51 protein-coding genes (2 of these 51 running past the window's edge) are annotated in these 56,915 nt (G+C 65.8%); 35 read left to right on the forward strand and 16 right to left on the reverse strand.

Annotated features, from left to right (window positions below):
• The 5 genes from bchL to bchF all read right to left on the reverse strand — a co-directional run.
• Positions 1-104, reverse strand: the 5' portion of a protein-coding gene (gene bchL / locus G3572_RS00560) for a ferredoxin:protochlorophyllide reductase (ATP-dependent) iron-sulfur ATP-binding protein (RefSeq protein ID WP_164608734.1). It extends 799 nt beyond the left edge of the window; the window shows 104 of its 903 coding nt (coding positions 1-104); it begins with the start codon at positions 102-104; the stop codon falls past the left edge of the window.
• A gap of 106 nt (positions 105-210) precedes the next feature.
• The gene (locus tag G3572_RS00565; protein ID WP_164608735.1) at positions 211-3,822 is read right to left on the reverse strand and encodes a magnesium chelatase subunit H; all 3,612 of its coding nucleotides are present in this window, start codon (positions 3,820-3,822) and stop codon (positions 211-213) included.
• Positions 3,812-5,434 (reverse strand): ferredoxin:protochlorophyllide reductase (ATP-dependent) subunit B, encoded by a 1,623-nt coding sequence (bchB, locus tag G3572_RS00570; RefSeq protein WP_164608736.1) that lies wholly within the window; start codon positions 5,432-5,434, stop codon positions 3,812-3,814. Before bchB ends, G3572_RS00565 begins: the two co-directional genes overlap by 11 nt.
• Positions 5,431-6,711, reverse strand: coding sequence for a ferredoxin:protochlorophyllide reductase (ATP-dependent) subunit N (locus G3572_RS00575; RefSeq protein ID WP_164608737.1), 1,281 nt, complete (start codon positions 6,709-6,711; stop codon positions 5,431-5,433). Before G3572_RS00575 ends, bchB begins: the two co-directional genes overlap by 4 nt.
• A complete protein-coding gene (gene bchF / locus G3572_RS00580) occupies positions 6,708-7,223 on the reverse strand; it encodes a 2-vinyl bacteriochlorophyllide hydratase (RefSeq protein ID WP_164608738.1) in 516 nt (171 codons plus the stop codon). The genes G3572_RS00575 and bchF overlap by 4 nt, the downstream gene beginning before the upstream one ends.
• A 343-nt stretch (positions 7,224-7,566) precedes the next feature.
• Between bchF and G3572_RS00585 the strand changes: the two genes are divergently transcribed.
• The 8 genes from G3572_RS00585 to idi all read left to right on the forward strand — a co-directional run bounded on the left by G3572_RS00585 (position 7,567) and on the right by idi (position 16,335).
• Complete coding sequence (locus G3572_RS00585; RefSeq protein WP_164608739.1) at positions 7,567-8,355, forward strand: cobalamin B12-binding domain-containing protein; 789 nt, start codon at positions 7,567-7,569, stop codon at positions 8,353-8,355.
• Between the two features lie 47 nt (positions 8,356-8,402).
• Entirely contained in the window at positions 8,403-9,815 is a 1,413-nt protein-coding gene (ppsR, locus tag G3572_RS00590) for a transcriptional regulator PpsR (RefSeq protein WP_435530941.1), read from the forward strand.
• Between the two features lie 167 nt (positions 9,816-9,982).
• Positions 9,983-11,650 carry a magnesium-protoporphyrin IX monomethyl ester anaerobic oxidative cyclase gene (gene bchE / locus G3572_RS00595; protein WP_164608740.1) on the forward strand — a complete coding sequence of 556 codons (1,668 nt, stop codon included), beginning with the start codon at positions 9,983-9,985 and terminating at the stop codon, positions 11,648-11,650.
• A 3-nt stretch (positions 11,651-11,653) separates the two neighbouring features.
• Positions 11,654-12,301, forward strand: coding sequence for a bacteriochlorophyll 4-vinyl reductase (gene bchJ / locus G3572_RS00600; protein WP_164608741.1), 648 nt, complete (start codon positions 11,654-11,656; stop codon positions 12,299-12,301).
• 86 nt (positions 12,302-12,387) lie between these two features.
• Complete coding sequence (gene chlG / locus G3572_RS00605; protein ID WP_164608742.1) at positions 12,388-13,296, forward strand: chlorophyll synthase ChlG; 909 nt, start codon at positions 12,388-12,390, stop codon at positions 13,294-13,296.
• Entirely contained in the window at positions 13,293-14,588 is a 1,296-nt protein-coding gene (locus G3572_RS00610; RefSeq protein ID WP_164608743.1) for a BCD family MFS transporter, read from the forward strand. The genes chlG and G3572_RS00610 overlap by 4 nt, the downstream gene beginning before the upstream one ends.
• Positions 14,589-14,590: 2 nt before the next feature.
• Positions 14,591-15,784 carry a geranylgeranyl diphosphate reductase gene (locus G3572_RS00615; RefSeq protein ID WP_164608744.1) on the forward strand — a complete coding sequence of 398 codons (1,194 nt, stop codon included), beginning with the start codon at positions 14,591-14,593 and terminating at the stop codon, positions 15,782-15,784.
• Positions 15,781-16,335 carry an isopentenyl-diphosphate Delta-isomerase gene (idi, locus tag G3572_RS00620; RefSeq protein ID WP_240335368.1) on the forward strand — a complete coding sequence of 185 codons (555 nt, stop codon included), beginning with the start codon at positions 15,781-15,783 and terminating at the stop codon, positions 16,333-16,335. Before G3572_RS00615 ends, idi begins: the two co-directional genes overlap by 4 nt.
• A gap of 14 nt (positions 16,336-16,349) precedes the next feature.
• On the opposite strand, the gene bchO is transcribed toward idi, so the two are convergent.
• The 4 genes from bchO to crtA are packed head-to-tail and all read right to left on the reverse strand — an operon-like array spanning position 16,350 to position 20,699.
• Positions 16,350-17,213, reverse strand: a complete 864-nt coding sequence (bchO, locus tag G3572_RS00625; protein ID WP_164608745.1) for an alpha/beta fold hydrolase BchO — start codon at positions 17,211-17,213, stop codon at positions 16,350-16,352.
• Positions 17,214-17,216: 3 nt separating this feature from the next.
• On the reverse strand, positions 17,217-18,878 hold the full coding sequence (locus G3572_RS00630; protein ID WP_164608746.1) for a magnesium chelatase subunit D: 1,662 nt from the start codon (positions 18,876-18,878) through the stop codon (positions 17,217-17,219).
• A 7-nt stretch (positions 18,879-18,885) separates the two neighbouring features.
• Positions 18,886-19,941 (reverse strand): magnesium chelatase ATPase subunit I, encoded by a 1,056-nt coding sequence (gene bchI, locus G3572_RS00635; RefSeq protein WP_164608747.1) that lies wholly within the window; start codon positions 19,939-19,941, stop codon positions 18,886-18,888.
• The gene (gene crtA, locus G3572_RS00640) at positions 19,941-20,699 is read right to left on the reverse strand and encodes a spheroidene monooxygenase (RefSeq protein ID WP_205518402.1); all 759 of its coding nucleotides are present in this window, start codon (positions 20,697-20,699) and stop codon (positions 19,941-19,943) included. The genes bchI and crtA overlap by 1 nt, the downstream gene beginning before the upstream one ends.
• Before the next feature lie 89 nt (positions 20,700-20,788).
• Here crtA and G3572_RS00645 point away from each other — a divergent pair, with 89 nt between their 5' ends.
• The 3 genes from G3572_RS00645 to tspO all read left to right on the forward strand — a co-directional run bounded on the left by G3572_RS00645 (position 20,789) and on the right by tspO (position 24,068).
• Entirely contained in the window at positions 20,789-22,363 is a 1,575-nt protein-coding gene (locus tag G3572_RS00645) for a phytoene desaturase (protein WP_164608748.1), read from the forward strand.
• Positions 22,360-23,364, forward strand: a complete 1,005-nt coding sequence (gene crtB / locus G3572_RS00650) for a 15-cis-phytoene synthase (protein WP_164608749.1) — start codon at positions 22,360-22,362, stop codon at positions 23,362-23,364. Before G3572_RS00645 ends, crtB begins: the two co-directional genes overlap by 4 nt.
• Before the next feature lie 224 nt (positions 23,365-23,588).
• On the forward strand, positions 23,589-24,068 hold the full coding sequence (tspO, locus tag G3572_RS00655) for a tryptophan-rich sensory protein TspO (protein ID WP_164608750.1): 480 nt from the start codon (positions 23,589-23,591) through the stop codon (positions 24,066-24,068).
• Between the two features lie 221 nt (positions 24,069-24,289).
• Here the strand turns inward: tspO and crtC are convergent, their stop codons facing one another.
• Together crtC and crtD are read right to left on the reverse strand one after the other, a co-directional pair.
• Positions 24,290-25,132: a carotenoid 1,2-hydratase gene (gene crtC / locus G3572_RS00660; RefSeq protein ID WP_164608751.1), complete on the reverse strand. Its 843-nt coding sequence runs from the start codon at positions 25,130-25,132 to the stop codon at positions 24,290-24,292.
• The gene (gene crtD / locus G3572_RS00665) at positions 25,129-26,679 is read right to left on the reverse strand and encodes a 1-hydroxycarotenoid 3,4-desaturase CrtD (RefSeq protein WP_164608752.1); all 1,551 of its coding nucleotides are present in this window, start codon (positions 26,677-26,679) and stop codon (positions 25,129-25,131) included. Before crtD ends, crtC begins: the two co-directional genes overlap by 4 nt.
• Positions 26,680-26,802: 123 nt before the next feature.
• On the opposite strand from crtD, the gene G3572_RS00670 reads away from it, so the two are divergent.
• The 17 genes from G3572_RS00670 to G3572_RS00750 all read left to right on the forward strand — a co-directional run bounded on the left by G3572_RS00670 (position 26,803) and on the right by G3572_RS00750 (position 43,100).
• Positions 26,803-27,672, forward strand: a complete 870-nt coding sequence (locus G3572_RS00670; protein WP_164608753.1) for a polyprenyl synthetase family protein — start codon at positions 26,803-26,805, stop codon at positions 27,670-27,672.
• 88 nt (positions 27,673-27,760) lie between these two features.
• The gene (locus G3572_RS00675; protein WP_240335420.1) at positions 27,761-28,801 is read left to right on the forward strand and encodes an acetylserotonin O-methyltransferase; all 1,041 of its coding nucleotides are present in this window, start codon (positions 27,761-27,763) and stop codon (positions 28,799-28,801) included.
• 169 nt (positions 28,802-28,970) lie between these two features.
• Positions 28,971-29,915: a chlorophyll synthesis pathway protein BchC gene (gene bchC, locus G3572_RS00680; RefSeq protein WP_164608755.1), complete on the forward strand. Its 945-nt coding sequence runs from the start codon at positions 28,971-28,973 to the stop codon at positions 29,913-29,915.
• Positions 29,912-30,916: a chlorophyllide a reductase iron protein subunit X gene (locus tag G3572_RS00685; RefSeq protein ID WP_164608756.1), complete on the forward strand. Its 1,005-nt coding sequence runs from the start codon at positions 29,912-29,914 to the stop codon at positions 30,914-30,916. Before bchC ends, G3572_RS00685 begins: the two co-directional genes overlap by 4 nt.
• A 63-nt stretch (positions 30,917-30,979) precedes the next feature.
• Positions 30,980-32,503 (forward strand): chlorophyllide a reductase subunit Y, encoded by a 1,524-nt coding sequence (gene bchY, locus G3572_RS00690; RefSeq protein ID WP_164608757.1) that lies wholly within the window; start codon positions 30,980-30,982, stop codon positions 32,501-32,503.
• 112 nt (positions 32,504-32,615) lie between these two features.
• On the forward strand, positions 32,616-34,103 hold the full coding sequence (gene bchZ / locus G3572_RS00695) for a chlorophyllide a reductase subunit Z (RefSeq protein ID WP_164608758.1): 1,488 nt from the start codon (positions 32,616-32,618) through the stop codon (positions 34,101-34,103).
• Positions 34,096-34,305, forward strand: coding sequence for a cytochrome PufQ (pufQ, locus tag G3572_RS00700; protein ID WP_164608759.1), 210 nt, complete (start codon positions 34,096-34,098; stop codon positions 34,303-34,305). The genes bchZ and pufQ overlap by 8 nt, the downstream gene beginning before the upstream one ends.
• A 160-nt stretch (positions 34,306-34,465) precedes the next feature.
• Positions 34,466-34,615: a light-harvesting antenna LH1, beta subunit gene (gene pufB, locus G3572_RS00705; RefSeq protein WP_100198094.1), complete on the forward strand. Its 150-nt coding sequence runs from the start codon at positions 34,466-34,468 to the stop codon at positions 34,613-34,615.
• Positions 34,616-34,628: 13 nt separating this feature from the next.
• Positions 34,629-34,802: a light-harvesting antenna LH1, alpha subunit gene (gene pufA, locus G3572_RS00710; RefSeq protein ID WP_164608760.1), complete on the forward strand. Its 174-nt coding sequence runs from the start codon at positions 34,629-34,631 to the stop codon at positions 34,800-34,802.
• A gap of 128 nt (positions 34,803-34,930) precedes the next feature.
• On the forward strand, positions 34,931-35,779 hold the full coding sequence (gene pufL, locus G3572_RS00715; protein WP_164608761.1) for a photosynthetic reaction center subunit L: 849 nt from the start codon (positions 34,931-34,933) through the stop codon (positions 35,777-35,779).
• Positions 35,772-36,695 (forward strand): photosynthetic reaction center subunit M, encoded by a 924-nt coding sequence (gene pufM, locus G3572_RS00720; protein ID WP_164608762.1) that lies wholly within the window; start codon positions 35,772-35,774, stop codon positions 36,693-36,695. The genes pufL and pufM overlap by 8 nt, the downstream gene beginning before the upstream one ends.
• Positions 36,696-36,705: 10 nt before the next feature.
• The gene (pufX, locus tag G3572_RS00725) at positions 36,706-36,948 is read left to right on the forward strand and encodes an RC-LH1 core complex protein PufX (RefSeq protein WP_164608763.1); all 243 of its coding nucleotides are present in this window, start codon (positions 36,706-36,708) and stop codon (positions 36,946-36,948) included.
• Positions 36,949-37,199: 251 nt separating this feature from the next.
• Entirely contained in the window at positions 37,200-39,125 is a 1,926-nt protein-coding gene (gene dxs / locus G3572_RS00730; RefSeq protein WP_164608764.1) for a 1-deoxy-D-xylulose-5-phosphate synthase, read from the forward strand.
• A 52-nt stretch (positions 39,126-39,177) separates the two neighbouring features.
• Positions 39,178-39,996, forward strand: coding sequence for a hypothetical protein (locus tag G3572_RS00735; protein WP_164608765.1), 819 nt, complete (start codon positions 39,178-39,180; stop codon positions 39,994-39,996).
• Positions 39,997-40,142: 146 nt separating this feature from the next.
• The gene (locus tag G3572_RS00740; RefSeq protein WP_164608766.1) at positions 40,143-40,796 is read left to right on the forward strand and encodes a protein-L-isoaspartate O-methyltransferase family protein; all 654 of its coding nucleotides are present in this window, start codon (positions 40,143-40,145) and stop codon (positions 40,794-40,796) included.
• A 73-nt stretch (positions 40,797-40,869) separates the two neighbouring features.
• Positions 40,870-42,231 (forward strand): TolC family outer membrane protein, encoded by a 1,362-nt coding sequence (locus G3572_RS00745; protein WP_164608767.1) that lies wholly within the window; start codon positions 40,870-40,872, stop codon positions 42,229-42,231.
• A gap of 164 nt (positions 42,232-42,395) precedes the next feature.
• A complete protein-coding gene (locus G3572_RS00750) occupies positions 42,396-43,100 on the forward strand; it encodes a hypothetical protein (RefSeq protein ID WP_164608768.1) in 705 nt (234 codons plus the stop codon).
• Between the two features lie 89 nt (positions 43,101-43,189).
• On the opposite strand, the gene G3572_RS00755 is transcribed toward G3572_RS00750, so the two are convergent.
• Entirely contained in the window at positions 43,190-43,516 is a 327-nt protein-coding gene (locus G3572_RS00755; protein WP_164608769.1) for a DUF6280 family protein, read from the reverse strand.
• A 216-nt stretch (positions 43,517-43,732) separates the two neighbouring features.
• On the opposite strand from G3572_RS00755, the gene efp reads away from it, so the two are divergent.
• Positions 43,733-44,296, forward strand: a complete 564-nt coding sequence (gene efp, locus G3572_RS00760) for an elongation factor P (protein ID WP_164608770.1) — start codon at positions 43,733-43,735, stop codon at positions 44,294-44,296.
• Positions 44,297-44,426: 130 nt separating this feature from the next.
• Here efp and ygfZ read toward each other — a convergent pair whose 3' ends face one another.
• Together ygfZ and G3572_RS00770 are read right to left on the reverse strand one after the other, a co-directional pair.
• Positions 44,427-45,224 carry a CAF17-like 4Fe-4S cluster assembly/insertion protein YgfZ gene (ygfZ, locus tag G3572_RS00765; protein ID WP_164608771.1) on the reverse strand — a complete coding sequence of 266 codons (798 nt, stop codon included), beginning with the start codon at positions 45,222-45,224 and terminating at the stop codon, positions 44,427-44,429.
• Entirely contained in the window at positions 45,221-47,026 is a 1,806-nt protein-coding gene (locus G3572_RS00770; protein ID WP_164608772.1) for an ABC transporter ATP-binding protein, read from the reverse strand. The genes ygfZ and G3572_RS00770 overlap by 4 nt, the downstream gene beginning before the upstream one ends.
• 242 nt (positions 47,027-47,268) lie before the next feature.
• Between G3572_RS00770 and G3572_RS00775 the strand changes: the two genes are divergently transcribed.
• The 3 genes from G3572_RS00775 to G3572_RS00785 all read left to right on the forward strand — a co-directional run bounded on the left by G3572_RS00775 (position 47,269) and on the right by G3572_RS00785 (position 50,170).
• On the forward strand, positions 47,269-48,417 hold the full coding sequence (locus tag G3572_RS00775; RefSeq protein ID WP_240335421.1) for a pyridoxal-phosphate-dependent aminotransferase family protein: 1,149 nt from the start codon (positions 47,269-47,271) through the stop codon (positions 48,415-48,417).
• 207 nt (positions 48,418-48,624) lie between these two features.
• A complete protein-coding gene (locus tag G3572_RS00780; protein WP_435530956.1) occupies positions 48,625-49,401 on the forward strand; it encodes a gamma-glutamyl-gamma-aminobutyrate hydrolase family protein in 777 nt (258 codons plus the stop codon).
• 82 nt (positions 49,402-49,483) lie between these two features.
• The gene (locus G3572_RS00785; RefSeq protein ID WP_164609864.1) at positions 49,484-50,170 is read left to right on the forward strand and encodes a D-lyxose/D-mannose family sugar isomerase; all 687 of its coding nucleotides are present in this window, start codon (positions 49,484-49,486) and stop codon (positions 50,168-50,170) included.
• A gap of 106 nt (positions 50,171-50,276) precedes the next feature.
• Here the strand turns inward: G3572_RS00785 and G3572_RS00790 are convergent, their stop codons facing one another.
• Both G3572_RS00790 and kynU read right to left on the reverse strand, forming a co-directional pair.
• Positions 50,277-51,437 (reverse strand): L,D-transpeptidase, encoded by a 1,161-nt coding sequence (locus tag G3572_RS00790; protein WP_164608774.1) that lies wholly within the window; start codon positions 51,435-51,437, stop codon positions 50,277-50,279.
• Positions 51,438-51,612: 175 nt separating this feature from the next.
• A complete protein-coding gene (gene kynU / locus G3572_RS00795; RefSeq protein ID WP_164608775.1) occupies positions 51,613-52,809 on the reverse strand; it encodes a kynureninase in 1,197 nt (398 codons plus the stop codon).
• A gap of 285 nt (positions 52,810-53,094) precedes the next feature.
• Between kynU and G3572_RS00800 the strand changes: the two genes are divergently transcribed.
• The 3 genes from G3572_RS00800 to G3572_RS00810 all read left to right on the forward strand — a co-directional run.
• Positions 53,095-54,666: a Re/Si-specific NAD(P)(+) transhydrogenase subunit alpha gene (locus G3572_RS00800; protein WP_164608776.1), complete on the forward strand. Its 1,572-nt coding sequence runs from the start codon at positions 53,095-53,097 to the stop codon at positions 54,664-54,666.
• A gap of 13 nt (positions 54,667-54,679) precedes the next feature.
• The gene (locus G3572_RS00805; RefSeq protein ID WP_164608777.1) at positions 54,680-56,182 is read left to right on the forward strand and encodes an NAD(P)(+) transhydrogenase (Re/Si-specific) subunit beta; all 1,503 of its coding nucleotides are present in this window, start codon (positions 54,680-54,682) and stop codon (positions 56,180-56,182) included.
• A gap of 184 nt (positions 56,183-56,366) precedes the next feature.
• A protein-coding gene (locus G3572_RS00810; RefSeq protein WP_164608778.1) for a DUF3422 family protein crosses the window boundary here: on the forward strand, positions 56,367-56,915 show its 5' end (the start). 735 nt of this gene lie beyond the right edge of the window; only the first 549 of its 1,284 coding nucleotides appear in the window; the start codon lies at positions 56,367-56,369; the stop codon falls past the right edge of the window.

The following is a 56,915-nucleotide window of genomic DNA, read 5'->3' on the forward strand; positions in this document are numbered from 1 at the left end:
AACACCTTGGCGCCTTCGATCTTCAGCGATGCATCCTGATGCACCTGCACCGATCCGTCGCCGTCAAGGCCTCTCAGGTTTGGTATCTCGTCACGCGGGCTCATTGTCCGCTCCTTTCCAGAGGCGGGCACGCCTCCATTTTCTGTCTGAAAATATCCCGGGGTCTGGGGCAGAGCCCCAGTCCACCGATCCCGAAGGCGATCCCGTGTCTCATTCCGCAGCGATCCCTTCCAAACGGTCTTCCATCTCGTCCGCCGCGCGTTGCAGCGCCGCCAGCGTTTCCGCATCCGGCTGCCAGTAGTTGCGGTCCGACGCTTCCAGCAGGCGCTGCGCCATCCGGTTGCTCGCCTCGGGGTTCAACCCCGCAAGCCGCGCGCGCATCGCATCATCCAGCACAAAGGTTTCCGACAGGCGCTGATAGACCCAAGGATCAACCGCAGCGGTTGTCGCCGACCAGCCAAGAGTGTTGGTCACATGCGCCTCGATCTGCCGCACACCTTCGGCCCCGTGACGCAGCAAGCCTTCAAAAAACTTGGGGTTCAGGCTGCGCGAGCGGGTTTCGAGCGCGATCTGGTCGCGCAAGGGGCGCACCGTGCCCGCCCCGCGTGTCTGATCGCCGATGAACACCGGCGTATCCTGTCCGCCGCGCGCGCGTTTCACCGCACGCGCGATGCCGCCCAGCGTGTCGAAATAATGATCCACCGAGGTGACGCCCAGTTCGACGGATTCAAGATTCTGATAGGCCAGATCCACGTCCTTGAGCGCCTTTTGCAGCAATGCCCCGTTCTGCACGGCCTTGCCTTGCCGCCCATAGGCAAAGCTCTTGCGCGCCTCGTAGGCATCAGCCAGCTCATCCTCGGCTCCGAAAGCCGATGATCCGACCAGCACGTTGACGTTGGATCCGTAGGCGCCCTCGGCATTGGAAAACACCCGCAGGGACGCGGTTTCCATATCCACCCCCATCTCGTCGGCATAGGCCAGAGCATGGGCGCGGATGAAGTTCTGGCTCGGCGGTTCTTCCGCCGTTGCCGCCTTGAACGCCGCCTCGGCCAGCATCCGCGTTTGCAAGGGCAGCAGGTCGCGGAAAATCCCCGACAGCGTCATCACCACATCGATGCGCGGGCGACCCAGTTCCGACAGCGGGATCAGGTCTGCCCCGCTCAACCGCCCGTAATGGTCAAAGCGCGGGCGCGCGCCCATCAACGCCAAGGCCTGCGCGATCGGACCGCCATCCGACTTGATGTTGTCAGACCCCCACAGCACCAGCGCGACCGACCGTGGCAGCCGCTCTGCCGCCGCCAGCAAGCGCGCCGCCTGTGCGGCGCCATCCTGCATCGCGAAAGCGGTCGGCATCCGGAAGGGGTCAAAGGCGTGGATGTTGCGACCGGTCGGCAGAATTTCGGGCGCGCGGATCAGATCGCCGCCCGGCACCGGAAGGATGAAACGGCCCGACAGCGCGCGCAGCAGCGCGGGTATCTCATGCTCTTCCCGCAAAAGCCGCTCGGCCGCCAGCTTGTCCGTGCCATCCGGCATCAGGTCCAGCATCGCCTGCAAGTGGCTGTCGCTCATCCTTTTGCCCATGACATGCAAGCCATCGGTGATCAGCGCGCCTTCGGTCTCCAGCAGCTTGACCCAAAGCCCGTCCAGATCGCTTGCATCCAGATCGACCGCCCGCGCCTGTTCGTGCAGTAACTCTTCGAGATCATGCGCCTCGGGAGCCGCATGGGGCAGGGCGCGCAGCCGCGAGAGCGTGTCCTTCACATCGGCCAAGCCCTTGTAAAGCCCCGACTGCGCCAGCGGCGGCGTCAGATGGGTGACCGTCACCGCATTGCTGCGCCGTTTGGCCAGCGTGGCTTCGGAAGGGTTGTTGGCGGCGTACAGGTAGACATTGGGCAGGTTGCCGATCAACCGGTCCGGCCAGCATCCCGCGCCAAGGCCCGCCTGCTTGCCCGGCATGAACTCAAGCGCGCCATGCATGCCGAAGTGCAAGAGCACATCGGCGCGAAACTCGTCGCGCATCCAGCGGTAAAACGTGGTGAAGGCGTGCGTCGGCGCAAAGCCCTTCTCGAAGAGAAGGCGCATCGGATCGCCCTCATAGCCGAAGACGGGCTGCAAGCCGACAAACACATTGCCCATCTCGCGGCCCAGAACAAAGACGCCTCGCCCGTCGCTTTGCACCCGCCCGGGCGCAGGGCCCCAAGCCGCCTCGACATCCTTCAGCCAGCGGGTCTTGGCCACGACCTCTGCCGCCGGCACGATGGCCGCCACATTGGCAGGCTGTCCATAGGTCTTTGCCGACCCGCCCAGCACCGCCGCGCGCAAGTCCTCGACCGTGGCGGGCGGGTCCACGCGATACCCCGCCGCGCGCATGGCATGCAGCATGTTGTGCAGCGATTCAAACACCGCCAGATAGGCCGCCGTGCCTGCGGCCCCCGCATTTGGCGGAAATCCGTAAAGCACGATCCCGACCCGCCGGTCGGCGACCTCGGACCGGCGGAGCCATGCGAGTCGCGCCACCTTGTCGGCCAGCGCTTCGATCCGCTCGAAACAGGGGGCCATGGCGCGTGTCTGCAAGGCTTCGGCGCTTTGCGGCTGGCACTTGCGCGCGCAGCCATCGCAGCCGTTCAGATCATGCCGCCCGGCAAAGACAGTGGGGTTGGTCGCACCGTCAATCTCGGGCAGGGCGATCAGCATGGTGGTCTCTACCGGCCCCAGACCGCCACCCGACGCGCCCCATTGGCCCAGGGTCTGGAACTCCAGCGGGTGCGCTGCGACATACGGCACATCGAGGCTGCTCAGCGCGGCCACCGCCGCCGGGCTGTCGTTATAGGCAGGCCCGCCGACAAGGCTGAAGCCGGTCAACGACACCAGTGCATCCACCCGCGCCCCTGCAGGTCCGGCAAAATAGGCCTCCATCGCCGGGCGACCGTCGAGGCCTCCGGCAAAGGCAGGCAGCACCGCGATGCCCTTCGCCTCGAATCCGGCGATCACCGCATCATAATGCGCCGTATCGCCCGCAAGGATATAGCTGCGCAGCATCAACAGACCCACGGTCGCCACCGCGCCATCGGGACGCGGCATCAGACCGGCATCGGTGGTGATCCGGGCGGGCAGGCGGGGATGGTAAAGCCCGACATCCGGATAGTCGATCGGCGCGGCAGCCTTGACCTGCGCCCATGTGCGCTTGCCCGAATATCGGCTGACCAGAAAGCGCACCATCGCTTCCAGATTGTCATCAGACCCGCCCAGCCAATACTGCATGGCCAGAAACCACGCCCGTAAATCCTGAGCCTTTCCGGGAAAATACTTCAGGATTTTGGGCAGGCGCCGCAGCATCGCCATCTGCTTTTCGCCCGATCCGCCCGACGGTGCCTTGGTCCCGCGCAGCTTTTTCAGCAGCGCCATCGGGCCAGAGGCGGGCAGGCTCATGTCAAGATCGCCCATTCGGGTCAGCTTTACGACGGCGGGGTCGGCGATGACCCCGACAAAGGCATCACAGCGCGCCCGCGCCGCCTGCAGCTGCGGCAAGATCGCCGTGATATGCTCTTCGATGAACAGAAGGTTCGCCACCACCAGATCGGCCTGTGCCACGGCGGTCCGTGCTGCGGCTAGCGCCGCGGGGTTCTCGGCCCATTCCGCAGCGGCATGGACAGAGACTTCGATCCCCGGAAAATCGATTGCCAGCCGCGGCGCGATCCGTGCCGCAGGTCCTGCCGCATGGGCATCCAGCGTTACGATCACAAAGCGATAGGCCCCGTCGCTGCGCGGTGCTGTCTGGTCGGCGTCAGCCTGACCCGGCGATGGATGACGATCATCGCGCATAATGGGCCTTGGCCTCGTAAAGGGTTTCGACGGAAATCTCGGCCACGCCTCTTTCGCTGGCATAGGCCTCGGTGTTGCGCTTGGCCTTGCCGCGCACAAAGAACGGGATCTTCTTCAACTCGCGCTCGGCGGCGGCCTGCCAAAGCAGGCCGCCCGCCGCAGCCATCGGAGCTTGCACCTCTGAGGGCATTTTTTGTCCGGAAGTATCCCGGGGGGAGGCGGAGCCGGGGGGCAGCGCCCCCCCTGCAAGATCGGCCCCAGGTGCATCGTCAGACGCGATGTCAGTCACCGCGCGCAGATCGGCCTTGGCACCGTGGTGGCTGGGGCCTGCGTCCGAGTGAAACTCGAAATCCTCGCGGAACATGGTCAGCAGATGTTCTTCAAGGCCCATCACCAGCGGATGGATCCAGGTATCGAAGATCACATTCGCCCCCTCGAACCCCATCTGGGGGCTGTAGCGGGCGGGGAAATCCTGCACATGCACGGGGCTGGAGATCACGGCGCAGGGGATACCCAGACGCTTGCCGATGTGGCGCTCTTGCTGGGTGCCAAGGATCAGTTCCGGCGCGGCGGCGGCGATGGCATCCTCGACCTCGAGGTAATCATCGGTGATGAGCGCTTCCAAACCATAGGCCTTGGCGGCAGCCCGCATGGGCCGCGCGAATTCGCGGTTGTAACAGCCCATGCCCACCACCTCGAAACCGATCTCGGTGGCGGCGATACGGGCCGCTGCGATGACATGGGTGGCATCGCCAAACAGGAAGACGCGCTTTCCGGTCAGATAGGTGCTGTCCACGCTGGCCGACCACCACGGCAGCCGCAGCCCGCTTTCATCCACTTTCGGCGACAGCCCCGTCAGGCCCGAAACCTCGTGCAGGAAATCGCGGGTTGCCCCCACGCCCAAGGGAACGACCTTTGTCCAGGGCTGCCCGCAGGCCCGCTCCAGATAGCGCGCAGCAGATTCCCCGGTTTCGGGATAGAGCAGCACGTTGAAATGGGCCTGCCCCATCCGGGCGATGTCCGCCGGGCTTGCTCCCATCGGCGCTGCGACATTCACGCCAATCCCCATCAGCCGCAGCAGCTTGGTCACTTCGGCCACATCGTCGCGATGCCGGAAGCCGAGCGCGGTGGCGCCGAGGATGTTGCAGGTGATGGTCTCGCTGCGTGGCATCGGTTTTGCCAAGGCGCGCACGATCTGGTGAAAGGTTTCGTCCGCCCCGAAGTTTTCCTTGCGCTGGTAGCTCGGCAAGTCGAGCGGGATCACAGGGCAGGGCAGGCCGATGGCCTCGGCCAGCCCCCCCGGATCATCCTGGATAAGCTCGGCGGTGCAGGAGGCTCCGACGATCATCGCTTGCGGGCGGAAACGCTCATATGCCCCGCGCGCGGCGTCCTTGAAAAGATTTGCCGTGTCAGCGCCCAGATCGCGGGCCTGGAAGGTGGTGTAGGTGACAGGCGGGCGATGGTTGCGCCGTTCGATCATTGTGAAGAGAAGATCGGCGTAGGTATCCCCTTGCGGCGCATGCAGTACGTAATGCAGTCCGGTCATCCCGGTCGCGACGCGCATGGCACCGACATGCGGGGGGCCTTCATATGTCCAGAGAGTCAGCTTCATGGCTTGCCTCCGGCGGGGGTCAGCAGGGCCTTGCGGCGCAGCGGGCGGCTGAACAGGGCGGCGAGATCGCCCGCCTGTTCGTAGAAATGGACAGGCGTGAACACCAGCTCGATCGCCCATTTGGTGGTATGGCCCTTGGCCTCCAGCGGGTTGGCAAGGCCAAGGCCGCAGACGGTGAGATCAGGCTTGGCGGCGTGCTGGCGGTCAAGCTGGCGTTCGACATCCTGACCTTCGCTGATGACCGGACCTTCGGGCAGCAGGTCAAGATCCGGACCGGTGATGCCGAGGTGGAGGAAGGGGGTGCCGACCTCGATGGGCAACATGCCGCATTCGCGGGCGAGAAAACGGGCGAGCGGGATTTCGAGTTGGCTGTCGGGGAAAAAGAACACCGACTTGCCCGAGAGCGTTGCGGCATGCGCGGCAACCGCTTTTGCCGCACGTGCGCGCGGGGCGGCGGTCACTGCGTCAAAATGGGGGCGGCTGACGCCAAAGGCCTGCGCGACCGTCCAAAGCCATGCCGTGGTGCCTTCCTCGCCAAAGGGGAAGGGGGCGGGCAAGTGTGTGGCGCCGCGCCGGACAAGCGCGGCATGGGTATCGCCAAGGAAGGGTTGCACCAGCGCAAAGACGGTGTTCGGCCCGACCGCCGGCAGATCGGCAGAGCGGCGCGCGGGCAGCATGCGCACCGGGCCGACGCCGAGCTGCGCCAGCAGGGAGAGGCATTGGTCTTCGACCACATCGGGAAGCGCGCCCACCACCAGCAACTCGCGCGCTTGGGTTTGCGCAAGGCCGGGAACCATCGCGGCAAGGCAGGCATCTTCGCCTTGGGTGAAGGTCGTCTCGATTCCCGAACCCGAATAGTTGTAGACCCGCACATGTGGCGCGTGCAGCGCGCTCAGCCGTTCGGCCGCACGGGCGAGATCAAGCTTGATCACCTCGGAGGGGCAGGAGCCGACGAGGAAGAGCTGCTTGATGTCCGGGCGGCGCGCGAGCAGGCGGGCCACTTCGCGGTCAAGTTCGGTATTGGCATCGGCCAGACCGGCGAGGTCCTTTTCTTCCAGGATTGCGGTGCCAAAGCGCGGCTCTGCGAAAATCATCACTCCGGCCGCTGCCTGCAGCAGATGGGCGCAGGTCCGCGAGCCGACCACCAGAAAGAACGCATCCTGCATCTTGCGGTGCAGCCAGATGATTCCCGTCAGCCCGCAGAACACCTCTCGTTGGCCACGCTCTTTCAGCACTGGCGTGTCGCGGCAGCCGCGGGCTGGGGAATCGAGGCTCATGCCGCGGCTCCCTTCATGACAGAGGGCGCGCCCGCCGCTTCGGCATCAAGCCGTGCCAGCCGCAGCTTCCACAGGAACTGCGCGGCGTTAAGGACATAGGCCGCATAAGCGGCCAGCGCGACGCCCATCTGGGCCGCTGGCGACAGCGCACCGCTGATCAGTCCGTAAAGGTAAAAGCTGTGCAGCGCGATCACGCCGAAGCTGACGACATCTTCCCAAAAGAAAGCCGGAGCAAAGAGATACTGGCCAAAGACCACCTTTTCCCAGATCGCTCCCGTGACCATGATCACATAGAGCAGAGCGGTCTTGAGAAGGATGGAGGCGGTCGCAGCTGTATAGCCTTCGCCTGTCCACAGAAAGCGCAGGACCAGTACAAGCGACAGGGCGAAGACAAGAAACTGCAGCGGCGCAAGAATGCCCTGCACCAGTGTCCATTTCGTCGCGTCGCGGCGAGCCCGCTGTGCGGGCGTGTAAAGCTGCCTGCGCGCCCCTTGTTTTGGCTCTGGCTGCATAGGCCGCGGCCCTCCCTCTCGACTGTGGTGCTTACAGGTTAGTCTCGGGGGTGGAACTGTCAACATAAACTTACAGTATTGTGTCGGGAGCGCTCGTTTTTTGATCGTTGTGGTGCGCAGCGTCCAGCATGGGAAAAAACGAATAAATATGTATCTGGAACAACCAATTGACAATCTTTGGGGGGCGGCGGCCGACCGTAAAGTGTCAATTTGATTTGACAACCTTTCATGGCTGGGTGACAGTGGGTGGTGAAAGGCGCGTGAACGAAACTTGCGTGGTCAGGTGCGCCATACCTGGGGTTATGCTCGTGGCGCGATCTGTAAAGTGGTGTCGGAGCCTGAAATGCAGGATGGCGATTTTTCAGGAGACAGGCTGCGCAGGGTGGGAAATTCTGGGTTCTCGCAGTTTGCCGCCGAGGTGGTGGCAAGGGTTGTTGCCCGTGACGGGGCGCCCGGAGTTGCACTTAAGGAGCCTGTTCTAGCTGCCGTTCTGGCAGCGGCGCGCCATGCCGATCCGCGCGCTCTGGAAAGGGTTTTGGTCGACATCAAACGGGCGCGCGTCTCGCATGAGGCGATCGTAGATCATTACATACCCGAAGTGGCGCGCAGATTGGGGCGGGCCTGGGAGGATGACCTTCTCTCCTTTGCCGACGTCAGTATCGGCACGGCAAGGCTTCAATCTTTTGTGAAGGACATCGGGCAAAGCTGGGTGGCAGACGGCACCGGCGATGCGGCGGGTTCGACGGTTCTGGTTCTGGTTCCCGACGGCGAGCAACACTCATTGGGGGCGCGGGTGGCCGCCAGTTGGTTGCACAGGAAAGGGGTGTCTGTCTGTCTGCGTGTTGCGCCAAGCGCCCGGGATGTTGCGGCAATTCTGGCGCAGCGGCGGTTTGACGGGGTAATGATTTCAGTTGCCAGCCACGAAAAGCTTGAAAGTTGCACCGGGTTGGTGAAAACCCTCCGAGAAAGCATACCAAAAGGCCCGCCCATCGCGCTTGGCGGGGCGATACTGGGGCAGGGAGAAAACATCGTGTCTGTGTCTGGGGTGGATATCGTGACGAACGATCTGTCGAAAGCGGCAGAGGCCCTTGGCCTGATCTGCAAGCGTCCCCAGATGACAGTGATAACGTAGAGCGTGCCAGCCCTTGGCCGGCGTGCAGCAAAAGAACGGATAGTCAGGTGACAACGGATGGACGGCACCTTTTGAATGGCGGAAAGCTTCCGTTGATCGCTCCGGAGCTGATGGGGGAAATCATTTCCTCTGCCAGCGATCTTGCTTTGCTAATCTCTCCTGCCCTCAAGATCATTTCGGTGCTTGTGAACCCTGCAAGCGGCATACAGGCAAGGGTTGCAGATTGGGAAGGTATTCCCCTGCGGTCTGTTCTCTCGCCCGAAAGCTGGCGCAAGCTGGAAGCCCGGCTTGCCGATCTTGGCAGCCGCCGCACGCCTCCGGTGATCGAGTTGAACCATGCCGACAGCACCGCATGGGAGTTTCCGGTCCGCTATTCGCTGCACAAGATCGGCTCGGACGACTCGGTTCTGATGATTGGCCGCGATCTGCGCCCGATTGCCGAGGTGCAGCAGCAGCTTATCAGCGCGCAACTGGCGCTGGAGCGGGATTATGAGGCTCAGCGCGAGGCCGATACCCGCTATCGCGTGCTGATGGAGGTCGGACGCGATCCTGTGGTCATTGTGTCGATGTCGACCGGACGGATCACAGATCTGAACGCGGCGGCGGCGAACCTTCTGGGCGGCAGCCGCGCGGAAATGATCGGCGCTGCGATCGCGCAGGAGTTCGAAGGGCGTCGTCGGGGCGAGTTTCTGGAAAGCATGGCCAATCTCGCCGTCGCCGAAAGCAGCGGTCCGATCGAATTGTCAGCGCGCCGTTCGCAAAAGCGGTTGCTGGTGACACCGACCATGTTCCGTGCCGCAGGCGAGCGCCTGCTCATGTGCCAGATCGACCATGCCGACAGCATGACACCGCAAGGCGATGATCTGAACGCAAATCTGGCGCGGCTGTATCAGGAAGGGGTGGACGGGATCGTGTTCACCGACGCGGAAGGCATCATCGTTTCCGCGAACGAGGCATTTCTGAACCTGACGGACAGCGCCAATACGGCCTCGGTGCGGGGGCGTTCTCTGGCCGATTATCTGGCGCGCGGGGCGGTCGATCTGCGCGTGCTGCTCGACAATGTCAAACGCACCGGACAGTTACGTCTTTATGCGACGCGTCTGACCACCGATTTTTCCGGACAGACCGCGGTTGAACTGTCGGCAAGCTGGCTGAATGACCGGCCCAATCCGGTCTTGGCGCTGGTGGTGCGGGATGTCAGCCGCGCCGAGACGTTGCGGCGTCCGGCAGGCGTGCCGAACGAAGAGGGCATGCGCAATGTGATGGAACTGGTGGGCTCGTCCACGCTGCGCGATATCGTGGCGGAAACCACCGATGTCATTGAACGGATGTGCATAGAAACGGCGCTGGAGTTGACGCGCAACAACCGCGTTGCTGCCGCCGATATGCTCAGCCTTTCGCGGCAATCGCTGTATGTGAAGCTGCGCAAATACGGGCTGATCAACAAGGATGGCGACTGACCGCCGATAGGCTTGCGGAGCGGTAGGGCAACGGGGCGGTTTTCCGCCCCTTTTTGCTTTTCCCGCTGACGCGACGGGCGGGAACCTGGCGGGCGATTGACCTAGATCAACGATCTTGCGGCGAAGCGGTGTCAATTTTGGTAGACACTTCATCCCGGAGAGCAGCCATGCGGATCGTTTTCATTCACCCCAACTACCATTCCGGCGGGGCAGAGATCGCGGGAAACTGGCCCCCGGCATGGGTGGCTTATCTGACGGGCAGCCTGCGTGCGGCGGGATTTGATGACATCCACTTCATCGACGCGATGACCAATCACTATGGCCCTGACGAAATCCGCGCCCGTCTGCGTGCGCTGCGCCCTGATGTGGTCGGCACCACTGCCATTACCCCTGCGATCTACGAAGCCGAAGAGGTGATGCGCATTGCGGCAGAGGTGGCTCCGGCTGCCCTGCGGGTGCTTGGCGGAATCCATGCCACCTTCATGTTCCGGCAGGTGCTGACCGAGGCCCCCTGGATAGACGTGATCGTCCGCGGAGAAGGCGAAGAGATTATGGTTGCCCTGATGCAGGCGGTCCGCGATGGCCGCTGGCCGCAAGACCGCCGCAAGATCAAGGGCCTTGCCTTTCTTGACGGGTCCGAGATTGTCAGCACCCAAGCTGCCCCCACCGTCAAGAACCTCGACGGGATCGACCCGGATTGGTCCATCCTTGAATGGGACAAATACATCTATGTTCCGCTCGGGGTCAAAGTGGCCATTCCGAACATGGCGCGCGGATGTCCGTTCACCTGTTCTTTCTGCTCGCAGTGGAAGTTCTGGCGTGATTACCGCGTGCGCGACCCCATCAAGGTGGTGGACGAAATCGAGCGGCTGGTGAATGACCACGGGGTCGGGTTTTTCATCCTTGCCGACGAAGAGCCGACGATCAACAAGAAGAAGTTCGTCGAGTTCTGTCAGGCCTTGATTGATCGGGGACTGCCCGCGCGCGTCAAATGGGGCATCAACACCCGTGTCACCGATATATACCGTGACCGCGATCTGCTGAAATTCTACCGCCGCGCCGGATTGGTACATGTCTCGCTTGGCACCGAGGCGGCGGCGCAACTCAAACTGGACCTGTTCAACAAGGAAACCACCGTCGCCGAGAACAAGGAGGCGGTCCGCCTGCTGCGCGAGGCCGACATTTTCGTCGAGGCCCAGTTCATCGTGGGGCTGGACAATGAAACCAAGGAGACGCTGGAAGAGACCTTCCAGATGGCGTGGGATTGGCAGCCCGATCTTGCCAATTGGGCGATGTATACGCCTTGGCCCTTTACGCCCTTGTTTCAGGAGATCAAGGATCAGGTCGAAGTCTTTGATTATTCGAAGTATAACTTTGTGACCCCCATCATGAAGCCCGCGGCCCTGACGCGGGGCGAATTGCTGGATGGGGTGATGAAGAATTACCGCCGCTTCTATATGCGCAAGGCGCTCTTCCATTATCCGTGGCGCGGCACCGGGTTTCGGCGGCGCTATCTTCTGGGCTGTCTGAAGGCCTTTTTGAAGGCGGGTGTGGGGCGCACTTTCTACGATCTGGGCAAGGCGGGCTATTGGGGGCCGCAGACGAGGAATTCGGTCGATTTCCACTTTGACGAAAGCCGGACGGTGGCCGAGGCGCAGATGGCCGATTGGGAGGCTTCTGCCGACAAGGTGCGCCGACACAAGGAACGGCAGGCGGCAGTGCGGGCCCAAATGAAAGAGCGAGCCGCCGGGCGGGCCTTCCAGATCCCACCCGAGGCCGCCACGCCAATGGCCTGCGGCGGCGGCAAAGACCAGATGCACGAGCCGGCGGAGTAGGTGATGGCCGTATCGACCGCGGCCGCTGGCCTGATCGGCCCCAACGCCATTCTGCAGACCGTGCATGTGCTTGATGCCGCCCTCGGGCGTGATCTGCGCGGCAGCGTCCTGTTGCAGGCCGGTGTTGCGCTGCCGCCCCCTGATGTCGGCATGCTTTCCGAAACAGATTGCGCGGCAGTGCACCGCGCGCTGCGCCACCTTTTGCCCGCGCAGGCCGATGCTCTGTTGCGCGCCTCGGGGCAGGCAACGGGCGATTACATACTGCGTTACCGCATCCCACGCGCGGCACAACGCGTCTTGCGCCTTCTGCCGTCTGCATTTGCGGCGCGCCTGCTTGCCCGCGCCATCACGCGGCACGCCTGGACATTCGCGGGCAGCGGCGGGTTCAGCGTGACCGCCACCCGTCCGCTGGAGTTCACGGTCACGGGCAATCCGCTGATCAGGGGAGAGCAATCCGAGCGCCCCCTGTGCCATTGGCATGCCGCTGTCTTTGAACGGCTCTATGCCCGTCTGGTCTGGCCCAAGGTCAGGGTGACCGAAATCGCCTGCGCGGCGACGGGCGCCGAAAGCTGCCGTTTTCTCCTCTGTCCTGATCCTTCGGTCGGCCTTGCTCCTGTCGGCCCCTCAGCACCTCTAGCGCGCCGGGTCTGACCTTCGCGCAGAATATGTCATCTTTGGTTTACATAATCCGGGCCAAACCCCTTGCCCGACTCTCGATTGTCCTGTTTAGTTGACATATGACCGCAAGCATCGCCCCCTTTGCCCGCACGACCCCGCAGCCCCGCGCCATGCTGGAGCTGATCAAGCCGATCACATGGTTTCCGCCCATCTGGGCCTATCTGTGCGGAGCGGTTTCGGCGGGGGTCCCGCTGGCCGGCAACTGGGCGATTGTCGTTCTGGGCATGGTGCTGGCAGGTCCGATCGTCTGCGGCATGTCGCAGGCGGCGAATGACTGGTGCGACCGGCATGTCGACGCGGTGAACGAGCCAAACCGCCCGATCCCCTCCGGCCGCATTCCGGGTCGTTGGGGGCTTTACATCGCTCTGGCGATGACGGTGATTTCCTTGGCGATCGGGGCGCTGCTGGGGCCTTTGGGCTTTGGCGCGACGCTTGTCGGCGTGCTGGCCGCTTGGGCCTATTCGGCAGAACCGGTCCGGCTCAAGCGTTCGGGCTGGTGGGGGCCGGGGCTTGTGGGTCTGTCATACGAGGGGCTGCCGTGGTTCACCGGCGCGGCGGTTCTGCTGTCCGCAGCGCCCCGTTTCGAGGTTGTGATGATCGCCTGTCTCTATGCGCTTGGCGCGCATGGCATCATGACGCTCAATGATTTCAAGGCGCTCGAGGGGGATCGCCAGCATGGCGTCCGCTCGCTTCCCGTGGTGCTGGGGCCAGAGGTCGCCGCGCGCATCGCCTGCACCACGATGGGCATGGCGCAGGCCATCGTCATCGCGCTCTTGCTGATCTGGGGCGCGCCTTGGCACGGGCTTGCGGTCGCGCTCTTGCTCATGGCGCAGATCGTGGCCATGCGGCGGCTGTTCCGCGACCCCAAGAAACATGCGCCCTGGTATAACGGCACCGGGGTGGTGTTCTATGTCTCGGGCATGATGATCGCCGCTTTTGCGCTGCGCAATCTGGGGGTGGCGGGATGAAACTCGGTTGGGTCCAGATCGCCCGTCTTGGTCTGGTGCAGATGTGCCTCGGCGCGGTGGTGGTGCTGACCACAAGCACGCTCAACCGTCTGATGGTGGTGGAACTGGCGCTGCCTGCATTGGTGCCGGGGTTTCTGGTCGCGCTGCACTACGGCATCCAGATCACGCGGCCAAACTGGGGCTTTCGTTCGGACACGCGAGGGAACCGCACGACCTTTATCATCGGCGGGATGGCTGCTCTCTCGCTGGGCGCGTTTCTGGCCGCGCTTGGTGTCCTCATTATTCCGGAGCAACCGCAGGCGGGGCTGGCGTTGTCGGTCCTTGCCTATGCGCTCATCGGGGTCGGGGTGGGGGCATCAGGTACCTCGCTCCTCGCCCTGCTGGCAACGGCCACCGCGCCCCAGCGGCGTGCCGCAGCGGCGACCATCACTTGGTTGATGATGATCTTCGGCATCGCTGTGACTGCGGGCACCGTGGGCCATCTGCTCAAGGACTACACTCCTGCGTTATTGCTGGAGATCGTGGGCAGCGTGACCTTGGGCGCGGTTGTGCTGACCGCTTTGGCGGTCTGGGGCATCGAGGCGCGGGTGATTGCCGAGCGTGAAGCCGATCCTGCGCCATTCCGTCAGGGCTTGGCGCAGATCTGGGCCGAGCCGCAGGCGCGTGCCTTCACGCTCTTCGTCTTTCTGTCGATGACCGCTTACTTCATGCAGGAACTCATCCTCGAGCCCTATGCCGGGCTTGTGTTCGGTTTTGGCGTCGGTCAAAGCACACAGCTTTCCGGCGCGCAGAATGGCGGGGTGTTTGTCGGCATGCTGGCGGTCGGGATCGCGGCAACCGGTCTGCGGTTTGGCACGCTGCGCCAATGGGTGGTTGCAGGCTGTGTCGGCTCTGCGCTCTCGCTGGCGGTGATCGCGGGGCTGGGTCAGGCCGAACTCGGTTTCCTGGTGCCGGCGGTGATCGCGCTTGGCGTGTTCAATGGCATGTTTGCCGTTGCCGCCATTGGCTCGATGATGGCCCTTGCGGGGCAGGGACGCGGCGCACGCGAAGGCACCCGCATGGGCCTGTGGGGCGCGGCGCAGGCGCTTGCCGCCGGGTTCGGTGGCCTGCTCGGGGCCGCTCTGGTTGATCTGCTGCGGCTGTGGCTGCCCACGCCTGCCGCCTTCGGTCTGGTTTTTCTGGCCGAAGCAGCCCTGTTTCTGACCGCAGCGGCCATCGCCCTTCGGGTGATCGACGCAACCCGTGGGGGGCGCGAGGCGCAGGCCCACGCCCTTGCCATTCCGGGAGAATGACCATGCAATATGATGTTTTCGTGGTGGGCGGCGGCCCGTCGGGGGCAACCGCCGCCGAGGATCTCGCCCGCGCAGGATATCGGGTCGCCATGCTGGACCGTGCCGGGCGTATCAAGCCCTGCGGCGGTGCCATCCCGCCGCGCGCGATCCGCGATTTCGACATTCCCGATCATATGCTGGTGGCAAAGATCAGCACCGCCCGCATGATCAGCCCCACAGGCCGCGTGGTCGATATCCATATCGAAGGCGGCTTTGTCGGCATGGTCGACCGCGAGGATTTTGACGAGTTTCTGCGCGACCGCGCCGCCATGACCGGGGCCAACCGTCTGACAGGCACTTTCCTTCGGATCGAGCGGGATGCGGCAGGCACACATGTCATCTGGCGCGACAAAGCCAGCGGAGCAGAGCAGCGCAGCACGACGCAACTTGTCATCGGGGCCGATGGCGCGCGCTCTGCGGTGGCGCGTGCCGAGGTGCCGGGGGGCGACAAGATCCCCTATGTCATCGCCTATCACGAGATCATCGCCGCCCCGACTGGCGGATTTGCCGCCAATGCCGATTATGACCCGATGCGCTGCGATGTGATCTATGATGGCCGGATCAGCCCCGATTTCTACGGCTGGGTGTTTCCGCATGGCAAACATGCCAGCGTCGGCATGGGGACCGAAGTGGACGGCGTCGATCTGAAGCAGGCGACCGCTTCCTTGCGCGCGATGGCAGGACTCGCGGCCTGCGAGACAATCCGCAAGGAAGGCGCGCCGATCCCTCTCAAGCCCTTGGACCGATGGGACAACGGGCGCGATGTGGTGCTGGCCGGGGATGCCGCCGGCGTGGTCGCACCCTCGTCTGGCGAAGGGATTTTCTATGCGATGGCCGGTGGCAGGGTGGCCGCGACCGCGGCGCAGGCGGCGTTGGCATCGGGCCGTGCCAAGGACCTGCGCATCGCCCGAAAGTTGTTCATGCGCGAACACGGCACCGTATTCCGGGTCTTGCGTTCCATGCAGGATGCCTATTATCGCAGCGACGACCGGCGCGAGCGTTTCGTAAGCCTGTGCCATGATCTTGATGTGCAAAAGCTGACATTCGAGGCCTATATGAACAAATCCCTCGTCAAGGCACGGCCTATGGCGCATCTCAAGATCGGATTGAAGAACATGGCGCATCTGCTCGGTTTGGTATCGCCAAAGTGGTCATGAATACGCTTGTCGCCACCGAAGAGATGATTCCGGCTTGGGTCGATGGCCAGCTCACCCCCGTGGGCAAGCTGGAAGTGCATCAGCGCGGCCTGCGTCACAAGGCGGTGTCGGTTTTTGTGCTCGACAAGGGCCGCGTGCTGATCCAGCGCCGCGCCTTGGGGAAGTACCACACGCCGGGGCTTTGGGCCAACACCTGCTGCACCCATCCGCGTTGGGACGAAGATCCGGCAGCCTGCGCGGTGCGCCGTCTGCGGGAAGAGTTGGGCATAGTGAACCTGTTTCCGGCATTCACCGACCGGGTGGAATACCGCGCCGATGTGGGCAACGGCCTGATCGAGCATGAACTGGTGGATATCTTCGTGGCCGAGGCGGGGCCGGACCTGTCGGTATCGCCAGACCCCGAGGAGGTGATGGAGACGCGCTGGGTTGATCTATACGATCTTGCCGCCGAAGTGCGGCGCGCGCCTGCCAAATTCACCCCGTGGCTGCACATCTACATGACAGAACATATGGCCCGCATCTTTGGCCAGACTGTCGGCGTCGGGCGCTAGGCGCCCGCGCTGCTTCATATCCGTGCGTCAAGCCAAGGGAGCAGCACGTCTGCCACCAGACCAGCGGCCTCTTCGTGCACCAGATGACCATAGCCCGCGATTTCGGCATAGACGGCGTTCGGCATATGGGCGACTGCGTCCCGCGATACCTTTGGCGGCACTGCCGTATCCCGGTCAGACCCGATCAGCAGCACGGGCGTCGCCAGCGAGGGCAGGCGGGCCATCAACCCCTCAAGCCGCCATTGCGCCATCATGCCCAGCGTGCCGCTTACATGGGCGGCATCGCGCACCAGCGCCAGATATTGCGCCTGACCGGCGCTGTCGAGCGGTGAACCCGTTCCCGCAAGAAGGCGGTTCACCGTCGCCGGATTGCCCCAGAGTCGCGAGACGACCGAACCCACGAAAGGCGTCGCCGCCAAGGCCCGCGCCATCAGCGGAAACATCACCCCCGCTGCGCCGTCAAAGGTGCCAAGCGCCGCGTTGATCCCCGCAATCGCCTTCAGGGGCACAAGATCCGCCATCCGCAGCGCAATAGCCGCCCCTGCGGAATGCCCGATCACCGCTTGCGGCGCGCATCCTGCCGAAAGGCACAGGCGCGTCACGTCCTCGGCCATCGCATCAAGCCCCAGGCGGCGCATGCCGCCGGCGCGGCTGCACCCTTGGCCCGGAAGGTCAGGCACAATCACCCGGAACCTGTCGCACAAAAGCGGGATCAAGGCTCGGAAACTGTGGCCCGACCCGCCCGCTCCGTGCAAGAGCAGCAGCACAGGCGCATCGCGCGGTCCGGTGTCGATCACCCACCAGTCATGCGGGGTCACCCGCAGATGGCGGGCTTGCGCGCGATAGGGCCAATCGGCCGGCAGACGGGCGCTGTCCATCCGTCAGGCCCCCAAGGCCGCGCCAAGAACACTCGACAGTTTGCGGGCGTCGGCGCGGGGGAGCGCCAGATAGGGTGCATCCATCGCGCGGGCCATCTGGGCAAGACTGGCCTGCGGGCGGTTGGCGGTGTCGATCACGATGGCGGGAAAGCCGCCGGCCCGTATCGCGCGGGCAAGGCGCAGCGCGTCTTCCTCGGCCTGCGTGCGGCTTGCGCTGCCATCCAGCGCGATGTTGCCCCGCCCATCGGTCAATAGCGCGATGGTCGGCGTCAGTCCGCGGGCGCGTGCCATCGCGGCCGTTGCCATCGCGGCCTGCATCCCGGCCGCAAGAGGGGTGCCGCCGCCGCCCGGCAACCCCGCCAGACGCCGCTTTGTCTGCACAAGGCTGCGGGTGGGGGGCAAGACCACCTCGGCTCCGGTGCCACGAAACGCCACGAGCGAGACATGGTCCCGCCGCGCATAGGCGGCGGCCAGAAGCAACTCCACGGCTCCCTTAGCCTCGGCCAGACGTGCAAAGGCGGATGAGCCTGAGGCATCCACGGCAAAGATCAGGACCCTGTCCGAGGTTTCCTCAAACCGCTTCAGGCGGATATCGGCGGCGCGCACCAGCAGCACCGCATCCGATGCCGCAGCACGCCGTCGCAAGGGCTGCCACGGAGCTGCGGCGCGCAAGGTCGCCACCAGATCGATCCGCGCGCCAGACCCGAGTTTGCCCGGGCGCGAGGGCAGGGGGCGACCGCGCCGGTTGCCGGCGCGCGCCGACCCCGTGCCGCTGGCTCCTTTGGCGGCGCGGGCGGCGCGCCCCGCTGCCAGTTCCGCCAAAAGACCGGCGGGCAGCGCGGCGCGCGCGGCCTCGACCAGCAATTCCTCCGGAATGGTCTGGTCCTGACGCGTGTTGTCCTCTGCCCCCGGCTCTCCGGCATCGGGCGGCGGAGGGGAGGGTTGGTCTTGCGTCGCGGGCTCTGACTGTGGCAGGGCGCGGTGCGCGTATACGAGTTCCGCCGCGCGAAGCAGATCATCCTCGGCAACCCCGGTCCGGCCCGCCAGCGCGGCCAGCGCGCGCGCCGCCGCCATCGCCAGCAGCGGCGCGCGCAGCGAGGCGATGCCAAGTTCTGCCGCTGCCTGTGTCAGCGCTCGGGCGGCTTCGGCTGGCAGCACAACGGTGGGCAGGAGAGCGCGCGCTGCCGCCAGACTTCCGCTGTCCACAGCGATGTCTGTCGTATCCGACCATGCCAGCGCCTCGAGATCGACAAACAGCCCCAAGCGGTCGGTCAGCGTGGCGGGCAAGCCCTCACCCGCTTCGGCCGCCTCGTCCAGAGCGATCAGGCAGGTTCCTGAGGTATCCAGTGCATGGGCCAGCCGCGCCGACAGACCGGGCGGAACCCGCTCGGCCATCGTCAGGATCAGGCCCGCCGGACGCGCCAGAAGTCCGCGCGACATCACCGTGCGGCCGGTGGCGAGCGTGGCGGACAGATCAAGCCCGCCATAAAGCGCCTCATCGGACACCCCCGGATGCAGCCGCACCAAGGGCAGCGGCAACATCGCCAGTGCCGTTGTCACCCTGTCCCGCACCGCCCCGCAGCGCGCGCGCAGCCACAGACCCTTGACCCCGGCAGGGTCGACAGCCAGCACCTGAAGCGCAAGAAGGATGCGGTCCCAGTCCATCACAGGCCTATGGCAAGACGTCGTCCAGCATGCGCGCGACCCGCGCACCCGACCCTGCCTCGTCAAGCGGATCGCGGCGCAAGCGGTGCGACAGTGCCATCGCCGCCACCGCTTTCAGATGCGCGCGGCTCACACTCGCGGCTCCCTCGAAGGCCGCTTGCGCCCGCGCGGCGCGCAGCAGTGTCAATTCCCCGCGCAGGCCATCCGACCCCAGCGCAATGCACAAGGACGCGCAGTCATGCAGCACGGTCGCGGGGGTCTTCAGCGCGGGCAGGGCGGCACGCGCGGCAAGAATGCGCTCGCGCAGCGCGGCATCGGCGGCCTGCCAGTCGGGCATGAAGGCCTCGTAAGCGGTGTCATAGGCATCGCGGCGCAAGATCACCTCCACCCGCGTCTCGACATCTCCCGGGCTTGTCACTTCGACCGACAAGCCAAAGCGATCAAGGAGTTGCGGGCGCAGATCGCCCTCTTCGGGGTTGCCAGACCCTACCAGCACGAACCGCGCCGGATGACGGATCGACAAGCCTTCACGCTCGACCACATTCTCGCCCGACTGGGCGACATCAAGCAGCAGATCGACGATGTGGTCTTCCAGCAGATTGACCTCGTCAATGTAGAGATACCCCCGGTTCGCCCGCGCGAGCAGCCCCGGCTCGAATGCCTTTTCCCCGCGCGTCAGCGCCCGTTCGATGTCAAGCGCCCCCACAACGCGGTCCTCGGTGACACCCAGCGGCAGATCGACTACAGGGGTCGGTTTGCGGATGATCTGGGTCTGCGTCACCTGCGCCCAATCGGGGCAAAGCTCCAGCCGGGGTGAATTCACAGGGCATCCCTCGACCGCCTCGATCTCGGGCAACAGCGCGGCCAGCGCGCGCACCGCGGTCGATTTTCCGGTGCCGCGATCGCCAAACACCAGAACCCCGCCGATGGCCGGGTCGATCGCGGTCAGCAACATGGCCTGCTTCATCGCCTCCTGCCCGACGATGGCCGAGAAGGGAAACGGCTGGCGCGGCGCGGCGCGCGTGGGCAAGGCGTGAAGTTTCGGCGCGGTATCTGCGGGCATCAGGCGGCGTCCTTTTCTGTCCTCAGCCGGGCCAGCGGATCACCGCCCTCCCAGCATCCCGCGCTGCCCAGCAGGGCAAAACGGGCGTAAAGCTCTTCGGCAAACCAGTTGCCATCGCGCACGGCCTTTATCGCACGGGCATGCGGGCCGTTGCCGCGCGCGAACTGTCCCATGCTGGCCGCATCGGGCCAGACCGAAAAGGTCACCTGATGGAACAAGGGCACTTCGCCAATGCCGATCTTGAAGACCACATTCGGGTCGGCCCCGATCACGGCGGAAATGTCCGGCACACGGGTCCAGAACCGCAGCGCGCGCGCCGGCCGCACAGTGGCACGGGTCAACGCGACAATCGGGCCGGTGCCCGCGCGGTGATCGGCCGGGGCGAACGGATTGACGCCCGCCCATGATCCGCGCGCGGATGTGGGGGCCAGAAACGCCGTCCAGCTTTCCACCGCGCGGGCGCGCCAGCGGCCATAGACCGCGCTTGTCGCCACTGCGTCGCGCGCCGTCGCCTCGTCAGGCCAGACCGCCAGCATCGCCCAGACGCCCCAGTTGGGTTTTGGCGTGAAGCCTTGTCCGGTGCCAGAGCCGCAAAGCTTCCAGAACTGCGCCCTCCGCTCTCGCCGCAAGCTGGCGCGGGCAAGCCCCATCTGGCCGATCACCCACAAGCGTGCGGCAATTCCGTCAAATCGGAACAGGCTGAGCGTGGCAACGGGAATGGCGCTGTCTCCCTTGGGTGCGTAAACTAAGTCTGACATTATTTGGGCGCGAGAGGAAGCGGCAAATCAGCTTTCAGAGGGTTAAACCCTGTTGTTGTAAATTGAACTGGACAGGTTATCATCCAAACATGACTCATGCATCCTCCCCCTCCGCTTCGCCCCCCGCTGCCGATCAAGCCATCGTCATCGGTGCGGGTATCGGCGGCCTGGCCTCTGCCATGCGACTTGGGGCCAAAGGGTATCAGGTCACGGTGATCGACCGGCTTGATCGGGCGGGGGGGCGCGGCTCGTCCATCACGCAAGGCGGGCACCGATTCGACCTTGGCCCCACCATCGTGACCGTGCCGCAAGGGTTGCGTGATCTGTGGGCGGCCTGCGGACGGAATTTCGACGCCGACGTGCGTCTGGTCCCGATGGACCCGTTTTACGAGATCCGCTTTGCCGATGGAGAGACCTTTACCGCGCGGCAGGACGATGCTGCGATCAAGGCAGAGGTGGCGCGGATTTCTCCCTCCGATTCAAAGGGGTATCAAAGGTTCCTCAAGGATTCCGAAGCCCGCTATTGGTTCGGCTACGAGGATATGGGCCGCAAGCCGATGCACAAGCTTTGGGACACGCTGAAGGTCATCCCGAAATTTGCCCGCATGCGGGCAGACCGGTCGGTCTATGCCCATGCCGCGTCGCGGGTAAAGGACGAGCACCTGCGCTTCGCGCTGTCGTTCCATCCGCTGTTCATCGGGGGCGATCCCTTCAACGTGACGTCGATGTATATCCTTGTCAGCCATCTGGAGAAGGCGTTTGGCGTGCATTACGCGATGGGCGGGGTGCAGGCGATCGCCGACGCGATGGTGCGGGTGATCGAAGCACAAGGCGGCTCGGTGGTGCAAGGCGCCGAGGTGGACGAGATCACCATCGCCGATGGCCGCGCCTCGGGCGTGCGACTGGCTTCCGGCGATGTGTTGCCCGCCGCGGTCGTGGTCTCGAATGCCGATGCGGGCCACACCTATGACCGGCTGCTGCGCAACGCGCCGAAAAAACGGTGGACGCCTGCACGGCTGAAACGGGCACGCTGGTCGATGGGGCTTTATGTCTGGTATTTCGGGACCAAGGGCACGAAAGGGATGTGGGGCGATGTGGGCCATCACTCCATCGTGGTCGGCCCGCGCTACCGCGACCATATCAAGGACATCTTCATTCGCGGCAAACTGGCCGATGACATGAGCCTTTACGTCCACCGCCCCAGCGTAACCGACCCGTCTTGCGCCCCTGCCGGGGATGACACGTTTTATGTGCTCTCGCCCGTGCCCCATCTGGGCCATGACAACGCGGTGGACTGGACCGCCGAGGAAGAGCCTTACCGCGCCAAGATGCTGAAGGTGCTGGAAGATCGGCTCCTGCCGGGGGTGTCGGGGCGGATCGGCGAAAGCCTGACCTTCACCCCCGAAACCTTCCGCGACCGCTACCTGTCGCCCTTCGGGGCCGGATTCTCGATCGAGCCGCGCATCCTCCAGTCGGCGTGGTTCCGCCCCCACAACATCAGCGAAGAGTTGCCGGGCCTCTATCTTGCAGGGGCGGGAACCCATCCGGGAGCGGGCCTTCCGGGTGTGGTCGGCACCGCCGAACTTCTGGGAAAGCTGGTGCCCGATGCACGGCGGCGGGCCGAAACCGCCGCCGAACATGCCTTGCGATTGGCCGCAGAATGATCGCCCCCGCTGACATGGAGGCATGCCGCGCCGCGATCCGCACCGGCTCCTTGTCCTTTCACGCCGCCTCGCGGCTCTTGCCCGCGCGCGTGCGTGACCCGGCTCTGGCGCTCTATGCTTTCTGCCGCGTGGCCGATGACGAGGTGGACGAGGGGGCGGACAAGGCAGGCGCGGTTTTGCGGCTGCGCGACAGGCTGGACGGGGTCTATCAGGGCCGCCCGCGCGACGGCTTTGCCGACCGCGCTTTTGCCGCCGTGGTCGAAGATTTCGACATGCCCCGCGCCTTGCCCGAGGCGCTGCTGGAGGGGCTGGCCTGGGATGCGATGGGGCGGCGCTATCACACGCTGTCTGGGGTGCTCGACTATTCGGCGCGCGTGGCGGCGGCGGTGGGGGCGATGATGTGCGTCCTCATGCGGGTGCGCGACCCCGACGCGCTGGCCCGGGCCTGCGATCTGGGGCTTGCCATGCAGCTGACCAACATCAGCCGCGATGTGGGCGAGGATGCGCGGGCGGGGCGGGTGTTCCTGCCGCTGGACTGGCTCTGCGAGGAAGGGGTGGAGGTAGACCGCTTTCTGGCCGCGCCCGCCGCGAGCCGGGGGGTGCGCCGGGCAACGGCGCGGCTTCTGGCGGCGGCGGACCAGCTTTACCTGCGGGCCGAGGCGGGGGTGGCGGCCCTGCCGCTCGCTTGCCGTCCGGGCATCTTCGCGGCCCGGCATATCTATGCCGGCATCGGCAGACAGGTGGCCCGGCAGGGGCATGACGCGGTGACCGTGCGGGCACGGACGGGGAAGGGGCAGAAGCTGGGCTGGCTGATGCTGGCAGGGCTCAGGGCGGGGCTCTCGCCGCTCCTGCCCCACTCGGCGGTGCTGCACGCCCGCCCGGCGCCCGAGGTGGCCTTTCTGGTCGAGGCGGCGGCGCGCAAGGATCTGGCCCGGGGCCGGTCGGAGGCGCTGTTCGAGGTGCTCAGCCAGCTGGAGGCCCGGTCTCGCGGGATGGCCTGACCGGGGGCTGCCCACCTCTGCCGCTCCCTGTGTTACGGAGGGCGGGGCTTTGTGAAATCAAGCGCTTGACCTTGCCGCCTTCAGAAAATCTTAACGATTGACCCGACGGGCCGCGCCGGCGGCGGGGGGCGGGTTTGCGCGCTGCTGCCGGAACCGGCGGGCGCTTTGCCTTGCGCTCTGGCCCCTGTGGTCTAGATAGGTCTGGCAACCAGAGGGGCAGGCTGATGGATTTTTCCTTGTTTTTCACCTATCTCGCCGCCTGCGGAGCGGCGGCGGCGACGGGGGCGATGTTTCAGCCGGGCGATTGGTACAAGGCGCTCGACAAGCCGTGGTGGACCCCGAAGGACTGGATGTTCCCCGTGGCATGGACGACCCTTTACATCTGCATGTCCCTCGCGGCGATGAGGATCGCCATGCAGGCCGGGGCCGAGCCGGGGGTGGGGCAGGCGTTGGGCTTCTGGGCGCTCCAGATCGCGCTGAACACGCTGTGGACGCCGGTGTTCTTCGGGCTGAAGCGGATGAAGGCAGGACTGGTGGTCTTGTCCCTGCTGTGGCTGGCGGTCGCGGCCACGCTGGTGGCCTTCTGGCGCATTGATCCGGTCGCGGGGATGCTGTTTGCGCCCTATCTTCTGTGGGTCAGCATCGCGGGGGCGCTGAACGCCTCGGTCTTGCGGCGCAATCCTGCCGCGGCGCGCGCGGGCTGACCCTGCCGCCGCTTCGCGCGGGCGCCTTTCAAAATGCAAGCGGCAGGCCTGTCGATGTTCGGCACGCGCATGAACGTGCCGGATCAAAAGCCTGGCACCTTCTTCGATTTGCTGCTTTCCAAATACTCTCGGGGTTGCTCAGAGGTTTCGCCATCGGTTCAAGAAACCGCTGAGCTGGGGGGCAGACAGCCCCCGGGGGGTGGCGAAGGCCGCTGCGCGGGTCAATCCGGGAAGGTCCAGCCCCGCCGGCGCGGGACGCGGACCGCGAGCATGGGTTTCAGGAGCGGCTGGCGGAAGCGGGTGAGGTCGAGCGCCTCGTGCACACCGGTGGTCGCCTCGCCGTTCAGACGGGTTTCCACGAGGCTGCGGCTGTAGAAGGGCGCATCGAGCATGTTGAGCCTTTGGCGCGGCATCACCCCGGCATCGGCGCGGGTTTCGCGCCTGACCTGCCAGAGGCTGCGGGCAAAGCGGGTGCGGGGCGGGGCGGTGACCTCGCGCACCGCGCCCCCCGCATCAATGGCCACCGCCAGATCGAGGCTGCTGCCGTCGCGGCGGGTGGCGTCATAGATGCACAGCGCGCCGTCCCGCATCGGAAAGCGGCCCCATGTCCAGAAGTCGAAATCATCTTCCAGCGCGCGGCTGCCAAAATTGGCGTCGAAATAGCCGTGGCCTTCCCAGACATGGCCTTGCGTCAGGTTGACCGAGATATGCGCCGTGGGGGCGAAGGGGCGCCAGATATGGGCGGCGTCGGGGGTGAGCGCGACCTCGGCCGAGGTCACCGCCTGCGGGGTCAGGATGATCTGGCCGCGCACGGGGGTAACCATCGGCGGCGCGCCCCATTCGTCGATGTCGATGACAAGCTGGCGGCCCGTCCAATGCATGCGGCTGGGGCCGACTTCGAAGGTATCGGCGCTGCGGCGCAGGGCGGGGCGGCCCCTGTCTGTCATGGTGAAGCGGCTGCCCGGGCCATAGGTGGCCACGTTGATGCAGCAGTGGTTTTCCGGATCGCGCCGGCCTGACCAGCGATACCACGGCGAGAACACCGAGCCGATGAAGCCGATCACCGAGACGGCGCGCGTCCCGTCGGTGCTGACCCCGTCGACATACCACCAGGCATAGCCGTCCGGGCCGACGGTGACGCGGAAGTCAGGTCCCGCCTGATCGCCTCGGCCGTGTGCCGTGCGGAGAGGGCTGCCATCGGCACCCCCGCCCCCGGATGTGCCCCGCCCCCCGCCAGGGTGAGGCCCGGCAGGCGGGTTTGCGCCAGCGGGCGCTGGAAGGCTGCCATCAGCCCCTCGGGCGAGCGGCCGTAGATCGCCCCCTGCGAGCCCGGATAGAGCCGCGCCAGATCGGCCGGTGTGGTCAGCGCCGAGGGCGGCGGATCGGGGGTGAAGGTCAGGCCGAACTCCTTCAGCCGGGGGAAGGTGCGCTGGCGGCATTGGGGTTCCTCGTCTGGATGGGCGGGCAGGCCGGCGGGGGCGTTCAGGATGATCTCGAACCGTTCCGGGCCGGGGGGCGCGGCGGGGCTGCGGTCTTGCGCGCAGAGGTAGAGCGTGGGCTTTTCAGGGGGGCGGCCTTGGCCGATGGGGCCGAATTCGGCCTGCGGGTCATCGGTGAAGAAGACATTGTGATGCGCGAGGTCGACCCCCTGCGGGGTGGCGGCAAAGGCCCAGACATGGGCCGAGAGGCTGCGCGGTGTGGTTTTCGCGGCGGGGATCGCGGCTTGCGCCTCGGGGCCGAGGAGGCCCGTGGCAAGCGCGGCGGGATCGCCGTTGAAGACGCAGTGGCGGCAGGGATAGAGGTGGCCGCCTTCGGTTTCCACCGCGCTGACACGTCCTTGGGCGGTGAGGATGCGGCGGGCGCGTGTGGCGTAGTGGAAGCGTACGCCGATGGCGGTGGCAAGGCGGGCGAGGCTGGCGGCGAGGCTGTGCATGCCGCCCTGCACCGCCCAGACGCCCTGCGCCTCGGCCCGCCAGATCAGCGCCAGCACGCCGGGCGCATGGCGCGGGCGGCCCCCGACATAGGTGGCGTAGCGGGCGAAGAGCTGGACCAGCCGCGGGTCGCGGAAATGCTGTTTCAGGAGGCGTTCGAGCGACACCCCCGGCAGGAGCGCGGGCCAGAGCCGGGGCCGCAGGGCGGCGCCGAGCGCGATGCGGGCAAGCCCGGGTCTGGCCGCGCGCATCACCGGCGCGTCGAAGGTGGCGAGCAGGCCTTGGGCGAGGCGGTCAAACCGCGCGAAGGCGGCGGCTTCGCGCGGGCCCGCGAAGCTGCGGATGGCCTCGATATTGGCGCCGGTTTCGGGAAAGAGGTCGAGCGGGGGGCTGCCGTTCCAGAAGTGGCGGGCGAGGACGGGCAGGGGGGTGAGCTGCAGGTGATCGTCGAGCCGCTGGCCGGCGAGGGCGAAGAGCGCATCGAACTCGCCGCGCATCGTAAGGACGGTGGGGCCGGTGTCGACGGGGCCTGCGGGCGAGGGAATCGCGCGGGCCTTGCCGCCGGGGGTGTCGGCGGCCTCGAGGACGGTGACCTTGAGGCCGAGGGCGGCCAGCCGGATGGCGGCGGCGAGGCCCCCCATTCCGGCACCGATGATGACTGCGGTTTCGCGGCTTTGCATCGGGGTATGATGGCGCAGTGGCGCATATTGTCTAGAGAGAATGACGCACCTGTGTAAGTTTTAGTTTACACCCGGTCCCGGCGCTGCCACGATGGGGCGGCAAACGTCAGAAAAGGGCGGCACATGGCACTGGACGGGCGGGTAGAGGCGGCGATGCTGCGGGCGATGGCTTTGGTGCAGTCGGAGGCGGCCCCGCCGAGGCTGGGGGCGGCGCTGCCCTACGGTGTGTTTCCGGGGGGCGCGCGGATCAGGCCGACGATCCTGATGTCGGTGGCGCTGGCCTGCGGCGATGACCGGCCTGCGCTGACCGATGCGGCGGCGGCGGCGCTGGAGCTGATCCATTGCGCCAGTCTGGTGCATGACGATCTGCCCGCCTTTGACGATGCCGACATCCGGCGAGGCAAGGCCACGGTGCACCGCGCCTTTGACGAGCCGCTGGCGGTGCTGACGGGGGATTCGCTGATCGTGCTGGCCTTCGAGGTGCTGGCGCGGGCGGGGGCGGAGGCGCCGGAGCGCGCGCTGCATCTGGTGCGGCATCTGGCGCAGCGCACGGGGATGCCCTTTGGCATCTGCGCGGGTCAGGGCTGGGAGAGCGAGTCGCAGATCGATCTGGCGGCCTATCACCGCGCCAAGACGGGCGCTTTGTTCATGGCCGCCACCCAGATGGGCGCGATTGCGGCGGGGCAGGATGCCGAGCCTTGGGAAGAACTGGGCGCACGGATCGGGGCGGCGTTTCAGGTGGCGGATGACCTGAAGGACGCGGTGCTGGGTGCCGAGGATATGGGCAAGCCTGCGGGGCAGGATGTGGCGCATGGGCGGCCCTCGGCGGTGACGGAACTGGGCGTTGCGGGCGCGGTGGCGCATCTGCGCGACATTCTGGGCGGGGCGATTGCCTCGATCCCCGCCTGTCCGGGCGAGGCGATGCTGGCGCAGATGGTGCGCGCCTATGCCGAGAAGATGACGCCCGCGCGGCTGACCGCCGCCAAGGGCTGAGCCGATGGCCGATCTGTCGCTGGACCCGCAGCGCCCGTCGCCGCGCCTCCTTGCAAAGCGCGGGCCGGGCTGGCTGACGCGGGTGGCGATGTCGCCGCGTTTCCATGCGATGGTCGAGCGCATTCCGGGCCTGCGCCTGAAATCGCGGGCCGAGGGACGGGCGCTGTTCGACGTGGTGTCGGGATTTGTGCAATCGCAGGCGCTGCTGGCGCTGGTCGAATTGCGGGTGCTGCACCGTCTGGCCGAGGGCGCGGCAGACCTGCCTGCGCTGGCGCAGATGACAGGCGTGCCGGAGCCGCGCCTGCACATTCTGCTGCAGGCCGGCGCGGCGCTGAAGCTGCTGCGGCAGGCGCGCGGCGCGTGGCATCTGACCCCGCGCGGCGGGGCCTTCCTGACCGTGCCGGGGCTGGAGGCGATGGTGCGCCACCATGATGTGCTTTACCGCGATCTGGCCGATCCGGTGGCGTTCTTCCGTGGCCAGACCCAGCCCGAACTGGCCGGATTCTGGCCCTATGTCTTTGGTGCGGGCGGGGCGGCAGACCCTGCGCTGGCCGCGCGTTACAGCCGGTTGATGGCGGACAGTCAGGCGCTGGTGGCCGCCGATACGCTGCGGCTGGTGAGCCTGAAGGGGGCCGCGCATCTGATGGATGTGGGCGGCGGCACCGGAGCCTTCCTGCGGGCGGTGGCGGCAGAGTATCCGGCCCTGCGGCTGACGCTGTTCGATCTGCCCGCCGTGGTCGCGGGGGCGGCGGCGCTGCCCAACCTGACCGTGCATCCGGGCAGTTTCCGCGATGACCCGCTGCCCAAAGGCGCGGACTGGATCAGCCTGATCCGCGTGCTTTATGACCATGCCGATTCCACGGTGGCGGCCCTGCTGGACGCGGTCTTTGCCGCATTGCCAGCCGGAGGGCATCTGCTGGTTTCCGAGCCGATGTCGGGCGGCGCCCGCCCCGATCCGGCCACGGATGTCTATTTCGCGGTCTACACCTTGGCGATGCAAACGGGGCGGACACGGTCTGCCGCCGAGATTGCCGCCCTGTTGCGCACCGCCGGATTTGCGGGAATCCGGCTGCTGCCCGGGCCGCGGCCCTATGTGACCTCGGCTTTGACAGCGCAAAAACCGCTCTGAGCTTTGTCGGCTCGACCGGAGTGCAATGTTTTAGGGCCAAAGCACAGCGAAGTGCCGAAAACCTGTCCAATTAAATTGACAGTTGCGAATGTAAGTCTAAACTTACACATAGCGAAAAGGTTCCGTCTGATCGCGACTCTGTGATCAGCGGAAAAAGGAGACCGCCCAAGTGAGAACTTCTGCCGTCATATTGTCAGGCCCGCGCGATCTGGGGCTGGAGGCATTGGGCCTCGTGGCCCCGGCAGCCGGTGATCTGGTGGTCGAGGTTTCGCATTCCGGCATTTCGACCGGCACGGAAAAGCTGTTCTGGTCTGGCACGATGCCGCCGTTTCCGGGCATGGGCTATCCGCTGGTGCCCGGATACGAATCCTTTGGCGAGGTGGTGGAGGCTGCGCCCGAAAGCGGCTTTCGCGTCGGCGAGCATGTGTTCGTGCCGGGGGCCAATTGCTTTGCGGGCAACGTGCGCGGGCTGTTCGGCGGCGCCTCGCGCCATCTGGTGACGCCCGCCGCGCGCGTTGCGCGCATGGACCGCAGCATGGGGGCCGAGGGCGCGCTGCTGGCGCTGGCGGCAACGGCGCGGCATGCGCTGGCCGGATTCAACACCGCGTTGCCCGATCTGATTGTCGGACATGGCACGCTGGGGCGGCTGCTGGCGCGGCTGACGCTGGCGGCGGGTGCGCCTGCGCCCACGGTGTGGGAGATCAACCCCGCACGGCGCGAGGGTGCCGAAGGCTATGCGGTGATTGATCCCGCCGAGGATACGCGCCGCGACTATCGCGCGATCTATGATGCCAGCGGGGCCAAGGGCCTGCTGGACCAGTTGGTGATGCGGCTGGCCAAGGGTGGCGAGGTGGTGCTGGCGGGCTTCTACACCGAGCCGGTGAGTTTTGCCTTTCCGCCCGCCTTCATGAAGGAGGCACGGATCCGCATTGCCAGCGAATGGACCGCCGATGACCTGGTGGCCACGCGGGCGCTGATCGAAAGCGGTGCCTTGTCGCTTTCGGGCCTGATTACCCACACCCGCCCTGCTGCGGATGCGACCGAGGCCTATGCACAGGCCTTCGAGGACGCGTCCTGCCTTAAAATGATCTTGGACTGGAGCGGCCACGCATGACCCTGGATATTCCGAACCTCAAGGATTTTGACACCCGTCTGCGCGAGGAAGCGCATGAGGAGCCGACGCTTGAGGTGCCGCAAGGCGAGCCGACCAGCAAGACGCAGATCATCGCGATCTATGGCAAGGGCGGGATCGGCAAGTCGTTCACGCTGGCGAACCTGAGCCACATGATGGCCGAGATGGGCAAGCGCGTGCTGCTGATCGGCTGCGATCCGAAATCGGACACGACGAGCCTGCTGTTCGGCGGCAAGGCCTGCCCGACGATCATCGAAACCTCGACCCGCAAGAAGCTGGCGGGCGAGGAGGTGAAGATCGGCGACGTCTGCTTCAAGCGCGGCGGTGTCTTCGCGATGGAGTTGGGCGGGCCGGAGGTGGGGCGCGGCTGCGGCGGGCGCGGGATCATCCACGGGTTCGAATTGCTGGAAAAGCTGGGGTTCCATGACTGGGACTTCGACTATGTGCTGCTGGATTTCCTTGGCGATGTGGTCTGCGGCGGCTTCGGCCTGCCGATCGCGCGGGACATGGCGCAGAAGGTGATCCTTGTCGCCTCGAACGATCTGCAATCGCTCTATGTGGCCAACAACGTGTGCTCGGCGGTGGAGTATTTCCGGCGTCTGGGCGGCAATGTGGGCGTGGCGGGGCTGGTCATCAACAAGGATGACGGCACCGGAGAGGCGGCGGCCTTTGCCGAGGCGGTGAAGATTCCGGTGCTGGCCGCGATTCCGCAGGACGACGACCTGCGCAAGAAATCGGCCAATTACCAGATTGTCGGCAGCTACGAGAGCCAGTGGGGGCCGCTGTTTGCCGATCTGGCCTCGGCGGTGGGGCTGGCCCCGCCGGTGCGTCCGGTGCCGCTGACGCAGGACGGTTTGCTGGCGCTGTTCAGCGCCGAACATACGGGGGCCGATTTCGTGCTGACGCCCGCAAGCGATGCCGACATGCGCGGCAAGTTCGCGGGGGCGAAACCTTCGCTGGAAGTGGTGTATGACGATGTTTGATCTCGACACCCTGTCCCGGCTGGAAGAGGCGCTGCGCGCGATGCAGCGCAAGGGGGGCGCGCAATGAGCGGCCTGCGCCATGTGGTGCCCGAAGCGGCTGTGCCATCGGTGGATGGTCTGGGATGCCATGCCGGTGCGGACCAGATGGCGGCGGCGGCGCGGGCGGCGGGCAATTCCGAACTCTTGAACCGTTACGCGAAGGATTACCCGCAAGGCCCTCATGATAAACCACAATCCATGTGCCCCGCTTTCGGCTCGCTGCGCGTGGGCCTGCGGATGCGGCGGGTGGCGACGGTGTTGTCGGGGTCGGCCTGCTGTGTCTATGGCCTGACCTTTGTTTCCCACTTTTATGGTGCCCGCCGGTCGGTTGGTTATGTGCCCTTCAACTCGGAGACGCTGGTGACCGGCAAGCTCTTCGAGGACATCCGCGACGCCGTGCATGAACTGGCGGACCCCGACCGCTATGACGCGGTGGTGGTGACAAACCTCTGTGTGCCGACCGCAAGCGGGGTGCCGCTGCGGCTGCTGCCCAATGAAATCAACGGGGTGCGCATCGTCGGCATCGACGTGCCCGGCTTTGGCGTGCCGACCCATGCCGAGGCCAAGGATGTGCTGGCGGGGGCGATGCTGGCCTATGCGCGGGCCGAGATCATGGCGGGGCCGGTGGCGGCGCCCGCAACGGGGCGGTCTGACCGGCCCACGGTGGCGCTTCTTGGCGAGATGTTCCCCGCCGATCCGATGATGATCGGCGCGATGCTGGCCCCGATGGGGCTGGCGGCAGGGCCGGTGGTGCCGTGCCGCGAATGGCGCGAGCTCTATGCCGCGCTCGATTGCAAGGTGGTGGCGGCCATCCACCCCTTCTACACGGCGGCGGTGCGCGAGTTCGAAGCCGCGGGCCGCAGCGTGGTAGGCTCGGCCCCGGTGGGGTATGACGGCACGATGGACTGGCTGAAGAACATCGGCCAAGCCTATGATGTCACAGCCGAAAAGATTACCGCCGCACAGAATGCCTTTGGCGCCGCCATCAAGGCCGCGCTGGCGGCCAACCCGATCCGCGGGCGCATCACGCTGTCGGGCTATGAGGGATCGGAACTGCTGGTCGCACGGCTGCTGATCGAGAGCGGCGCGGATGTGAAATATGTCGGCACCGCCTGCGCGCGCAGCGCGTGGAGCGAGGCGGACAGGGTCTGGCTGGCCGACAGGGGCGTTGCGGTCAAGTTCCGCGCCAGCCTCGAAGATGATTGCGCCGCGATGGCGGGCTTCGAGCCTGACCTCGCCATCGGCACCACGCCGGTGGTGCAGAAGGCAAAAGAGCTCGGGATTCCCGCGCTTTACTTCACCAACCTGATCTCGGCCCGCCCCCTGATGGGGCCTGCGGGCGCCGGATCGCTGGCGCAGGTCATCAATGCGGCGATGGGCAACAAGGCCCGGATGAGCGGGATGAAAGCGTTCTTCGAGGGCGTCGGCAAGGACGACACCGCGGGCATCTGGGAGGGCGCGCCGAACCTGCGCCCCGATTTCCGCGCGGCGCATCAGAAGAAACTCGACAAGATGGCGAAAGCCGCCAAGGCGGAGGAGATGATATGACCCTCCTGCCATTTTCTGTCCTCAAATATCCCACGGGGGAAGCGGCATTGCCCTGCAATGACGCGCGGGGGTGTGAAACCCCCGCTGCCGACCTCTGGGCCGGGAGGTCCGCATGCTGATTCAGGACCATGACCGGGCAGGCGGCTATTGGGGGGCGATCTATGCCTTCTGCGCCGTCAAGGGGTTGCAGGTGGTGATCGACGGGCCGGTGGGCTGCGAGAACCTGCCCGTGACCTCGGTCCTGCATTACACCGATGCGCTGCCGCCGCATGAATTGCCCATCGTCGTCACCGGACTGGGCGAGGACGAGATGTCGTCGGGCACCGAATCCTCGATGGCTCGGGCGTGGAAGGTGCTTGATCCGGCGCTGCCTGCGGTGGTGGTCACAGGCTCCATCGCCGAAATGATCGGCGGCGGGGTGACGCCTGCCGGCACCAACATCCAGCGTTTCCTGCCGCGCACCATCGACGAGGATCAGTGGCAATGCGCCGACCGCGCGATGACATGGATCTTCACCGAATTCGGCATGACCAAGGGCCGGATGCCGCTGGAGAAAAAGCGCGCCGAGGGGGACGCCCCGCGCGTCAACATCCTTGGCCCGATGTATGGCACTTTCAACATGGCGTCGGATCTTGCCGAGATACGGCGTCTGGTGACCGGCATCGGGGCCGAGGTCAATATGGTGATGCCGCTTGGCGCCCATCTGGCCGAGATGCGCAATCTGGTGAATGCCGATGTGAACATCGTCATGTACCGCGAATTCGGGCGCGGTCTGGCGGAAGTGCTTGGCAAGCCGTATTTGCAAGCGCCCTTCGGCCTTGAATCGACGACGAAATTCCTGCGCAGTCTGGGCGAGTTGCTGGGGCTGGACCCCGAGCCCTTCATCGAGCGGGAAAAGCATTCGACGCTGAAGCCGGTCTGGGATCTGTGGCGGTCGGTCACGCAAGATTTCTTTGCCACCGCCAGTTTCGCGATCGTGGCGAATGACACCTATACGCGCGGCGTGCGCAATTACCTCGAGAACGATCTGGGCCTGCCTTGCGCCTTTGCGGTTTCCCGCGTGGCAGGGGCCAAGACCAACAACGAGGCAGTGCGCGCGCTGATGAAACAGCACCGCCCGCTGGTGGTGATGGGGTCGATCAACGAGAAGATGTATATGGCCGAGATGAAGGGGGGGCATGGACCGGCCCCCAGTTTCATCGCCGCCAGCTTCCCCGGCGCTGCGATCCGCCGCCATACCGGCACGCCCTTTATGGGCTATGCGGGGGCTGTCTGGATCTTGCAGGAAGTGTGCAACGGGCTGTTCGAGGCGCTGTTCCACATCCTGCCCCTGGGGTCCGAGATGGACAGTGCGGCGGCCACGCCGACCACGCTGCGCCGCGATTTTCCGTGGGATCTGGATGCGCAGGCCGCCCTTGATCGCATTGTTTCCGAACATCCGGTGCTGACCCGGATTTCCGCCGCCAAGTCCCTGCGGGATGCGGCGGAGAAAGCCGCGCTCGACCAAGGGGCCGAGCGGGTGATTGTCGAATTTGTCGAAGGATTGCGGGGGGATGCCCGCGCGGTCCAAGCGAAACCCAAGGGAGGCTCCCATGAGTGACCAGAGCGCAGGCCATGCACATCGCACGCCCAAAGCCGAGTTCTACGTTTATTTTGTGCTGATCTTCCTTGTGGCGGTTCCCTTGTCGCTGCTGGCATGGGCCGGATCGGTCCTGCGCCACCAGCGCCTGCCGGTGCATGGGCCGCTGGCCCGCGCCTGGCTGGAGGCCAAGGCGATCACGCCCGCGATTTTCCGGCCCTGAGGGGCCAACGCAATTCCCTTCCGCCGCGCCCGTCGGAAGCCATCGCTTCGTTCTTCCGCAGACCATCGCGGGGGATCGGAAAACACGGATTCGGCACTCCGCCGATCCGTGACCCCCGCCGCAGGGTATGCGGCGGCAGTCTCCAAATCCGGAGGATACTATGGCTGATAGAACTGACCTGAGTTTCACGGGTCTTACCGACGAACAGGCGCAAGAACTGCACTCTGTGTACATGAGCGGGCTCTGGCTCTTCACGGCGATTGCCGTGGTTGCCCATCTTGCCGTGTACATCTGGCGCCCCTGGTTCTGAGGAGGATCACACAATGTCGAAATTCTACAAAATCTGGCTGATCTTCGATCCCCGTCGCGTCTTCGTGGCACAGGGCGTGTTCCTGTTCCTCCTGGCGGCGATGATCCACCTCGTTCTGCTGTCGACCCCGTCCTACAACTGGTTCGACATCGCAGCAGCGAAATACAACCGCGTGGCTGCGGAGTAATCCGTGCCGCCTTCGCGGGCGATCTGCCGGTCAGGTCGCCCGTGAAAAACACATCGAATTTCAAGTCGGCCCCGCATGGTGCATCCCGCCCATGATGGGACCGCCTCCATAACCGCGGAGAGGGAAGCATGGCACTGCTCAGCTTCGAACGAAAATACCGCGTGCCGGGTGGCACGCTTGTCGGCGGGAACCTGTTCGACTTCTGGGTCGGGCCTTTCTACGTCGGCTTCTTTGGAGTCGTGGGCTTTTTCTTTGCGGCCCTCGGCACGATCCTGATATTCTACGGCGCGACCTTGCAGGGGACATGGAACCCCTGGCTGATCTCGATCGCGCCGCCGCCGGTGGAAATGGGACTTGCCGCAGCGCCCTTGCGCGAGGGCGGGTTGTGGCAGGTGATCACCATCTGCGCGACGGGGGCCTTCGTGGCCTGGGCGCTGCGCGAGGTGGAGATCTGCCGCAAGCTGGGCATGGGCTATCATGTGCCTTTTGCCTTTGGCGTCGCCATTTTTGCCTATCTCACGCTGGTCGTGATCCGGCCGGTGCTGATGGGGGCCTGGGGCTATGCCTTTCCCTATGGCATCTGGACGCATCTCGACTGGGTGTCGAACACCGGCTACCAATACGGCAACTTCCATTACAACCCGGCGCATATGATCGCGGTGAGCTTCTTCTTCACCACGGCGCTGGCGTTGTCCTTGCATGGCGCGCTGATCCTGTCGGCGGCCAACCCCGAAAAGGGCAAGGAGATGCGCACCCCCGATCACGAGGATACCTATTTCCGCGACCTGATCGGCTATTCGGTGGGGACCTTGGGCATTCACCGGGTGGGGCTGCTTCTGGCGCTGAACGCGGGCTTCTGGTCGGCGGTCTGTATCGTGATTTCGGGCACCATCTGGTTCGACCAGTGGGTTGTCTGGTGGGACTGGTGGCTGAACCTGCCGTGGTGGGCGGGGATTGCAGGAGGCGTAAATGGCTGAGTATCAAAACATTTTCACGCAGGTCCAGGTCAGGGCCGAGCCTGAAATGGGCATGGTCGAGGGCGTCGAGCTTTCCAACCGCACCAAATCGGCCAGCTTTTCCAACCTGATGGGCTGGATCGGCAACGCGCAGCTTGGTCCGGTCTACCTTGGCACGATGGGCGTCATCTCGCTGGCGGCGGGGGCGGTCTGGTTCTTCATCGTCGGTGCCTGGTTCTGGCATCAGGCGGGGTTGAACCCGGCGGTGTTCCTGCGCGATCTGTTCTGGTTCAGCCTCGAGCCGCCGGCAGAGGAATACGGGCTTGGCTTTGCGCCGCTGGCCGAAGGCGGCCTGTGGATCATCGCCAGCTTCTTCCTGCTGGTCAGCGTCTGCGCGTGGTGGGTGCGCACCTATCTGCGCGCACAGGCGCTCGGCATGGGCAAGCATGTGGCCTGGGCCTTTGCCAGCGCCATCTGGCTGTTCCTTGTGCTGGGCCTGTTCCGGCCGATCCTGATGGGATCATGGAGCCATGCCGTTCCTTATGGCATCTTCAGCCATCTGGACTGGACCAACCTGTTCAGCCTGACCTATGGCAACCTGTTCTATAACCCGTTCCACGCGCTTTCGATCGCGTTCCTCTATGGCTCGGCCCTGCTGTTTGCGATGCATGGCGCGACCATTCTGGCGGTGAGCCGTTTTGGCGGCGACCGCGAGCTGGAGCAGATCGTGGACCGTGGCACGGCCAGCGAACGGGCGGCGCTGTTCTGGCGCTGGACCATGGGCTTCAACGCCACGATGGAAGGGATTCACCGCTGGGCCTGGTGGTTTGCCGTGCTGGTCACGCTGACCGGCGGGATCGGCATTCTGTTGACCGGGACTGTGGTGGACAACTGGTATGTCTGGGCGCAGGAGCACGGCTACGCGCCGTTGAATTGAGGAGTGCACCATGTCTGACCATCCCTTCTATCAGAACGAAAGCCCGACCACCCGCATGCGCACCTGGATTTTCGGCCAGATGATGTGGGGGGCCTTTCTGGCCGGGGCGTTCCTGCTGGCGATCGGGCTGTTTCTGGGCCTGATCTATCTGGTGGGGCTGCTTTTGCCCGAAGAAAGCCGCCAGACCCCTGATCCGATGCCCAGATCGAGCCTCGAGCAGCCCTTGGCTGTGGCCGGTCACGATCTGGCCTGATCCCTTGCGGGGGCGGCGGCACCCTGTCGCCCCTGCCACCATATTCGGGCCATAAAGCCGGCCCGGATCCGGGGCGCAACCACAGCCCGGTTCCCTTCCTGTTGGCGACAGGGACCTGGTGCCGTGTGGAGCTTATCCATACGGCACTTTTTTGCTTTTGATGCGGCCGGATCAGCCCGCCTTGATCTGGCCGGATCAGTCCTGCCCTTGGTCCTTGCGGATCGGGGCCCATCGCTTTGGAGGACGCACCCATGAGCGCACACGGTATTCACACCCCGACCCTGGACAGGGTGTCCGGCCCCGCCGATCTGAAGGCGCTGAGCGATGCGGAACTGACCGCGCTGGCCGACGAGTTGCGGCGCGAAACCATCGAGGTGGTCAGCCGGACGGGTGGGCACCTTGGCTCGTCCCTTGGTGTGGTCGAATTGACGGTGGCCATCCATGCGGTGTTCAACACGCCTCTGGACAAGCTGATCTGGGATGTCGGCCACCAGTGCTATCCGCACAAGATATTGACCGGGCGGCGGGACAGGATGCTGACCTTGCGGCAGGCGGGGGGGCTTTCGGGCTTTACCAAGCGGGCGGAGTCGGAGTTTGACCCGTTCGGCGCGGCGCATTCCAGCACCTCGATCAGTGCGGCGCTTGGCTTTGCCGTGGGGCGCGAGATGGGGATGCCGGTCGGCGATACCATTGCGGTGATCGGCGATGGCGCGATCACGGCGGGCATGGCCTATGAGGCGATGAACCATGCAGGCCACCTGAAAAGCCGGATGTTCGTCATCCTCAACGACAATGACATGAGCATTGCGCCGCCTGTGGGCGCGCTGCAGCGGTACCTCAACGACATTGCCGCCAAGGGGCCGCTGGCCACGCTGAAGGCGGTGGCCGAAGGGGTGGAGGCGCATCTGCCGGGGCCGATGCGTGAAGGTGCGCGGCGGGCGCGGCAGATGGTGACGGGGATGCCGGGGGGCGGCACCCTGTTCGAGGAGTTCGGCTTTACCTACATCGGTCCGGTGGACGGGCATGACGTGCCGCAACTGCTGGCGACCTTGCGCGCGGCGCGGGCGCGGGCGACGGGGCCGGTGCTGATCCATGCGGTGACGGTGAAGGGCAAGGGCTATGCCCCCGCCGAGGGGGCGGATGACAAGTATCACGGGGTGGCGAAGTTCGACGTGGCGACCGGCGCGCAGGTGAAGGCCAAGTCGAACGCGCCGAGTTATACGAGCGTGTTCGGCCAGCGGCTGACCGAAGAGGCCGCGCGCGATCCGCGTATCGTGGGGATCACCGCCGCGATGCCGGGGGGCACGGGGCTTGACGTGATGGCGCGGCGCTTTCCGGCGCGGGTCTTCGATGTGGGCATCGCCGAGCAGCACGGGGTGACCTTTGCCGCTGGCCTTGCCGCCAGCGGGATGCGGCCGTTCTGCGCGATCTATTCCAGTTTCCTGCAGCGCGGCTATGACCAGATCGTGCATGATGTGGCCTTGCAGAACCTGCCGGTGCGCTTTGCCATCGACCGCGCGGGGCTGGTCGGGCAGGACGGGGCGACCCATGCGGGGGCCTTCGATGTGGCCTTTCTGGCGAACCTGCCCAACATGACCGTGATGGCGGCGGGGGACGAGGCCGAGTTGTGCCACATGATCGCCACCGCCGCCCAGCATGACGCGGGGCCGATTGCCTTCCGCTATCCGCGCGGCGAGGGGTTGGGGGTGGAGATGCCCGAGCGCGGGCAGGTGCTGGAGATCGGCAAGGGCCGCGTGCTGCGGCAGGGGCGCGAGGTGGCGCTGCTGTCTTTCGGGGCGCACTTGGGCGAGGTGCAGGCGGCGGCCGATCTGCTGGAGGCGGAGGGCCTTTCGGTGACGGTGGCGGATGCCCGCTTTGCCAAACCGCTGGATCATGCGCTGATCGACGCGCTGGTCGAGGGGCATCAGGCGATCATCACGGTGGAGCAGGGCAGCACGGGGGGCTTTGGTGCCTTGGTGTTGCATTATTTGGCGGGGGCGGGTCTGCTGGAGCGGGGCCGCGCGATCCGCACCATGGTGCTGCCGGACCGCTTCATCGATCAGGCATCGCCTGCGCAGATGTATGAGTGGGCGGGGCTGCAGGCGGCGGACATCGCCGGCATGGCGCGGCGGGCGCTTCGGCGCGAGGCGGAACCGCGGGGGCTGCGGCTGGTCTGACCCTTGCGCTGCTGCCGGTGGCGGATGCCTCGGGCGGGAGTATCCGGAAAAGGTGCAGGCGGCAGCGCGGCGCGATTTGCGCGGGGTTGTCGAATCTGTGGCGGGGCCGCAGTCTGGCGGCGAATGCGTGCGTGGGGTCGGGGCCGAGCAGATGTGGAACGGGGCGATTGGGCGGAGCGGCTTGGGCCTCTTGGGCTTTAGGCTGGGCGGCGCGGTGTTTGCCGCGCTGGCGCTGCTGGCGGTGGCGGCAGAGGCCGAGCCGGTGAAACTGCGCGTGACGGCTGCCGCGTCGGAGGACGGCACGGCGGCGGGGCCGGTTTCGTGGTCGGCGGTGCCGCTGGACCTGCCCGAGGATGCGGATGTGTTCGACGCGATGGTGATGACGCAGGAACCGGTGGAGGGTGCCTGGGAGGTGCTGCTGGAGCCGGGGCGCTATCTGCTGTCGGGCTTTACCGAGGCGGAACTCTATGAAGCCGAGGTGGAGGTGAGCGCCCGGATGGCCGAGGTGGTGGTGCCGGTGCTGGTGATCGAGGGCGGGGTCGCCCTGCGCTGCGCCGAGGCGGAATGTGCCTATTCCGATCCGCAGACCGGTCTGGTCGCCACGGTGCCGCAGGGCTGGGCGGTGGAGGTGCCTTATTTTGCCGATCTGGGCGATGGCACGCTGGCGAGCGAAATCTCCACGGTGTTTTTCGAGGATCTCGAGGGGGATGGCGGCGCGGTCTGGTTCCTGAACCCGCTGGACTGGATCGACGGGGACACCGGACCCTGCCGTGCGGTGGCGCTGGGATCGCTGTGCACATTCGAGCTTTCCGAGGCGGCGGAGGCCGGGTTTGCGGTGATTGCGCCTTCGTTGCAACGGGTTGCGCCCTGAGACGCTGCGCGCGATTGCGGCGCAAGGGACGCAGCGCGCGAAAAATCGGAGGCCGGGGCGAAGCGCCGCCCGTCTGTCCCGTTGCCCCCGCCGGGGAGATGTGGCAAGAGGATAGGGCAGCCTATCTAGACCCGTGAGTTCAGCCGATGACCGATTTCTCTGCCCGCCGCGTGATGATGGTTGACACCCAGGTGCGACCTTCGGATGTGACCAAGTTCCCCATCATCGATGCGATGCTGACCGTGCCGCGGGAAACCTTCGTTCCGCGCGAGTTGCGCGAGGCGGCCTATATGGGCGAAAACCTGGTGCTGCGGGCGGACCGCACCGTTCTGGAGCCGCGCACCCTGGCCAAGATGCTGGATGCGCTGGATATACAGCCGGGGGAGATGGTGCTGGATCTGGGATGCGGGCTTGGATATTCGGCCGCCGTTCTGGCACGGCTGGCCGATGCGGTGGTCGCGGTCGAGGAGGACGAGGCGCTGGCGGCAGAGGCGCAGAGCCTGCTTTCGCAAGCTTCGGTCGACAATGCGGCGGTGATCGTGGCCCCCTTGGCGGTGGGCGCGCCCAAGCATGGCCCCTATGATGTGATTACGGTGCAAGGCGGTGTGGAAGAGATTCCGCAGGCCCTGATTGACCAGTTGAAAGATGGCGGGCGCATTGCCGCCATTTTTGTGGAAGGGGCCTTGGGCATTGTGCGCGTTGGCTTCAAATCGGGCGGGCAGGTGAGCTGGCGCTTTGTTTTCAATGCCTCGGCACCGGTATTGCCGGGGTTCGCCAAGGCGCGCGCTTTCTCACTCTGATTGCGTCTGCCCGGCGACAAATAAACAGATCCCGCGCGTATAAGCCGGGAAATCGGATTGGAGCAGTCAGGGTATGCGTGGATTTTTTGCAGCAGCGGCGGTGGCGGTCAGTGTTCTGGCGGCCCCGATGGCACAGGCCGAGACGCTGACCGATGCCTTTATCGCGGCCTATCGCAATTCGAACCTGCTGGACAAGCAGGCGGCGACCCTGCGGGCGGCGGATGAGGATGTGGCGCAGGCGATGGCCACGTTGCGGCCCATCGTGGATTTCGCGATCAACAGCGGCTATTCGCGCAGCCAGCAAACCGCGAGCGGCCGTTTCACCGACGGAATCCGCACGACCTTTGACCTTTCGGCGCAGTTGACGCTGCTTGACTTCGGGCGGCGGGCGATCCGGATCGAGATTGCCAAGGAAAGCGTGCTGGCCACCCGCGAATTGCTGCGCAGCGTGGAACAGGATGTGCTGTTCGCGGCGGTCGAGGCCTATGTCGATGTGCAGGTGAACCAGCAATTGCTGGCCTTGCGCGAGTCGAACGTGCGGCTGGTGACGCAGGAATTGCGCGCCGCGCAGGACAGGTTCGAAGTGGGCGAGATCACCCGCACCGATGTGTCGATCGCCGAGGCGCGTCTGGCGGCGGCGCGGGCGGGTCTGGCCGCAGCCGAGGGCAACCTGATGGTCGCGCGCGAAGCCTACAAGGCCGCGACCGGGGCCTATCCGCGCACTCTGGCGCGGCTGCCTGCCTCGCCCAGCCTGCCTGCCTCGATGGAGGCTGCGCGCACGGTGGCGCTGCGCACGCATCCTGCGATCCTGGGCGCGCAGCGGCGGGTGACGATCAACGAACTGGGCGTCGAGTTGCAGAAGGCCGGTTTCAAGCCGACGGTTTCGGCGCGGGCCGGCGTGGGGATCAATGACGCGGGGGCGGAAAGCCAGAGCTTTGGCCTGTCGCTGAACCAGCGGGTCTATTCGGGCGGCGCGCAGGCATCGCTCTTGCGCCAGTCGATTGCGCAGCGTGACGGGGCGCGAGCCGATCTGGCGCAGGCCGGGGTGCAGATTGCCGAAGGTGTGGGCAATGCATGGGCCGGGCTGACGATTGCCAATGCGCAGGTGCAGGCGGGCGACCGCCAGATCCGCGCGGCGCAGACCGCGTTTGACGGGGTGCGGGAAGAGGCCAATCTGGGCGCGCGCACCACGCTGGACGTGCTGAACGCCGAGCAGGAACTGCTGGATGCGCGGGTGACGCGGATCCAGGCCGAGGCGCAGCGCTATCTGGGGGTTTACCGCGTGTTGGCCACGATGGGCCTGCTGTCGGTCGAGCATCTGAAGCTGGGCATCCCGACCTATGATCCGGCGGCCTATTACAATGCCGTGAAATCCGCGCCGGTCCATTCCGCGCAGGGCAAGAAGCTTGACCGGATTCTGGAAAAGCTGAAATAGGCGCGGTTTTCGGGCCATTTGTGCAAAAGCGCTGGCGCTGCCCGTGCCAATTTCTTGTGCTGCGGCCCTTGCGGGTTTACACTGTCTGTTGAACCGGCAGGCGGCGCAGGGAATGGCGCGGCACGGCAAGCCGGAAGAGCGGCAGGATTACGGGCAGGAGTGTCATGTCGGAACCGATGAGCAATCATGAGATCGAGGATGTTCTGTCGTCGATCCGGCGTCTGGTGTCGGAGGATCTTCGGCCTGCGCGCGCGGCCGAGGCGGCGGTGGCCGCTGCTGTGACGGCGGAGCAGGAGGCGGCGGGCAAGCTGCTTTTGACGCCCGCGCTGCGGGTGGTCGCGCCGCCAGAGGGCGAGGGGGCCGCTCCCGTGGCCGCCGGGGCGGGCGCGGCGGAGCAACACGGGGCGGCGCCCGTGATGCAGGCGGAGTGGCCGGTGGAGGATGTGGTCGCCCGGCTTGGCGCGGCTGTGGCCGAGGAAGAATGGGAATCTCCCTTTGGCGATCCGCAGGTCTGGCCGGTAGAGGCGGAGCCTGCTGTGGCCCGTCCGGTTGCGGCGGGGCAGGGCATTGCCGCCGCCCCGAAAGATGCGCCGATGGATGACGGCGCCTGGGCAGATGCCGCCGAGGCAGCGGTGCGCGCCGATCTTGCGCAGGACGCCGAGGAAGATGTGATTGCCAGCCTTTACGCCGCCGAGGCGGCGGGTGACGGCGCGGGCCTGCGGTTTGACGAAGAGGTGCTCCGCGATCTGGTGCGTGACCTGATCCGCGAGGAGTTGTCGGGCACTTTGGGCGAGCGGATTACCCGCAATGTGCGCAAACTGGTGCGGGCGGAAATTGCGCGGGCGCTGGCCTTGCGCGAGTTCGAATAGGCCGCGCGAAGAGGTCGGCAAAAACAAAACGCGCCCCGTTTGGGGCGCGTTTTGTTTTGCGCTCGGGCAAGCCCCCGCGCGGGGAAGGATCAGGCGGCTTCGCCCATTTCCGATTCCAGCGCGTTGCGGCGTTCGGATTCTTCGCGGCTGAGCGCGACCGAGGTGCGCACGCCTTTGGAGACGAATTCCATCAGTCCTTTGACAACGCGTTCGTTGGGGTCGATTCCGGCGCAAGACAGAACCTCGCGCCCGTCGCGCGAGCGTGCCCAGCGGGCGATCTGTTCGGGGCCGTTGCCGTATTTTTTGTCATCTGCGATGGCATCGTCCAGCGCAGCAAGCACAACGGCCGCAAAAAGCTTGCGTGCGCGCTGACCTTGTTCGTAATTGAAAGCGGTGCTGTCAACGAAACCTGTCATGATGGCAGTCCTTATTCTTGCTCTTGTCTTTTCTGACGTCGGGCGAACCTAAACGTTTCAAAGCGATTCGGCATCACCCGTTTTGCAATCCTGTCATGCATTTGGCGCATGGCTGACGCAGGGGTATACTGTATTTAGTCGGCTTGCCCGCGTGGGACTGCCCAGATATAGGTGGTGCCCTTCCGACTTCAACCTTTTGTCAAGGTTTTGCCACAAATGCCGAAAATCAATGGAAACGAGATCAAGCCGGGAATGGTGCTGGAACATGACGGCGGGCTCTGGGCCGCGGTGAAGGCAAACCATGTAAAGCCCGGCAAGGGCGGCGCTTTTGCGCAGGTGGAGCTGAAGAACCTGCGTGACGGGCGCAAGCTGAACGAGCGGTTCCGCTCGGAAGACAAGGTCGAGGAGGTGCGGCTGGAGAACAAGGACCAGCAGTTCCTGTATGAAACCGACGGGCGGCTGGTGTTCATGGATTCGGAAACCTATGAGAAGATCGAGCTGGATGCCGACCTGCTGGGCGACCGGCGGCCGTTCCTGCAGGACGGGATGACGGCGACGATCCGGTATTACGGCGACGAGGCGCTGGCGGTGACTCTGCCGCAGAAGGTGAAATGCCGCGTGGTGGAGACGGAGCCGGTGGTGAAGGGCCAGACGGCGGCCAACAGCTTCAAGCCCGCGATCCTTGACAATGGCGTGCGCATCATGATCCCGCCCTTTGTCGCGCAGGATGAAGAGATCATCGTGCATACCGAATTCATGGAATATTCCGAACGCGCCTGAGCGGGGCGAGTTTCCTGCGAATATTCGGCTGCAGCTTTGGAGCAATGGTCGGCAGCGCGGGTTCCGTGCGCCGCCGAACTTGCGCGGGAAGGATCGCGCCGGTCATACTAGGAGCAGCAGGTCCGCGGTATCAGCTGAGCGGCGAGAGCCGCGCCGTGCCTGCCGTCATGTCTTGCATGCGGTCAAAGCGCAGATAGGCGATCGCCTTGCCGCCCGCCTGGGTAAAGAGGGTGCCGGCCTCTTTCTCGCCTGACAGGATCGGCGTGCCGACGGGGGCGGCCCCGTCGATGGCCAATGTGACCAGACCCTTTTTCAGCTCGGTCTTGTGTTTCATGCGGGCGGTGACCTCTTGGCCCACATAGCAGCCCTTGCGGAAATCGACGCCGTTCAGCCGCTCGAAGCCCGATTCCAGCAGGTAGCTTTCGTTCGGGACCAGTTCGATGCCGCTTTCGGGAATGCAATGGGCGACGCGGATGCTGTCCCAGTCGATCGGCTGGGCGGGGGGCATGGTTTGCGGCAGGCCATAGGCACGCCAGCCCAAGGCGGGGTGGCGCGGATCGGCAAAGGCACCCGATGGCGCGGTGCCAAGGCCGCGCGCCACCGCCACGGGTGCCTCGGTGATCTGCGCATCGGCGCGCAGGCGATACATCATCAGGCGGCGGGCGGTGTCGGCGGCGAGGGCCGAGGAGATGTCGAGCAGCAGACGCTCTTCCCCTTGCGCGCGGATCACGAAGAAGTCGGACAGGTATTTGCCCTGCGCGGTCAGCAGCGCCGCCCAGAGGATGCCCGGCGCGCGCTCCAGCGGCAGGATGTCATTGCTGATGAGCCCTTGCAAAAAGCTGAAGCGGTCGGCCCCCGTGACCTGCAGGATATGGCGATCTGCGGCGGGTTCGCCGGCGTGGGGCGCCTGAGGATGCGGGCTGGTCATGGCGTCTTGTCCTGATCCTTGAATTGCAGGGCATGCAGGCTGGCATAAAGCCCGCCTTGGGCCAGCAGTTCGTCATGGGTGCCGGTTTCGACCGCGCGGCCCTGGTCCATCACGATGATGCGGTGGGCGTGGCGCACGGTGGCGAGGCGGTGGGCGATCACGACCGTCGTGCGTCCGGCGGCGGCGGCGTTCATCGCGGTGGCAAGCGCGGATTCGGAGGCGGCGTCGAGTGCCGAGGTTGCCTCGTCGAGCAGGAGCACAGGCGTGTCGCGCAGCAGCGCCCGCGCGATGGCGATGCGCTGGCGTTGCCCGCCCGAGAGGTTGGAGCCGCGCGGACCTGCGGCGGTGTCGATCCCGTTTGGCAGCGCCGCGACAAAGGTGCTGGCCTGTGCCGTGGCGAGCGCGCGCGTCATCTGCGCCTCGTCAATGCCCGTCTGGCCCAAGGCCAGATTGTCGCGCAGGCTTTCATCGAACAGCGCCGCATCTTGCGAGACGGCGGAGAACAGGGCGCGCTGGTCGGGCAGCGTCATGTCGGTGGTGGCGATCCCGTCTATCTCGATCTGGCCCCGCGCCGGATCGGAGAGGCCGGTGAGCAGGTGGAACACGGTGGATTTGCCCGCCCCCGAAGGCCCAACAAGGGCGGTGAGTTGCCCTGCCTCGGCGGTGAAGGAGAGCCCTTGCAGAACGGGCTGGTCGCCATAGCCGAAATGCACATCCTCGAAGCGGAGCCGGGGGGGCAGATTGGTCGGGCGCAAGCCGCTGGCCGGACGTCTGTGCGAGGGTGACATCGCAAAGAGGTTTGCGATGCGTTGCAGGCTGGCCGCACCGATCTGCCACAGGCCCGCCATGTCGCCGAGGCGCCGGATCGGCTGGAAGGTCAGCACCATTGCGGAAAAGAAGGCCATGAATTCGCCGGTGGTGCGGGTGCCGGCAGCCACCTCGCGCCCGCCCAGCACCAGCACGGCCAGAAAGCCGAGGCCGGTGATCACATCGACCAGCGAGGGCAGCACCGCGCGGCCGAAGGCGGCCTTGGTCTCGGCGGTGACGATGCGCGACAGGATGGCATCGAAACGGGCGCTTTGATGCGCCTCCATCCGGTTGAGTTTCACGGCCTGTATGCCGTGGAAGATCTCGTCGAGGCGGGTCGCGCGCAATCCGGCCTGATCGCGCAGCATGATCGCCTTGCGGCGCAGATAGCGGCGCAGGATGGCGGCGGGCAGGATCAGGAGCGGGGTTCCGATGATGGCGGCGAGCGTCCACCACGGATCGATGCTGAGGGCGACGGCAAAGAGGCCGATGAGCGCCACCACATCGCGCCCGATGCCCGCCACGAGCGAGATCCAGATGCCTTGCACGGCCATGGTGTCGCCCTGCACCCGCTCGATCAGCGCGCCGGGGGAATTGTCCTGAAAAAAGCGCATGTCGAGCCGCAGGAGATGGGCGAGCAACTGGCTTTGCATGGTCGCGGCGACGCGCTGCGAGATGCTGGCGAGCAGGGTCTTGGAGGCGAGAGAGGTGATCGCCCGCAGCGCGAAGAGGCCGAAGATGGCCGCGCCAACAAGCCAGAGCCCGCTGCTGCTGCCGCTGCCGAAGACGCGGTCGAACAGCGGTTGTAGCATATAGGAGAGCGCGCCGAGGGTGCTGCCTTCGATCACCATGATGCCGAAGGCGGTCAGCAGACGCCCGCTCTGGCCGCGCAGGTAGCTGTGCCAGAACCAGCGGGCGAGCGCCCCGTCTCCGGCGGCGGGTGCGGGCGGGGGCGGGTTGGGTGAGGGCGGCGACTGTGGGTCTTGCGCTGTCATGAGCGTGATGTAATGCCAAACCCCCCGCCGCCGCAATGGCACCCCGCAAATGAGCGCGCAGGCGATTGACCTTGCGCCTGCGCGGGCCTAGCCATGTGCCGAATGCTTTATCGAGAAGGCGCCTGATGATGGATGTGAAGTCCTTTGGTTCGACCCGGCCACAGCCTGACGCGCGGCCTGCAGCCGTGCGGCCCGACCTGTCGCGCGGTCGCGGCTATCTTGCGATTCCGGGGCCATCGGTGATGCCGGACCGGGTGCTGAATGCGATGCACCGCGCGGCCCCCAATATCTATGCGGGTGATCTGACCGAGATGGTGGTGGAGATGTGGCCCGATCTGCGCGCGGTGGCGGGCACCACGCAGCATGTCGCGGCCTATATCGGCAATGGCCATGCCGCGTGGGAGGCGGCGAATGCCAATCTGTTCAGCAGGGGCGATCTGGCGCTGGTGCTGGCCACGGGGCGCTTTGGCCTTGGCTGGGCGGAAAGCGCGCGGGCGATGGGTGTCGAGGTGGAGGTGATGGACTTCGGCACCTCGGCCCCGGTCGATATGGCGCGGGTGGAGGCGCGGCTCCGGGCCGACGGGGCGGGCCGGATCAAGGCGGTGCTGACGACGCATGTCGACACGTCAAGCTCGGTGCGCACCGATATTGCCGCCTTGCGCGCGGCGATCGATGCGGCGGGGCATCCGGCGCTGCTCTGTGTGGATTGCATCGCCTCGCTGGGATGTGATGAATACCGCATGGATGACTGGGGCGTCGATCTGACCGTCGCGGCGAGCCAGAAGGGTCTGATGACCCCGCCGGGCATGAGCTTTGTCTGGTTTTCGGAAAAGGCGCGGGCGGTGGGGGCGCAGGCCGATCTGCGCACGCCCTATTGGGATTGGCGCAAGCGGGCCGAGCCGGAGGAGTTCTGGCAGTATTGGGCCGGAACCGCGCCGACGCATCACCTTTACGGTTTGCGCGAGGCGCTGAACATGTTGCATGAAGAGGGCATGGCGCAGGTCTGGGCGCGCCACGAGGTGCTGGCCCGCACGGTCTGGGCCGCCTTCGAGGCATGGGGCGCGGGGCATCCGCGGATCGGGCTGAATGTGGCCGACCCCGCGCATCGCTCGCGCGCGGTGACAGCGGCGCGTCTGGGCGCGCCGGATGCCACGCGCCTGCGCCAGTGGACCGAGGCGCAGGCGGGGGTGACGCTCGGCATCGGGCTCGGGATGGCTCCGCCCGGCGATCCGGAATGGCACGGCTTTTTGCGGGTGGCGCATATGGGGCATGTCAATGCGCATATGACGCTGGGCGCGCTGGCGGTGATGGAGGCGGGGCTGATCGCGCTGGACATTCCGCACGGGGCGGGGGCGCTGGACGCGGCGGCGAAGGTGATCGCCGCAGGCTGAGGCAGACGATTTTTCTGCGAACAACCGTCGCTTGACGCTCTGGGCGGCGGGCATTCTGCCTTGCGCGGGTGCGGCGCTGCCTGTTTTTTGCGCCGGTGGCGCTGCGCCTCGTCTGTGCGCGGGTGCGGACTTGGCCCGCGCGGTCTTTGTGCCTATTCTGGGGGCATGCAAAATGACTGTGGTGGCTTGTCCATGTCCCATCCCTCTGTGCGCCGCCCTGTGGTCGGCATCATCGGCAACATGAGCCTGCTCAACGAGAGCTATCCCGTGCATGCCGGTGGCACGATGAATTCCGAAGCGGTGGCCGAGGTTGCGGGCTGCCTGCCGCTGATCATCCCGTCCGATCCGCGCCTTGTGTCGGTAGCCGAACTGCTGGAGCTTTGCGATGCCTTCCTGCTGACGGGCGGGCGGCCCAATGTCCACCCGAGCGAATATGGCGAGGACGAGACGCCCGCGCATGGCAGCTTTGACCGTTGCCGCGATGCGATCACCCTGCCGCTGGTGCGCGCATGCATCGAACGCGGGCAACCGATCTTGGGGATTTGCCGCGGCTTTCAGGAGGTGAATGTGGCGATGGGGGGAACGCTTTTCCCCGAAATCCGCGATCTGCCGGGGCGGATGAACCACCGCATGCCGCCCGATGGCACGCTGGAGGAGAAGTTTGCCCTGCGCCATCCGGTGCGCTTTACCCCCGGCGGGGTGTTCCATCATCTGATGGGGGCCGAGGAGGTGATGACCAATACCCTGCACGGGCAGGGCATCAACCGCCCCGGTGCGCGCATCGTGATCGACGGCACCGCGCCGGATGGCACCCCCGAGGCGATCTATGTGCAGGGCGCGCCGGGGTTCACGCTTTCGGTGCAGTGGCACCCCGAATGGAACGCGGCGGGCGATCCGGTGTCGCGCCCCCTGTTCACCGCCTTTGGCCGCGCGGCGGCGGAATGGGCGGCGGGGCGGCGGCCCGCGCTGGCGCGCAGCGCCTGAGCGCTTGTTTGCGCTAACGGGGGCGGTATACTCGCCGCCAGAGCCCGAGGAGGATGCCGTGACCCAACCGACCCCCCATTCCATGACGCGCAGCCGGATCAACGAGATCATGGCGGCGGCGGACGAGATGATCCGCCAGTATGGCTTTGTGCTGCCGCCCTTTGCCTATTGGACGCCCGAGCAGTTCCGCGCGCAGAAGGCGCAGGCGGGGCGCATCATCGGATCGCGCATGGGATGGGACATCACCGATTACGGGCAGGGCCGGTTTGACGAGATGGGGCTGTTCCTGTTCACCTTGCGCAATGGCGATCTGGCGGACCTCCAGCGCGGGGGCGGCATGTGCTATGCCGAAAAGCTGCTGATTTCGCGTCAGGACCAGCTTTCGCCGATGCATACCCATGTCATCAAGGCCGAGGATATCATCAACCGCGGCGGGGCCACGCTGGTGATCGAGCTTTACGGCAGCGACGATCAGGGCCGTTTTGCCCGCGACCGTGGCGGCGTGGTGCGGTGCGACGGGATCGAGCGCGCCTATGGCCCCGGCGACAAGCTGAAGCTGGCACCCGGCGAGAGCGTGACGTTGATGCCGGGCGACTGGCATGCGTTCTGGGGCGAGGGCGGCGATGTGCTGATCGGCGAAGTCTCCACGGTGAATGACGATCTGACCGACAATATCTTCGTGGAGCCGATCGGGCGCTTTGCCGAGATCGAGGAAGACGTGGCGCCGACGCATCTTCTGGTCAGCGATTATGACCGCTGGTTGGCCTGACCTTCCCTTCCGGTAAAGGAAAACGCGCGCATCGGGGGATGCGCGCGTTTTTGTTGGGCGAAGGTCCCGATCAGGCCGGCAAGGCTGCGGGCCTGGTTTTGCGGGCCTAATTCTGCGGGCAGAGCCCGTTGACCAGCGGCACGGCGCAGGATGCAGGAGCGGCGGGGGGTGTTGCCGCGGGCGGCGTGGCCGTCGTGGGCGGTGTGACGCCCGTCGTTGCGGTGGTCGGCGCGGTGGCGCCGGGGGTCACAGCGGTGGGCGTTGTGGCCGGCGGTGTCGGCAGCGTCGGGGCGGTGACGGCGGGCGCAAGCGGCGTGGTCAGGGCCGGTGTCGTGCCGGGTGTCACGCTCGGCGCGGTCGGGGTGGCCGAGGGCGTAACGGGGGGCGTCAGCGGTGCGACGACCGGAGTGGGCTGCGCTGTGCCGGTGGTGGTGTCTGCCGGTGCGGTCGACATCGGGCCGGCCAGCGGCGCGGTATCAGCGGCGGGGGCGGGAAGCGTTGCGGCATCGGCGGCGCTGGCGACCGCAGGGGCAGGCGCTTCGGCCGGTTTTTTCTTCTTGGGAGCAGGCGGCGGCAGTTTCAGGCCCTGTGGCATCTCGCCCTTGGCGGTCAGCACGATGACCTTGGCCCCGTCCGGCACGCGGTTGTAGAGGTCCATCACGTCCTGATTGATCATGCGGATACAGCCGGAGGAGGCGTTCTTGCCGATCGACCACCAGTCAGGCGTGCCGTGGATGCGGTAGCCGTAATCGACACCATTCGTCGTCAGATAGAGCGCGCGCGCGCCAAGCGGGTTGGTCGGCCCGCCGGGCTGGCCCTTTTCCCATTTCGCAAGCTCGGGCTTACGTTCGATCATTTCTTTCGGCGGGGTCCATGTGGGCCATTGGCGGCGGTTGGTGACAAGCGCCTGACCGGACCATTCAAAGCCTGCCGCGCCGACGGAAATACCGTAGCGGATCGCCTTGTTGTTGCCGGTGATGAAATAGAGATGCTTGGTCGCCGGATTGATGATGACGGTGCCGGGCGCTTCGGTAGAGGGGAAATCCACGATCTGGCGCTGGAATTGCGCGGGCACCTTGGCGGTGTCGATGGCCGGAATGGCGATGCCATTGTCGGAGGTGGCCAGATAGATGCCTTCTTGCGGCACCGATGCCGGGGCAGGTGTTGCCGTGGTGGAGGCCGTCGAGGTGGTCGTGGTCGGCACACAGGCCGCCAGACCCGCCGAGACGGTGAAGGCGAGCAAGGCCCGGAGTGCAAAAGCTGACATTTGGAATTCCCGTTGACTGTAGAAGCAGAGGCCCGAAAACCCCGTGCGCCGTGTGATCGAGCCTAGCCGAGGTGGCAAGAGACGTCAAAGCCCCTGCGCAAAGACTTGCCCAATCACGCCCCGCCTCGCGCAAGCGTGATTTGGTCGCGAAGGGGGCGGGAATCGGCAGCTCGGGTCAGGTCACCTTGGCGCGGGCCTTGAATTCGGGCCGGTCCCAGCTGCCGCTGGCCATGATCTTGGCAAGGATGGCGACCGCCCCCTCGACATCGGCATCGGAGGTGTAGAGCGGGGTGAAGCCGAAGCGCAGGATGTCGGGCGCGCGGAAGTCGCCGATCACACCTTGGGCGATCAGCGCCTGCATGATGGCATAGCCTTCGGGGTGGCGGAAGCTGACCTGACTGCCGCGCTGCGTGGCATCGCGGGGGGAGGCGAGGGCCAGATCGGGGCAGGTGGCCTCGACCCCGGCGATGAAGGCCTCGCAAAGCGCGACGGAACGCGCGCGCAGGGCCTGCATGTCGACGGTGTCCCAGATGTCGAGACTGGCCTCGAGCGCGGCCAGTTGCAGGATGGGCGGCGTGCCGACGCGCATCCGCTCGACCCCTGCGCCGGGGCGGTAGGCCAGATCGAAGGCGAAGGGCGCGGCATGGCCGAGCCAGCCCGACAGCGCGGGCAGCGCCCTGTCCTGATGGCGGGGAGCGACATAGATGAAGGCCGGACCGCCGGGGCCGGAGTTGAGGTATTTGTAGGTGCAGCCCACCGCAAAGTCGGCCTTGCATCCGGCAAGTTCCACCGGCAGCGCGCCTGCCGAATGGGCCAGATCCCAGACCGCGATGGCACCTTTTTCGTGGGCAAGCGCGGTGAGTGCCGCCATGTCGTGCATGCGGCCCGTGCGGTAATCCACCTGCGTCAGCATCAGCACCGCAACCTCGTCGGTGATCGCCCCCGCCACGTCTTCGGGGGCGACGGTGACAAGGCGGTAGTCGGGGCCGAGGGTGCGGCACAGCCCTTCGGCCATGTAGAGATCGGAGGGGAAGTTGCCGGTGTCGGAGAGGATGACCTTGCGGCCCGGCACCATGTCGAGGGCGGCGGCAAGGGCCTGATAGACCTTGATCGACAGGGTATCGCCAAGGACGACCGAGTCCGGCTCTGCCCCGATCAGACGGGCGATGCGGTTGCCCTGCTTCATCGGCTGGTCCATCCAGCCGGCAGCGTTCCAGCCGCGGATGAGCATCTCTCCCCATTCCTTGGTCACGCAATCCGCGACACGGGCGGCGGCGCTGCGCGGCAGGGGGCCGAGCGAATTGCCGTCAAGGTAGATCACTCCCTCGGGCAGGTGGAACAGGGCGCGGGTGGCTGCAAAATCGGTGGTCATCGGCTGGCCTTGTGCTGTTTGCAGGCACTTTGGCGAAACTGTCGCGGCGCGCAAGCGACCAGCGCCGCTTTGGCTGTTGCATTTGCAATAAATTTGCCGCTAGCCCATAGCGAAGGGCGCGGTGCGGGTTGCCTGCTTTGGCCGCGGATGTCGCGATCTGCGATAGAAATGCCGCAAATGTGGAGAAGTGTGTGAAATAATCTTGCGCGGTGCTAATTGGGTCGCAATAGAGGGCCGGACCTTTGCGGGAACGCAGGGACGGAGCTGAACATCGGGGGAGATACTGTGAAGATCGGGGCACCGAAAGAGATATTCGAGGGCGAGAATCGCGTTGCGATGACGCCCGAGTCGGCGGTTCAGCTGATCAAGCTGGGCCATGCCTGTGTGATCGAGACGGGCGCAGGCGCGAAGGCGGGATTTTCCGATGCGGTCTATCAGGCCGCCGGGGTCGAAGTGGTGCCAAGTGCCGCCGCGCTCTACGAGACCGCCGATGTGGTGGTCAAGGTGCGCGGACCCGAGGCCGATGAAGCGCGCCTGCTGCGCAGCGGTCAGACGCTGATTTCCTTCTTCTGGCCTGCCCAGAACCCGGATCTGCTGGCGCAGGTGGCGGCGCAGGGCGCGACCGTGGTGGCGATGGACATGGTGCCGCGCATCAGCCGCGCGCAGAAGATGGATGCGCTGTCCTCGATGGCCAATATCGCGGGCTATCGCGCGGTGATCGAGGCGGGCAACAACTTTGGCCGCTTTTTCACCGGTCAGGTGACAGCCGCGGGCAAGGTGCCGCCGGCCAAGGTGCTGATCGTGGGGGCGGGTGTGGCCGGTCTTGCCGCCATCGGCACCAGCGTGAGCCTTGGCGCCATCGTGAATGCCTTTGACGTGCGCCCCGAAGTGGCCGAGCAGATCGAATCGATGGGGGCGAGTTTCGTGTTCCTCGAGTTCGAGGAAAAGCAGGACGGCGCCGCAACCGGCGGCTATGCCGCGCCCTCTTCCCCCGAGTTCCGCGAGAAGCAGCTTGCCAAGTTCCGCGAGCTTGCGCCCGAGATGGATATCGTCATCACCACCGCCCTGATCCCCGGACGGCCCGCGCCGAAGCTGTGGACCGAGGACATGGTGGCGATGATGAAGCCCGGTTCGGTCATCGTGGACCTTGCCGCCGAACGGGGCGGCAACTGCGACCTGACGGTGCCGGACCAGAAGATCGTGACCGAAAACGGCGTGACCGTTGTCGGTTATACCGATTTCCCGAGCCGGATGGCGGCGCAGGCATCGACGCTTTATTCCAACAATATCCGTCACATGCTGGCCGATCTTACACCGAAGAAAGATGGTGTGATCGCCCATAACATGGAAGATGACGTGATCCGCGGTGCGACCGTGGCTCATGCGGGCGCGGTGACCTATCCGCCGCCGCCGCCCAAGGTTGCGGCCATCGCTGCCGCCAAGCCCAAGGAAAAGGTCAAGGAACTGACGCCGGAGGAGCGCCGCGCGCAGGAAACGGCGGCCTTCAAGGCGCAGACCAAGCAGCAGGTCACGCTTCTGGCGATCGGCGGGGCGCTGATCCTTGCCGCCGGTCTGGTGACGCCGCCGAGCTTCATGCAGCATTTCATCGTGTTCGTGCTGTCGGTCTTCATCGGGTTCCAGGTGATCTGGAATGTCTCGCACAGCCTGCACACGCCGCTGATGGCGGTGACCAATGCGATCTCGTCCATCGTGATCCTCGGCGCGCTGATCCAGATCGGGTCGTCGAGCCTGCTCATCACGCTTCTGGCCGCGCTGGGCGTGCTGATGTGTGCCGTCAACATCTTCGGCGGCTTCCTTGTGACACGGCGCATGCTCGCCATGTTCCAGAAATCGTAAGGAGACGGGACAGATGGATTACGGTTTCACATTCGCCGCCTATGCGGTTGCGGCGGTCCTGTTCATCCTGAGCCTTGGCGGGCTGTCGGGGCAGGAGAGCGCCAAGCGCGCGGTCTGGTACGGCATTGCGGGCATGGCGCTTGCGATTGTCGCCACGCTGATGGGTCCGGGGCAGGGGTTGTGGGCGGTCAGCCTGATCCTGATCGCCCTTGGCGGGATCGTGGGGTATCAGCTGGCCACCAAGGTGCAGATGACCCAGATGCCCGAGCTGGTCGCCATCATGCACAGCCTTGTGGGCCTTGCGGCGGTGTTTGTCGGCTTCAACGCCGATCTGCAGATCAGCGCCGTGACCGGAATGCTGGCGGGCGCGGGCATCGACCGCTGCGATCCGGTGTTCAGCGCGATCACTTGCGCCGAGAAGTTCGGGCAGGCGGGATTGTTCGATGGCATTTCCAGCTTTGGCGCGTTGATTGCCAAGAAAACCGCGGTGGAGATCACCATCCTGCGCATCGAATTGGTGCTGGGGATCTGGATCGGCGCGGTGACCTTCACCGGATCGGTGATTGCCTATGGCAAGCTTGCGGGCAAGGTGAACTCGGCGGCCAAGCAGCTTCCGGGCGGGCATATGCTGAACGCGGCGGCGGCCATCGGGTCGGTGGTGCTGGCGGCGATGTATCTGAACGACGCGGGAAGCTGGACGCTGATCCTGCTGGCGGTGCTGGCGCTGTTCATCGGCTATCACCTGATCATGGGGATCGGCGGGGCCGACATGCCGGTGGTGGTGTCGATGCTGAACAGCTATTCCGGCTGGGCGGCGGCGGCCATCGGCTTCAGCCTTGGCAATGACCTGCTGATCGTGGTGGGCGCGCTTGTCGGCTCGTCCGGCGCGATCCTGAGCTACATCATGTGCAAGGCGATGAACCGCAGCTTCATCAGCGTGATCCTTGGCGGCTTCGGCGGCACTTCGGGGCCGCAGATGGAGGTCACGGGCGAGCAGATTGCGATTGATACCGAAGGTGTGGCGGCGGCGCTGAACGAGGCGGACAGCATCATCATCATTCCGGGTTACGGCATGGCGGTGGCGCAGGCGCAGCAATCGGTCAGCGAGTTGACGCGCAAGCTGCGCGCCAAGGGCAAGACGGTGCGCTTTGCCATCCATCCCGTCGCGGGGCGTCTGCCGGGGCATATGAACGTGCTTCTGGCCGAGGCGAAGGTGCCCTATGACATCGTGCTGGAGATGGACGAGATCAACGAGGATTTCCCCTCGACCGATGTGGCCATCGTGATCGGCTCGAACGACATCGTGAACCCGGCGGCGCAGGAAGACCCGAACAGCCCGATTGCCGGGATGCCGGTGCTGGAGTGCTGGAAGGCCAAGCAGGTGTTTGTCAGCAAGCGCGGGCAGGGAACGGGGTATTCGGGGATCGAGAACCCGCTGTTCTACAAGGACAACACGCGGATGTTCTATGGCGATGCCAAGAAGTCGCTGGATGCGCTGTTGCCGTTGATCGACTGACCTGCACGGTTATTCTGCGAAAACTCCCCCGAAGGCCCCGGCGTTTGCCGGGGCCTTCGACATTCGCGCAACAGCGGCACGGCATACTGGCGTATGCCTGCAATTCGCTTTTCCACGCGCCGGTCTGCGGCCTAAGTCTTGGCAGGGGCGGAACGGCCGCCCTGTTGACCGCCGAGTTTGATCCATGCCCAGCTTTGCCGACCATCCCCAGCGCTATGCCATCGTGAACGAGTTGCACGCGCGCCCCTTTCCGGCCATCGAGGTGCCGGGGACGGCGGTGTATCTGGCGATCAAGGAGCCGGAGGATGCTGCCAACCGCGACCGCAAGCGGGACCGCGCGCATCTGCTGGACCTGCTGGACCGCAACGGCAGCGCCCATCCGCAGCCCGAGGCGACGCATTTCTTTGGCGAGATCGGTCGCCACCAGTTGAAATGGGAGAGCCATACCGAGTTCGTGACCTATTCGGTGTTCGGCAAGGGCGTGTCGGCGCGGGCCTTCGATCCGACCGAGGCGGGGGTGTTTCCCGAGGACTGGCTGGCGCGGGCGCCGGGCAAGCGGCTGTGTTCGGTGCTGATCCGTATCGAGCATATGCCCGAGGACGAGGCAGAGGCCCTGGCCCGGCTGGAGGACTGGTTTGTCGGCGAAAGCCTTGCCGTGTCGAAGGTGGTCGACGGGGCGGCGATCGTGGCGGGGGATTTCCGCATCGATCCGGCGGGGCATATGCGCTTTGCC

It is taken from the genome of Pseudotabrizicola algicola (assembly GCF_010915705.1).
GTDB classification, from domain to species: Bacteria; Pseudomonadota; Alphaproteobacteria; order Rhodobacterales; family Rhodobacteraceae; genus Pseudotabrizicola; species Pseudotabrizicola algicola.

Excerpts from the sequence above, each read along its gene's own strand:
- G3572_RS00575 (WP_164608737.1), bottom strand. The coding sequence starts at position 6,711 with ATGAGCCTCGATTCCCCAGCCCGCGGCTGCCGCGACACGCCAGTGCTG.
- pufM (WP_164608762.1), top strand. The coding sequence starts at position 35,772 with ATGGCTGAGTATCAAAACATTTTCACGCAGGTCCAGGTCAGGGCCGAG.
- idi (WP_240335368.1), top strand. The coding sequence starts at position 15,781 with ATGAATACGCTTGTCGCCACCGAAGAGATGATTCCGGCTTGGGTCGAT.
- bchF (WP_164608738.1), bottom strand. The coding sequence starts at position 7,223 with ATGCAGCCAGAGCCAAAACAAGGGGCGCGCAGGCAGCTTTACACGCCC.
- G3572_RS00585 (WP_164608739.1), top strand. The coding sequence starts at position 7,567 with ATGCAGGATGGCGATTTTTCAGGAGACAGGCTGCGCAGGGTGGGAAAT.
- G3572_RS00610 (WP_164608743.1), top strand. The coding sequence starts at position 13,293 with ATGAAACTCGGTTGGGTCCAGATCGCCCGTCTTGGTCTGGTGCAGATG.
- efp (WP_164608770.1), top strand. The coding sequence starts at position 43,733 with ATGCCGAAAATCAATGGAAACGAGATCAAGCCGGGAATGGTGCTGGAA.
- crtA (WP_205518402.1), bottom strand. The coding sequence starts at position 20,699 with ATGTCAGACTTAGTTTACGCACCCAAGGGAGACAGCGCCATTCCCGTT.
- G3572_RS00630 (WP_164608746.1), bottom strand. The coding sequence starts at position 18,878 with ATGGACTGGGACCGCATCCTTCTTGCGCTTCAGGTGCTGGCTGTCGAC.
- G3572_RS00770 (WP_164608772.1), bottom strand. The coding sequence starts at position 47,026 with ATGACAGCGCAAGACCCACAGTCGCCGCCCTCACCCAACCCGCCCCCG.
- tspO (WP_164608750.1), top strand. The coding sequence starts at position 23,589 with ATGGATTTTTCCTTGTTTTTCACCTATCTCGCCGCCTGCGGAGCGGCG.
- dxs (WP_164608764.1), top strand. The coding sequence starts at position 37,200 with ATGAGCGCACACGGTATTCACACCCCGACCCTGGACAGGGTGTCCGGC.
- G3572_RS00745 (WP_164608767.1), top strand. The coding sequence starts at position 40,870 with ATGCGTGGATTTTTTGCAGCAGCGGCGGTGGCGGTCAGTGTTCTGGCG.
- G3572_RS00750 (WP_164608768.1), top strand. The coding sequence starts at position 42,396 with ATGTCGGAACCGATGAGCAATCATGAGATCGAGGATGTTCTGTCGTCG.
- G3572_RS00565 (WP_164608735.1), bottom strand. The coding sequence starts at position 3,822 with ATGCGCGATGATCGTCATCCATCGCCGGGTCAGGCTGACGCCGACCAG.
- pufB (WP_100198094.1), top strand. The coding sequence starts at position 34,466 with ATGGCTGATAGAACTGACCTGAGTTTCACGGGTCTTACCGACGAACAG.
- pufA (WP_164608760.1), top strand. The coding sequence starts at position 34,629 with ATGTCGAAATTCTACAAAATCTGGCTGATCTTCGATCCCCGTCGCGTC.
- bchI (WP_164608747.1), bottom strand. The coding sequence starts at position 19,941 with ATGCCCGCAGATACCGCGCCGAAACTTCACGCCTTGCCCACGCGCGCC.
- G3572_RS00775 (WP_240335421.1), top strand. The coding sequence starts at position 47,269 with ATGCCGGACCGGGTGCTGAATGCGATGCACCGCGCGGCCCCCAATATC.
- kynU (WP_164608775.1), bottom strand. The coding sequence starts at position 52,809 with ATGACCACCGATTTTGCAGCCACCCGCGCCCTGTTCCACCTGCCCGAG.
- G3572_RS00670 (WP_164608753.1), top strand. The coding sequence starts at position 26,803 with ATGGCACTGGACGGGCGGGTAGAGGCGGCGATGCTGCGGGCGATGGCT.
- pufQ (WP_164608759.1), top strand. The coding sequence starts at position 34,096 with ATGAGTGACCAGAGCGCAGGCCATGCACATCGCACGCCCAAAGCCGAG.
- G3572_RS00675 (WP_240335420.1), top strand. The coding sequence starts at position 27,761 with ATGTCGCCGCGTTTCCATGCGATGGTCGAGCGCATTCCGGGCCTGCGC.
- G3572_RS00805 (WP_164608777.1), top strand. The coding sequence starts at position 54,680 with ATGGATTACGGTTTCACATTCGCCGCCTATGCGGTTGCGGCGGTCCTG.
- bchB (WP_164608736.1), bottom strand. The coding sequence starts at position 5,434 with ATGAAGCTGACTCTCTGGACATATGAAGGCCCCCCGCATGTCGGTGCC.
- bchJ (WP_164608741.1), top strand. The coding sequence starts at position 11,654 with ATGGCCGTATCGACCGCGGCCGCTGGCCTGATCGGCCCCAACGCCATT.
- pufX (WP_164608763.1), top strand. The coding sequence starts at position 36,706 with ATGTCTGACCATCCCTTCTATCAGAACGAAAGCCCGACCACCCGCATG.
- crtB (WP_164608749.1), top strand. The coding sequence starts at position 22,360 with ATGATCGCCCCCGCTGACATGGAGGCATGCCGCGCCGCGATCCGCACC.
- G3572_RS00785 (WP_164609864.1), top strand. The coding sequence starts at position 49,484 with ATGACGCGCAGCCGGATCAACGAGATCATGGCGGCGGCGGACGAGATG.
- G3572_RS00645 (WP_164608748.1), top strand. The coding sequence starts at position 20,789 with ATGACTCATGCATCCTCCCCCTCCGCTTCGCCCCCCGCTGCCGATCAA.
- bchY (WP_164608757.1), top strand. The coding sequence starts at position 30,980 with ATGAGCGGCCTGCGCCATGTGGTGCCCGAAGCGGCTGTGCCATCGGTG.
- pufL (WP_164608761.1), top strand. The coding sequence starts at position 34,931 with ATGGCACTGCTCAGCTTCGAACGAAAATACCGCGTGCCGGGTGGCACG.
- bchO (WP_164608745.1), bottom strand. The coding sequence starts at position 17,213 with ATGGACAGCGCCCGTCTGCCGGCCGATTGGCCCTATCGCGCGCAAGCC.
- G3572_RS00685 (WP_164608756.1), top strand. The coding sequence starts at position 29,912 with ATGACCCTGGATATTCCGAACCTCAAGGATTTTGACACCCGTCTGCGC.
- G3572_RS00790 (WP_164608774.1), bottom strand. The coding sequence starts at position 51,437 with ATGTCAGCTTTTGCACTCCGGGCCTTGCTCGCCTTCACCGTCTCGGCG.
- G3572_RS00755 (WP_164608769.1), bottom strand. The coding sequence starts at position 43,516 with ATGACAGGTTTCGTTGACAGCACCGCTTTCAATTACGAACAAGGTCAG.
- crtD (WP_164608752.1), bottom strand. The coding sequence starts at position 26,679 with ATGCAAAGCCGCGAAACCGCAGTCATCATCGGTGCCGGAATGGGGGGC.
- G3572_RS00615 (WP_164608744.1), top strand. The coding sequence starts at position 14,591 with ATGCAATATGATGTTTTCGTGGTGGGCGGCGGCCCGTCGGGGGCAACC.
- chlG (WP_164608742.1), top strand. The coding sequence starts at position 12,388 with ATGACCGCAAGCATCGCCCCCTTTGCCCGCACGACCCCGCAGCCCCGC.
- bchE (WP_164608740.1), top strand. The coding sequence starts at position 9,983 with ATGCGGATCGTTTTCATTCACCCCAACTACCATTCCGGCGGGGCAGAG.
- G3572_RS00740 (WP_164608766.1), top strand. The coding sequence starts at position 40,143 with ATGACCGATTTCTCTGCCCGCCGCGTGATGATGGTTGACACCCAGGTG.
- bchZ (WP_164608758.1), top strand. The coding sequence starts at position 32,616 with ATGCTGATTCAGGACCATGACCGGGCAGGCGGCTATTGGGGGGCGATC.
- ygfZ (WP_164608771.1), bottom strand. The coding sequence starts at position 45,224 with ATGACCAGCCCGCATCCTCAGGCGCCCCACGCCGGCGAACCCGCCGCA.